The sequence below is a fragment of the Pandoraea nosoerga genome (assembly GCF_902459585.1).
GTDB classification, from domain to species: domain Bacteria; phylum Pseudomonadota; class Gammaproteobacteria; order Burkholderiales; family Burkholderiaceae; genus Pandoraea; species Pandoraea nosoerga.
In genome coordinates, this window is record NZ_CABPSC010000002.1 from 230,686 (window position 1) to 288,356 (window position 57,671).

The following is a 57,671-nucleotide window of genomic DNA, read 5'->3' on the forward strand; positions in this document are numbered from 1 at the left end:
CGCAACAGCGGCTCTTCGCTCTCATAGCCCTCGAGAATGCGATGCAGCGGGCGGTCGATGATGCCCGGCACGACCAGCGTGCCCGACTGGGCGATCAGCCGACCGTCCATCTCCTCGGGCTCGCCGAACCAGACCACTTCGTTGTCGTTGCCGAGAAAGTACTTGTCGAGATTGCCCTTCACGCGTGGGTCGATGGTGTCGCGCGTGAGCCACGGGGCATGGCGCGGGCGAGCGCGATCGGCGTACAGCGCCGGGGTGTTCAGCGCGAAGATGGCCGAATCGCTCGTGGCGCGCTCGAGCGCGAAGAAGGCGGCGACGAACGGCGACTTGGTGAAATCGAGCAGGCGCGTGGGCGCGCCGTGGTGCTGCATGAGGCCGAGACAGCGCAGGTCGTCGTGCAGCACTTCGGGCCATGCCACATGGTTGTGCGCCTTGCGCCGGAAGATGCGGATGGCGCGCGCCTCGCGGCTGCGCCACTGTTCCTTGTCCGACACGAACGCGTGCAGGTACCGCGAGAGCGAGCTTTGCAGATGCCAGCGTGCGTCCTGCTGTCCGCGAAAGGCCCAGCCTTCGAAGCGGGAGGACAGCTCCATGAAATCCTTCCAGCTCTCGACGACGATGGTGTCCATAGTGGGCAAAATCCTTGCGCCGGCCCGCGCGATGGCCGACGGTTCTGTTGAGGACGCCAAGGCATCGCAATCGATGCATGGCGTCGGCCACTATAGTACGGCGTCTGTGACAGCTCAAGCGCACGCCGCCCCGTGCCTGCGATATCGGCCGGACGCCCGCCCGGATCAGCCGGCGATGGCGCGCGGCGCGAAGTTCACGAGCCAGCCGCCCGCATACAGTCCGAGGCCGAACACGGCATGCGTGATCAGGCTGCGCACGCGCGCCTGGACGGGCTTCGGCGTCTTCGAGGCCGCGATGCCGGCGCCGAACGCCGGCTGCATGACGAAGAACGGCAACACCACGGTGGCGACGCCGAAGGCGAGCGCCGGTCCAGGAGCCGGGGCTTGCAGCCACGCCGTGCCCGCCACGAGGACCAGGCCGGCGGCAAACGCCACGCCGATCGCATAGTGGGCCGCCCAGCCCAGCGCCTTCTCGCCGCGCACCGGCCTCGAGCGCCCGATGCCGGCATGCGCGAACTGCCCGGCGCCCATATGCCCGATCCAGCGCCCGACGAGTGCGTAGTCGAGCGGCGTCACGCCGAACAGGCGGCGCAACAGCAGCGTCCACAGATCCATGATGACCGTGGCGAAAACGCCGATGGCCAGAGTTTGCGCAATGAGACTTAACGTCGTCGATGTCATTTCGGCTCCTCGAAATCATCTGAAAATCGTTTGAAGCAGCCGGTTTTCCGGGCGAAGTCGCGCACGCACCGGCTGCGATTGAGGCACTATACGAATTCAAGCCAACTTGAAGTCAATCGGGAGCGTCGACATGACACTGGACATTGGCGAGGTGGTGCGGCAGGCCGGCGTGCCGCCGTCCACGTTGCGGTATTACGAGGAAAAAGGGTTGATCGCGGCGGTCGGGCGGCGCGGACTGCGCCGCCAGTACGATCCGTCCGTGCTGCAGACGCTGTCGTTGATTGCGCTTGGCCGGACGGCGGGGTTCTCGCTCGATGACATCGCGGGCATGCTGCTGCCGCAGGGCAAGGCGAGCATCGACCGCGCGCGCCTGCAGGCGAGGGCCGACGAGATCGACAGGACCATCCGTCAGCTCAGTGCGCTGCGCGACGGCTTGCGTCACGCGGCGGTGTGTCCGGCGCCGGAGCATCTGGCGTGCCCGCAGTTCCAGCGGCTGATGCGGCTGGCGAGTGCGAAGCGGGGCGGGCACGTCATCGGCAGCGAAGGCTCGTCGGCGCCGAGGCGCCGCAAGGCGGGCTGACCCGCTGGCGCCGGTACGGACAGGTCACGCGAGCGATTTCCGGCACAGGATTCGACCGATGGCGCCAGCGTCAGGCAGCGTCAGGCGGCGCGTGCCGGTGACAGCGTGTCCTGCAAGGCGGCGAGCGCCGCATCCGGCGTGATGTCCGACGTGTCGAGCGTCACGTCGGCGAGTTGGTAGAGCGCTTCGCGCGCGTCGAGCATGCGGTGGATGTGTTCGAGCGCTTCGTTGCGTAGCGCCTCGGTGGCGATGCGCGCATCGTTCTGCTGCATCACGCGCTGAAAGTGGACGTCGGGGCGGGCGCGCAACCATACCGTGCGGAACGTGCGCAGCACGCGCTCGTAGGTCTGGGCTTCGGACACGATACCGCCGCCCGTGGCCAGCACCACGTTCTCGTGTTCCGCGATGATGCGCTCGATGCACTGTCGCTCGATGCGCCGCATGGCGGCCTGTCCATACAGCGTGATCACTTCTCCGATCGCGATCCCCGCTTCCCGTTCGACTTCCTTGTCGAGTTCCACGAAGGGCGCGCCGATCGCCTGCGCGAGCCGCGGCCCGAGCGTCGATTTGCCCGCGCCCCGCAGGCCGATGAGCGCGATGCGCCGACCCTTGCCGCGCGCTTCGGCGGCCGCGGGCGCCACGATTTGACGACGCAGGCGTGAAAGCACCTCGGCGGGCTGCTGACGAAGATATTCGACGAGGATCAACAAGTCGCCGTCGTAAGCCATGCGCTCGGCAACGAGCGTCTCCACACCGACGTTCAGCGCTTCGCCAAGCTTGTGCAGCACGGCGAGCGAGACGTTTCCGGTGCCGGCTTCCACGCGGGCGAGATAGGGCAGCGACACGCCGGACTGCGCGGCGAGCTGCTTGCGGGTCATGCCGCGTTGGGCTCGCAGCGTACGAACGCGCCGGGCCAGCAAGGCAAGTTGCGGCGCGATGGCGTCGCCGGCATTGGTCGGCGACAAGGAGGCGGACGGAGGGGGATCGGCAGGTCGTTTGGTCATCGAGGAGTGCGACGTCGACGGTCATGCCGATAAATATACTATGAGATATCGGCAATGAGACGATCAAAGGGGCGGGCGTTGGCTGTTGGCGTTCGATATATGCACTAAAATGCCTTTTTATTGGAAATATCCCTGTTAACCCTGAACTGCATTGCACAAGCCACGCAACTCTGAAAATATCTTATAAGATACTTTTCACGATTTGGAGCGAATGCGGACATGACCTATCCCCACTTGCGAGTGCGCGTCGAAGACGCCATCGCTTTCGTAACGCTGGACCGCGCGGACAAGCGCAATGCGCTGTGCGACGCCGCTGTCGATTCGCTCGAGGCAGCGTTCCGCGATTTCGACGGCAGCGTGCGCGCCGTCGTCCTGAGCGGCGCCGGCGAGCACTTCTGCGCCGGGCTCGACCTCGCCGAGAACAGCCAGCGCGATCCCATCGACGTGCTGCGCGTCTCGCAGCGCTGGCACAAGGTCTTCCACGAGATTCAGTTCGGTGGCCGCCCGGTCGTGGCGGTGCTGCATGGCGCGGTGATCGGTGGTGGCCTGGAACTGGCGCTCGCCGCGCATGTGCGCGTCATCGAACGCGGTGCATTCTTCCAGTTGCCCGAGGGCAAGCGCGGCATCTTCGTCGGCGGTGGCGCGTCGGTCCGCGTGGCGCGCATTCTCGGGCCGGACCGCATGACGGAGATGATGCTCACCGGGCGCCGTTACGATGCCGTCGACGGCGAGCGTCTCGGCCTCGGTCACTACCTGACGGACGCGGGCGCGGGCCTGGCGCTCGCCGCGCAACTCGCCCGCGACACCGCGGCGAACAGCCCGCTCTCGAATTGGGCGACGATTCACGCGCTCTCGCGCATTCACGACATGTCGATGTCCGACGGGCTGTTCACCGAGTCGGTCACGAGTGCGCTGATGCTGGCGACGCCCGAAGCGCGCGAGCGCATGGAACGCTTTCTGGGCCGCACGGCGCGCTAGTGCGGCGGCCATCCCCCACGGAGACGAATGTGAAATACGACAACATCGAACAGGTCGCCGTCGTCGGCACCGGTGTGATCGGCGCGAGCTGGGCTGCGTACTTCCTGGCGCGTGGACTGCGCGTGAGCGCATGGGATCCTGCGCCGGGTGCCCGCGAGCGTCTGCGCGAGGCGATCGATGCGCATTGGTCCACGCTGATCCGCATCGGTCTGTCGGAAGGCGCCACCCGTGATGCACTCGCTTTTCACGACACACTCGACGCCGCACTCGAGGGCGCCGGTTTCGTGCAGGAGAGCGGTCCGGAGCGCGAGGATCTCAAACAGGACCTGTTCCGGCGGATGGACGCGGCATTGCCGCCCTCGGTGGTCATTGCGTCGAGCTCGTCGGGACTGTTGATGAGCCGGGTGCAGTCGGTTTGCCGGCATCCCGAGCGAGTGGTGCTCGGCCATCCGTTCAACCCGCCGCATCTCATTCCGCTGGTGGAAGTCATTGGCGGCGCGCAATCGTCGCAAGCCGCCATCGATACGGCGATGCAGTTCTACCGGGCCATCGGCAAGCGCGCGATCCACGTGAAGAAAGAGGTCAAGGGCCATATCGCGAATCGCCTGCAGGCCGCGTTGTGGCGCGAGGCGATGCATCTCGTGGACACGGGCGTCGCGTCGGTGGCCGACATCGACGACGCCATCGCCTACGGGCCCGGGCTGCGCTGGGCCGCACTCGGGCCGTTCCTGAACCTGCATTTGTCGGGCGGCGCGGGCGGCATTGCGCATCTGCTCGAACACCTCGGTCCGCCCATCGAATCGTGGTGGGCCGATCTTGGCGCGCCGGTGCTCACGGAGGACCTCAAGGCGCGCATCACGGCAGGCGTCGAGGCTGAACTCGCCGGGCGCGGCAATGCGCGACTCGAAGCCCAGCGCGACGCCATCATCCTCGGCATTCTCGCGAACAAGCCGTAGGCGCGCGCCAGCCCGCCGCGCGCGGGCGTATTCCGGACTATCGAATTACCGGATCCCCCGATCCTTGATCCCGGGCTCACCGGTGCGATCCCGCATACCGAACATACCGAACATACCGAACGAATCGAAGGAGACAGCCATGAGCAAACCGAAAGTCATCGTCACCATCGCGCCCACGGGCGGCATGGCGCACAAGTCGCAGAACCCCCATCTGCCCACGCAGCCCGACGAGATCGCCCGCGACGTCTACGACTGTTACAACGCGGGCGCGAGCGTCGTGGCCGTGCATGCGCGCCGCCCCGGCGACGACGGCGCGACCTGCGACCCGGCGATCTATCGCGACATCAATCGCCGCATTCGCGACAAGTGCGACATCGTCATCAACAACTCCACCGGCGGCGGCGTGCACGGCGACATGATCGGGCAGGCCGACAACGGCTATTGGGAGATTCTGTGGGACGAGCGTCTGAAGGGCATGGACGCCGGCGCCGAGATGTGCACGCTCGACGCGACCACCATCATCGCGAGCTTCGGCGGCAAGGAGTTGCTGATGCACACGTCGCCCGAGCGCTCGAAGCATCTTGCCGTGGAGATGAAAAAGCGCGGCATCAAGCCCGAGTGGGAAGTCTTCAGCCCGACGCACATCGTGCAGGACCTCGCCACGCTCACCGCCGCGGGTTTCGACGAGGAGCCGTTCTTCGTGAATCTGGTGCTCGGCGTGCATCGCGGCTTCCAGAACGCCATGCCGTACACGCCGCGCGTGCTGCAGTCGATGGTCGATCTGCTGCCCAAGGGCAGCATCTTCTGCGTGAGCGGCATCGGTCCGGCACAGCTTCCGTCGGCGATGAACTCGCTGCTGCTCGGCGGTCACGTGCGCGTGGGCCTCGAAGACAACCTGTACTACGAGCACGGCGTGCCCGCCACGAACCAGCAACTGACCGAGCGCGTGGTGCGGCTCGTGCGCGAGATGGGCTACGAGCCCGCCACACCGGCCGAGGCCCGCGAAATCATGGGCCTGCCGCGCAATCGCGAAGTGCTGCCGGAGTTTGCCGTGCGTTGAGTCGTCGTGCGTTGCAAGCTGTCCGGCCCCTGCATTCGAAAACAACAAGCGAAAGACCAGGAGACAAGTCACATGGCGGCAAACCGGTTCACATGCAGTGTCGCGTTCTCGCGATCCCGACGTTTCACGCTCAGCGCGCTGTCGCTGTGTGTCGCCGTGTTGGGCGCGGCCACGCAGGCCCATGCACAGCCGACGGGCGTCACCATCGGCGTGACGCTGTCTTCCACGGGGCCGGGCGCATCGCTCGGCATTCCCGAGAAGCAGGCCATCGGCATGCTGCCGCCCACGCTGGGCGGTCTGCCTGCGCGCTACATCGTGCTCGACGACGCCACCGATCCGACCACGGCGACGAAGAACGCACGGCGTCTCGCCACCGAGGACAAGGTCGACGCGATCATCGGCTCGTCCACGACGCCGGCGTGTCTGGCGGTCGCGGCCGTCGCCGCCGACACGCGCACGCCGCAACTGGGGCTGTGCCCGTTCGTGCCGAGCGCGACGCAGATGCGCTACGTCTTCTCGTTGCCGCAGTCGGTGGCCGTCATGGCCGACGCCGTGCTCGACGACATGAAGGCCCATAAGGTGAAGACGCTCGGCTTCATCGGTTTCTCCGATTCCTATGGCGAGGCCTGGCTCAAGGACATTCAGGCGCGCGCGGCGGCGCGCCAGATCCAGGTGGCGCCGGTCGAGCGCTACGCCCGCAACGACCAGTCGGTGACGGCGCAGGTGCTCAAGGTGATGTCGGCCAACGTGGACGCCGTCATCATCGCGGCGAGCGGCACGCCCGGCGCGCTGCCGATGAGCACGCTGCGCGAGCGCGGCTACAAGGGCCGCATCTACCAGACGCACGGGGTGGCCAACAACGACTTCCTGCGCGTGGCCGGCAAGAGCGCCGAAGGCGCGATCCTCCCGGTCGGCAACATTCTGGTCGCAGAGCAATTGCCGGCGAGCCACCCGGGCAAGGCCGTCGCGGTCGACTTCGCCAAACGCTACGAGGCGCAGTACGGGGCGGGCTCGCGCAACCTCTTCGCGGGCTACGCCTACGACGCCTACCTGGTGCTCGACCGCGCCGTCGCCGTGGCGGCGAAGCAGACGCCGCCGGGCACCCAGGCGTTTCGCGACGCGCTCGTGAACGCCATCGGACAGACGCGTGGGCTGGCAGCCACGCACGGCATGATCAACGTGAGCGCGCAGGACCATTCGGCGTATGGCGAAGACGGTCGCGTGCTCGTTACGGTCAAGGGTGGCAAGTGGACGATCGACTGACCCCGACGATGGCGACGTCGTTCGGCGCGCGACGTCTCGCCGTGCCCGACATCGAGCGCGAGACGAGAGCGGACGGCAGCTTCGTGATTCGCTCTCGCACGCCGCTGGGCGAGTTCGCGCGCAGCCCCGCCGACTGGCTCGTGAAGTGGGCCAAGCAAACGCCCGACGCCGTTTTCGTCGCGCAACGCCTGCTGCCCGGCGAGGCGGCTTCCGACGGCGGTCTCTGGCGCAAGGCGACGTATCGCGAGGCCCTTGCCCTGGCGCGCGGCATTGGCCAGGCGCTGCTCGATCTGCGCGTGCCGCGCGAGCGGCCGGTCGTGATCCTGTCGGACAACAGCGTCAATCATGCGCTGCTCGTGCTCGGCGCGATGATGGCGGGGCGGCAGACGGCCATCGTCTCGTCGGCCTATTCACGCGTCGCGAAGGACATGAGCAAACTGCACGGCATTCTGGCGCGGCTCGACCCCGCGCTGGTCTATGTCGAGGACGGCGAAGCCTATGGACGCGCGCTAGTCGATGCGCCGATCCGCTGCCCGATCGTCGCGACGCACAACGCACGGCCCGGGTGGCTGCAGTTCGACACGCTGGCGGCGACGCCTGCCACACCGGCGCTGGACGCCGCGTTTGCCCAGGTGGGGCCGGAGGACACGGCCAAGCTGTTGCTGACATCGGGCTCGACCGGCAAACCGAAGATCGTCGTCAACACGCATCGAATGCTCGCGGCGAACCAGCAAATGGTCGCGCAGTGCTGGCATTTCATCGACGATGCCGCGCCGATCGTGGTGGACTGGTTGCCGTGGAGCCACACGTTCGGCGCGAATCACAACTTTCACATGGTGCTGCGCAACGGCGGGGCGTTCTACGTCGACGACGGTCGTCCCGTGCCGGAACTGATCGGCCGTTCCGTCGAGAATCTGCGCGACGTGTCGCCCACGCTGCACTTCAACGTGCCGAAGGGCTTCGAGGCGCTGGCGCCGTACCTGGAGGACGACGCCGCCTTTGCCGCACGTTTCTTCGGCCGCCTGCAGGTGCTGTTCTATGCGGCGGCGAGCCTGCCGCCGGCGCTGTGGCAGCGCTTCGAACGGCTGGCGTCGCGGCATTGCGACACGCTGCCGTTCTTCACTTCGGCGTGGGGAGCGACGGAGACCTCGCCGCTCATCACCAGCGTGCACTTCCCGATTCCGGGGGCGGGCAACATCGGGGTTCCGGCGCCGGGCAACGAGCTCAAGTTCGTGCCCAACGGCGACAAACTGGAGATGCGCGTGCGCGGCCCGTCGGTGTTTCGCCGCTATGCGGGCGACCCGGTGGCCACTGCCGAAGCGTTCGACGACGAAGGCTTCTATCGCACGGGCGATGCAGGCCGACTATGCGATCCGGGCGATCCGAGCGCGGGCGTCCTCTTCGACGGTCGGGTATCGGAGGACTTCAAGCTCACGAGCGGCACATGGGTTTCCGTCGGCGCATTGCGCTTGCGCGCGGTGACGGCATTGGCGCCGTATGCGTCGGACGTCGTCGTCGCGGGGCACGACCGGGAGGAGATCGGGCTGCTGATCTTCCCGAGTCCGGCCATGCGCGCGATGGCGGCGGACGTGGGCAACGCGCCGGACGCGGGCCGGCAACTGGCGCTGCACGATGGCATTCGCGCTCGAGTGGCGCAGGCGCTCGCACAACTGGCGCAGGACGCCGGCAGTTCGCAGCGGGCCGCGCGCGCCGCGATTCTGTCCTCGCCGCCGTCGCTGGAGCAGGGCGAGATCACGGACAAGGGGTACGTCAATCAGCGCGCGGTGCTGAACCTGCGTGCCGACGACGTTGCGCGGCTGTATTCGGATTGCCCGTCGGTCATCCGGCTGGCGTTGCCTTGAGAGGCGCACGCCGGGCGGTTGGGGGGAAGTGAGAGAGCGACAGCGCACTGACGGCAGCAGGGGCCGTCGGTGCGCAAAGTTGCCGGAGGGCGTAGGAGGGCTTAAGAGGGCCTAAGAGGGCGTAAGAGGGCGTAAGAGGGGGTGTAAGCGTCAAGGTCACGCGAGCGCTTCGCCATGCCGCTCGGGCAGGAAGAAGTACACGATGATCGCCGCGAGCAGGAAGAATCCGGCAGTCGCCCCGAGCGCCGCGCTCACGTTCTCGCCGCGCGAGAGCAGTCCAACAGCCGCGGGCGCGAGGGCACTGGCCGCACGTCCCGTGTTGTAGATGAAGCCTTGCGCCGTGGCGCGAACCTGCGTCGGAAACATCTCGGCGAAGGTCGGTGCGAAGCCGCTGTAAAAGCCCGTGCCGAAGAACGCCACCACCGGGCCGAAAACGAGTAGCAGCATCGGCTCGCGAATCGCGACGTAGAGCGGCACCGTCACGGCCGACACGATGAAGAAAAGCAGGAAGGACTTGCGGCAGCCGATGCGATCGGCGATGTAGCCGAAGCACACGAAGCCTGCCGCCGCGCCGATCTGCATGATCACGATCCATGTCGTCGAGCGCAGCAGGTCGAAGCCCGGGCCGCCCTGGTCGACCGGTGTGGCGAGATACGCCGGAATCCATGTGAAGAGCCCCCAGTAGCCGCACATGGCAGCCGCCGTGAACGCCAGGCCGACGATCGTACTGCGCGCGTAGGGGCCGAACAGCGTGGCGAGCGTCTGACCGAGCGTGAGGCGCACACGTTGCTCGCGCCAGATGGCCGGCTCCTCCACGTGGCGGCGTACCCAGAACGCGAGCACCGTCGGCAACAGGCCGAACGCGAACACCCAGCGCCAACCGAAGTACGGCAGGATCACCGCCGCGACGATGGCCGCCACCGCGTAACCCATGGCGAAGGCGCTCTGCACCCATGCCATGACCTTCGCGCGATGTTCGGCAGGCCACGTCTCGGTAATGAGCGCCGCGCCGGCCGACCACTCGCCGCCAATGCCAAGGCCCAGCAGAAAGCGGAACACGAGGAGCTGCGTCACCGAATCGGCGAAACCGCACAGTGCGGTGCCGATGGAATAGCACAGGATCGAGAGAATCATCGAGCGGGTGCGTCCGATACGATCGGCGAGAAACCCGAAGAACAGGCCGCCGAACGCGGTGGCCAACAGGGTGAGCGAGGCGATGACGCCGGCCACGCCCTTGTCGAAATGCAGATCGGCGCTGATGTAGCGAATCACCATCGCGAACAGCATCAGATCCATGATGTCCAGCATCCAGCCGATATAGGCCGAACCAAATGCCCGCCATTGCGCCAGCGACGCCCCGCGATACCACGGTCGACGTGCCGCGCCCGCCGCCTTCAGCGCGGTCGTGCCAGTGTCCATTCTTGTCTCCTTCATGGAACTCATCCTAATGTCACACCTTGTGTATCGATTATCGATACGATTGGGAATGATTTCGTTTGCATGGTAACAGGACGTTTCGCAATTAGGTGTCGTGGTAAACCATAAATGGTGCTTTGTGTATCGATAATCGATACTGTGTATCAAGGTTGTCTCGATGGTCGGGCAACCGTAGGTCACAGGAGATCGAGAAGTGAAGCCGTTCCAATTGCGTTTGTACGAGGATGTCATTGCGCCAAACCACGCGCCGGTCTATTTGCCCGCGGCGCGCCGCGCGATTTATGTGGTGCGCGGCGACGTCGCCATTGAGTTCGAAACGGGCGCGCAACATCACCCGGCGCAAAGCGCCTGGCTGGGGGAAGACGATCTGGCGTTGCTCGCGGGCAGCGAGGGGGCCACGCTGTGGCGCTGGGAGTTGATGGCCGGCGAGGCGCCCACGCCGGGCGAAATCACGTCGGCGCCCGGGGCGTCGTCGACGCTCAAGCTGGCCGCGCCGATCGAGCTGGACCCGCGCCAACGCTGGCTCATGCGATGCGACAAGGTACAATTCCCCCCCGGCGGCGTGGCGCATCTGCACGTGCATCAGGGCCCGGGCGTGCGTTGCACGCTCGAAGGCGAGATCACGATCGAGACGCTGGGCACCTCGCATACGCACGGCCCCGGGCAGGCGTGGCTCGAGCTCGGACACGCGCCGGTGCTCGCTCCCACGACCGAGGCGCGCGACACGACATTCATCCGCTGCTTCATCCTGCCGCGCGCGTGCCGCAATCGCAGCTCGATTCGCTACGTGCGCCCCGAGGATGGCGACAAGAACAAGCCGCAGCGCTATCACGTGTTCGGCGAGCGTTTCATCTCGCTCGACGCGCAGTAGTCGCATGGCGCGACAGTGACAAAGGACACTCAGTGAAACGAACGAAGGACATCCCGAACGACGTCGCCCGCGGCGCGGGCCCGGCGGCGGCACATCACGATTCGGCGGCGGACGCCGCGGGCGCCGAAGCGCTCAACACGTCGTCGACTTCGGTTATTTCACTGCGCATTCTGGAGTTGCTGGCCGAGCGCAATGCCGAGTGCGGCGTCACGCACCTGGCCGACGCGCTCGGAGTGCCCAAGGCGCGCGTGCACCGGCACCTCACGGCGCTGCGACAGGAGGGCTACGTCGTGCAGAATCCGCGCACGAGCCGATACCGCATCGGCTGGCGGCTTTTCCTGCTCGGGCAGAAGCTGGTCAAGCAGTTCGACGTCGTCGGACTCGCGCGCCCGGTGATGGAGGAGTTGCGCGACGCCGTGGGACAGACCATCGTCATCAGTTCGTTTACCGAGACCGACGTGGTCGTGCTGGACGTGATGCGCGGGCGCAGCCCGCTCGAGATCCTGTTGCACCCGGGCACGCAGTTCAAATTGCATAGCGTGGCGCAGGGCAAGATCGCGCTGGCGTTCGGCGCGCCCGAGCGCCGCGAGGCGGTGCTCGCCGCGCCGCTCGACGCTTGCACGCCGCATACCATTACCGATCCCATGCGCTTGTCGCACGAGCTTGCGCTGGTGCGCGAGCGCGGCTGGGCCGACGCCCCGGAGGAAGTATTTCTCGGCGTGAACGCACTTGCTGCGCCTATCGTGCAGGACGACGGTTCGCTTTTCGGCACGCTGGCCATCGTCGGCTCGATTCACTACCTGCCGGCGCATCCGAATCCGCAGACGGTGGCGGCGCTCACCGATGCGGCGCGTCGCATTTCGCGGCTGCTCGGCGGCGCGCGAGCGGGCTGATCGACGCTGCGCGCATCCGCGATGCAAGGCCGCGTTCGGCGCGCGTGGCCGGATTGAGCGCCTATATGGCCGAATCAGGCGGTGCGGCCGGAAACCGAGAGTGTCAGCGAAGAGACTCGTGATATACAATATATCAATAACATCAACGACTATGAGACACTCACCGCGCCATGTTCGATCCCGCCTTGTTCGGACGGATGCCCCCGGACGTTCTTGCCCCGGCGTCTGCGCCGCTTCGCGATTCCGTCCTCGCCAGCGTCGACCCGTCGCTCGATCCTCCCTCCGCGGTTGACGCGGCTCCCGGCTCGAGCCGCGCATTGCCCCCGGGCCGGCACGCGTTGGGCCTGAGCGAAGCGCGCGACGCCGTGCTCTACGTTCCGGCCGACATCCCGCAGGACCGGCCGGTCCCGTTGTTCGTGATGTTTCACGGCGCGGGCGGCTTCCCGGAGAAGGTGCTGCCGTTCATCGAGCCGCACGCCGATCGCCACAAGTTTCTCGTCCTCGCGCCGCATTCGACCTTTCCCACGTGGGATATCGTGATCGGCGGCAACGGGCCCGATCTCGAACGTCTCCGGCTGGCGCTCGGCAAGGTGGCCGGGCAATACCGGATCGACACCCGACGTGTCGCGTTCGCCGGCTTTTCCGATGGCGCGAGCTATGCGTTGTCCATCGGCGTGACCAACGGCGACATCGCGAGCCACGTGATCGCCTTCTCGGGCGGTTTCATGTCGATCTTCCTGCAGGAGGGCACGCCGCGCATTTTCATCGCGCATGGCCTGATCGACGAGCAGTTGCCCATTGCCACGAGCGGACGCCAGAACGCCGGCAAGCTCAAAGCGGCGGGATACGATGTCGAGTACGTCGAGTTCGATGGTTTGCATGTCATCGAGCCCGGCGTCGTCGCGCGCGCCATCGATTTTTTCCTCGCCTGACGCTGCTGCCGCAGCGGCAGCAAGACCTATGGCCACACGCTTTACGGGGAGTGCCGCATATGGATTTCGAAATTCCTGAGTCGCTGATTCATCCGCTGTTGCAACTGATCGGCAGCGATTCGCCGCTGGGCAAACAGCTAACGGCTTATGGCGTGTGCCGGGGCAACATGATGGTGTCGAGCGAGTGGTTCGACGCCAAGTCGCTCAACACACTGTACGTGCTGAGCAAGACACAGAACGAGCGCGCGCTGATGTTCCAGATGCTGGCGCTCGACAACGTCTACAACGCCCCGCAGGCGCGCGTGATTCCGGGGCTCGACAAGCTCGTGCCCGGGCTCGTGGCGTATCTCGCGCGCGACGTCATCGACGGCTGGCTGTACCAGCGCCATCGGGACGGCGCGTTGCTGCCGTGGCTGGTGCGTCGCCTGCGCTACGTGGAACCGGAGCAGGGCTCGCCGTATGTCGTGATGGACATGCTCGCGAACACGATGCAATCGGCCAATTCCAATCTGCCCGAGCATCGCCTGCGCCGCTCGGGCATGACCACCTCGCTCGTCTTCACGCGCGACGACATCGCCAATCGCACGATTCCCGAACTGCTCGCCGAGTTCGGTTTCTACAAGGAGTGCGCGGAGTTCAAGCACGAGTACGAGCAGCATGCGAAGCGGTTCCTGCGCGTGCAGCGGGCCTTCGGCGCCCAGTTCGTGATTCGTCGCGCGGCATTCTCCGTCGACCCGAAGGGCGCAACCGAGCTCGTTCGCGTGGAGGACGGCGTGGCGGCCAGGTGCGTGAACGACGAGGAGCGCCTGGAGCGCAACTTCGAGATGGCCTGCGACGCCGATTTCTGGCGAAAGGCCGATATCGGCAAGGCATTCGAGACGGTGCCGCTGCACTGCTATGTACACGTGTTCCATCTGGACTGGCATCGCAATCTCTGGGTCCACGTGCAGAACCTCACCGAGTACGAGTACCAGCCCCAATTGCGCGACAAGCTGGTGCTGCCCGCTCACCATCACGATCTGATCGACATCCTCACGTCGAATATGGAAGTGATGGTGCCGGACTTCGTGCCGGGCAAGTCGGGCGGGGCGACGATCCTGTGTCAGGGGGCGCCGGGGCTCGGCAAGACGCTCACTGCGGAAATCTATTCGGAAGTGGTGGGCAAGCCGCTGTATCGGGTGCATTCCGGGCAATTGGGCACGACGGCCGCGTCGGTCGGCGCCACGCTCATGACCATCCTGCGTCGGGCAATGCGCTGGAACGCGATTCTGCTGCTCGACGAGGCGGACGTCTACATCCGGCGGCGTGACAACGATCTGGAGCACAATGCCATCGTCGCGGAGTTCCTGCGCTCGCTGGAGTACTTCCATGGCTTGCTGTTCATGACGACGAACCGCATCGGCGACGTGGACGACGCCATTCTCTCGCGCTGCATTGCGACGATCCATTACGAGACGCCCTCGCCGGCGGATGCACGCCGGTTGTGGCGCATGCAGGGCGAGCAGGTCGGCGCGTATCTCGACGACGCACTCATCGAAACGCTCGCCAATCGTTATCCGAACGCCAGCGGGCGCGACATCAAGGAATTGATGAAGCTCGCGAGCCGCTATTGCAAGGTAAAGAACATTCCCTACACGGAAGAAGTGTTCCGCCTGTGCGGGCTGTTCCGCGGCTACGCGCCTTGAGCGAGCCGGGCGCGCCGGCCGGCGGCGCGCCGCAACATGCCGGTCAATCCCGCTCAAGCGACCGAGCGGCCCAAGCGACCCAAGCACCGACGGGTGAGGCGAGGGCGCAGCCATGCTGCCATAAGAAAAATTCATGAAACGGCGCGAAGAACTGATATACGGGAAAACTAGAGGCGCGCGCGAGTGCACGTCTGGCTATATTGATCGCGGACCGGCGTGGCATTTGTGGCGTGCGTAAGACCTGGCGGTAGCTCTGTTCGTGCGTCTTGCGGTGGCGCCATCGACCGCGCCGCGTCATTTCATTGATGAGACGGCCGCCGCACGGCGGCCGGCGAGGAAACGCGAGGAGACGCAGTGGAGACGCATGGCGAACTGCACCGGGCGATTCTGAACAACATTCCCGACCAGGCGTGGCTCAAGGACACCGAGTCCCGCTACATCCTCGTCAACGAAGCGTTCATGGCCGCCTGTGGCCGCACCGAGGCCGAGATCATCGGCAGCACGCCGGATCGTGTCTGGTCGTCGGAGTGGGGGCGCGTGTACGTTGCGACCGATCGCGCGGTCGTGGCAAGCGGTGTACGGCGCCGCTACGAGGAGAGCCGCACCGGCGCCGATGGTGCGCCGCGCTGGTTCGACACCGTCAAGATGCCGGTGCGCGACGAACACGGCCGCATTGTCGGCACGGTCGGCATTTCGCGTGATATCACCGACCGCAAGCGCTCCGAGATGGCATTGCTCGATTCGCGCGCTCAACTGCGGCAACTCTCCGCCTATCTGCAGACGGTGCGCGAAGCGGAGCGCACACGCCTGTCGCGTGAGTTGCACGACGAACTCGGTCAATGGCTCAGCGGTCTGCGCCTCGGCCTGAATTACCTGGAAACTCAGCCTGACGCGCCGGCGGCCGACCGGGCCGCGCACCTCCACATGCTCAAGGAACTCGTCGACGAGACCATCGACGCCGTGCACCGCATCGCAGCCGACCTGCGTCCGGCGGTGCTCGACGAACTTGGCCTGCACGCCGCGCTGGAGTGGCTCACGGAGTCGTTTGCGCAACGCCATGGCCTGCCGTGCGAGCTCGCGATGTCCGAGGACGTCACCGCGTGCCTCGACAGCGATTGCAGCACGGCGATCTTCCGTATCGTGCAGGAATCGCTGACCAACGCCAGCCGCCACGGCAGGCCGTCGCGCGTCGATGTCGCACTGGCGGTGCGCGACGGGCACTGCCATGTGAGCATCACCGACGACGGGCGCGGCATGGACGCCGCGCGCGCCGGCCATGGGCAGCGTCTGGGTCTCATGGGCATGCGCGAGCGCGCGCTGATGCTCGGCGGCGTGCTCGACATCGAAAGCGCGCCGGGGCGCGGCACTTGCGTCACGGTGCGCATTCCCACGCGCCATGGCGCGAGCCCGATCGCGAGCGAGGGCAGCGAGGTCGGAAGCGCAGGGCCGAACGAAGGGAGGACGTCATGCGCGTGATGATTGCGGACGACCATGCGATCATTCGCGACGGCCTGAAAAAGATCATTTCGACGGCGCCCGACATGTGCGTGGCGTCGGAGGCCGTGGACGGCGCCGACGTCCTCAACCGGTTGCGGCTGAGCACCGTGGACGTGCTCCTGCTCGACATGTCGATGCCGGGCAAGAGCGGCATCGCGCTCATCGCACAGATCAAGGCGAGCTATCCGTCGCTGCCGATTCTGGTGCTGAGCATGTATCGCGAGTCGCAATACGCAGTGCAGGCGATTCGCGCCGGCGCGGCGGGCTATCTCACCAAGAACGCCGAGTCGGAGCAACTGATGAGCGCTATCCGCCGCGTGGCGCGAGGCGGGACTGTCGTGTCGCCGCTGGTGGCGGAAAAGCTGGTGCGTCAGCTGCAGCAGCCGGCCGAGGCGCTCCCGCACACCCGCCTTACCGCACGCGAATTCCAGATCTTCCAGATGCTCGTCGAGGGCAGCGGCATCAACGACATCGCGCGTTGTCTGTCGCTCTCGGCAAAGACGGTCAGCACCCACAAGGCTAATATCCTTGCCAAGATGGACATTCCGTCTACCGCGGGTCTAGTGCACTACGCCATCGAACACGGCCTGATCGTGGCAGGCACCGAGGCCTGACGCCCGCGCTGCCGCGCCGGCCATCCCGCCCGCTACCTCGTCCGCTACCTCGTCCGTAACCGCCAGCTACCCCGCCGGCGACCCTGCCAGCTACCCCGCCAGCCAGCTCGCCAACCGCGCGGCTCGCTCGCCTGCCTTCCGCCCGCCCGTGCCGTCGCACCGTTGCGCGCGAAGCGGGTTCCGCGCCCCGCCATTGCTGCGCTGCGTCTAAGGAAATTCCTAGGCAAAAACCAGCAAATCCCGATGCCCCGCGCGCGGCCGGCCCCCTAATCTTCGTCTCAGGCCCCGGCCTGACGGGGCGCGAGTTCATTGCCACCCCGCCGGCATTCGCCAGCACCGAACAACAACCGTGTGACGTAAGGAGACCGCACCATGCATGTGGACCTGCTGATCAACAACGTGTGCGTGCGCGATGACGCGCCACTCGTCGATATTGCGATCAAGGGCGGGCGCATCGTCGCGATCGAACCCGGTATCGACGCGAGCGCCGACGCGCATATCGACGCGCAGGGCCGCGCCGCCATTCCGGGCCTTGTCGAGGCACATCTGCATCTCGACAAGGCGCTATTGCACCGCCGCTTGCCGGCGCGCTTCGGCACACTCGACGAGGCAATCCGCGTGACCGGCATTCTCAAGAGCAAGCAGGAGCGCGAAGACGTGCTCGACCGTTCTCGGCAGGTGCTCGACATGGCCGTGAAAAACGGCACCGTCGCCGTGCGTGCTCACCCGGACGTCGATCTGATCCAGGGCCTGATCGGTGTGCAGACGCTGCTCGCGCTCAAGGACGAATATGAGAGCCTGCTCGACCTGCAGATCGTGGCGTTCCCGCAGGAAGGCATTCTCAAGTCGAAAGGCACCTATGAGCTGATGATCGAGGCGCTGCGCATGGGGGCCGACGTGGTCGGCGGCTGCCCGTACAACGAGCTGAACTGGGAGGATACGAAGCGGCACATCGACATCGTGTTCGAACTGGCGCAGCGCTTCGACGCGCCGGTCGACATGCATGCGGACTTTGCCGACGACACGAGCGATCAGCGCTTCGCCGCCATTTCGTACATTGCGCAGAAGACCATCGACACCGGCTACCAGGGCCGGGTGTCGCTGGGACATGTGACGAGCCTGGGTGCGCTCGACAGCGATGCGCTCGGGCCCGTGATCGAGCAGATTCGCCTCGCGGGCATCAGCATCGTGACACTGCCCGCGACCGATCTCTATCTGGGCGGACGCAAGGACACGCAGAATCAGCGCCGCGGCCTCACGCCCGTCAAGGCGCTGCATACCGCCGGCGTGAACGTTGCGTACTCCTCGAACAACGTGCGCAACGCCTTCACCCCGTTCGGCAAGGCCGACATGCTGCAGATCGGCAACCTGCTCGCCCATGTGGCGCAGTTCGGCGTGCCCGAGCACCAGCAGGCGATTCTCGACATGGGCACGCACAACGCGGCGCGCGCCATCGGGCTGTCGCACGACTACGGCATTGCCGTGGGCAAGCAGGCCGATCTGGTGATCCTCGACACGTTCCGGGTGGCCGACGCGCTGCTCGACATCCCGCCCCGCCTGTGGGTGATCAAACGCGGCCGTATCACGGTCGTGACGCAGCACCACTGCCAGATTCACCGCCATTCATGTTGTTGTGCGCAATGAAATCCCCATAAAACTCAAGGAGACAATCATGAAGAAGCTGCCCGCGGAAGTCGTCGCCTCACTGCTTGCCGTGACCACCATTCCCATCGCGATGCTGCCACTGCACCTGCCGCCGTGGGCCATCTTCATCAGTTGGGCGGCCACGTTCGCCATGGGTGGACCCACACCGCAGAACCTCAAGCGCATCTGGGCGACGCTGCCGGTCGGGTCGTGCTTTGCCTTTCTCATCGTGCTCGGCTTCAGGCAGGCCGCCACGCAATTTTCCGGCAACGCGATGCTCGTGGCCGAAATGGTGATCCTGTTCGCGGGCAACGGCACGATGATGGCGCTCGCCCGCGTCCTTCCGGGGCTGAACTTCATTCCGGGCATGTTCTTTGGCTTCGCCACGTATTTCGCCACGCTCTTCGGCGGCTTCGGACCGGTCGCACAGGACCCGCTCGCCGCGCTCGGCGCGGCCGTCGCCATGAACGCGCTCGGACCGGCTTACGCATGGGTGAAGGAGCGCTATTCGGCGCCGGAAGTCACGCATCAGCGCAACTGGAAGGGCTGGAAGGCCCAGGTGTGAGACGCAACCCTGCGTATGGCCGCGCAACGATTTGACGAAGGACAGGCGAAGCGTCAGCCAGTGTCGGGCTCGCTTCGCCGCTTGATGACACCGAGGGAGACGGCATGACGTTCGAACAAAACACGGCCAATGGACTGACCGGGCCGATGACGACACAACCGATGCTGGGCGGCGAAGCCGCCAACACCGCGCGACGCAACTTCTTGATGAGCACCGCCGCGCTGGCGGGCAGCGCCGTGTTGCCGGTATCGGCGGCGCAAGCCGCGGCGGCATCGGCCGCATCGGCCGCCGTCGCCTCGAGCGCGCGAGCGAGCGTGAGCGTGCCGCCGGGACCTCGCCTGGCGCAATCGACGCGTGGCATGGTCACGAGTCCGCACGAACTGGCCAGTGAGGCTGGGCTGGAAGTTCTGCGCGCGGGCGGCAACGCCATCGAGGCTGCCATCGCGATCGGCGCCGTGCTCAGCGTGACGTATCCGCATTTCACGGGGCTAGGCGGCGACGCGTTCATGGTCATCAGCGACCGTGATGGCAACGTCAGCACGCTCTCCGGCATCGGCCAAGCGGCCGCCAACGTGCCCGCCTATTCGGGCTCGATCCCCGTGCGCGGGCCTGGGGCGGCGCTTACCACGGCGGCGACCGTCGCCATCTGGGACAAGGCGTTCGGCATCAGCCGTGACAAGTGGGGCGGCGAGCAGGCCTGGTCCTCGCTGTTCGCGCGCGCCACCGAATATGCGGCCAACGGCTTCCCGGTCACGCCGTCACAGCATTTCTGGCAGACGTTCCGTGCGAACGAGCTGGCAAGCTGGGACGGCTTCTCGGCCGTCTTCATGCCGGGCGGGCGTGTGCCGAACGCCGGCGAGTGCTTCTTCCAGCCGGCACTCGCCCGTAGTCTTGATCGCATTGCCACGCATGGCGGGCGAGAATTCTACGAAGGCGATCTGGCCGGGCGCATCGCCGCCGGTCTGCGCAAGGTCGGCTCGCCGCTGCGCGCCGACGATCTGGCACGGGCGCAGGCGCGAGAGGAAGTGCCGCTGCGGGTGGCTTATCGCGGGGGCGAACTGCTCGGACTGCGTCCGCCGACGCAAGGCGTGACCACGCTCGAAATCATGGGCATTCTCGATCGCTTCGACCTGAAGGCGATGCCCGAAGGCAGTGCGGACTATTACCACGTGCTGGTCGAAGCGGTGAAGCTCGCCTTCATCGATCGCAACCGCTACGTGGCCGATCCCGATTTCGTCGAGGTGCCTGTCGACAGGCTCTTGTCGAGTGCATCGCTCGACGCTCATGCGCGCAGCATTCGCATGGATCGCGCGATGCCTTGGCCGCACGTGTTCAAGCCGGGCGACACGGTGTATATCGGCGCCGCGGATGCACAAGGCAATTGTGTGAGCATGCTGCAGACGGTCTATTTCGACTGGGGCAGCGGCGTGGTGCTGGGCGACACCGGCGTGCTGTGGCACAACCGCGGCGCGTCGTTCAGTCTCGATCCCGCCAGCCCCAACGTATTGCGCGGCGGCAAGCGGCCGTTCCATACGCTCAACCCCGGCATGTACCTGAAGCAAGGGCGCCCGCAACTGCTTTACGGCACACAGGGCGCCGACGGTCAGCCGCAGACGCTCGCCGCCGTGCTCACGCGTCTGATCGACTACGACATGGACCCGCTGACGGCGCTGGAGCGGCCCCGCTTCCTGCTCGGCAAGACGTTCTCCGACAGCCGCGACACGCTCAAGCTGGAGCAGGACGCCGGCGAGGCGGTATTTGCGGCGCTTGCCGCGCGCGGGCACGAGATCAGCGCGCTGCCGCCGCAAAGCCAGCTCGCCGGGCATCCCGGCGCGATTCGCATCGGCGCGCACGGCCAGATGAGCGGGGCGCACGATCCGCGCAGCGACGGACGGGCACTCGGCGTGTGACTCGGCAAGCCGCACGGGACGGCAGGGCGTGGCCTCGCACCGCACCGGCGAGGCGGCGCCAGTTCGCTTCCACCAACACCTGCTTGCCGGGTGTTCGCCGCACGTGATACAAGTTCGGCCATCCATTGACAAAACAAATACCGTTCATGGCTGGCAGTGCAAAATCGAATCGTCCGTTGTTCGATCTGGACCTGTTGCGCTCGATCGTCACGGTGGCCGACTGCGGCAGCTTCACCACGGCGGCAGCGCGCCTTCATTCCACGCAATCGACCGTCAGCCAGAAGATCCGGCGACTCGAGGACATGGTGGGCCACAAGCTGCTCGAGCGCGGCAACCGGGAAGTTCACCCGACCGACGCCGGTGAGCTGCTGCTGGGGTATGCGCGGCAGATGCTCGCCCTCAACGATCAGATGTGCGAGGCGCTCTCGGGCGCGGTCGTGGCGGTGACGGTGCGCCTGGGGGTGCCCGAGGACTTCGCGACGGGTGCGACCACGCACGTGCTTGCGCGCTTCAACCGGCAATATCCCCAGGTCAAGCTCGAAGTGACGAGCGGGCTGAGCCGCGACCTGATGAGCCGTTACGATCACGGCGAGCTCGACCTGGTGCTCGTCAAGCAACGCCGTAACAGCCGCGAAGCGGTTGCCTGTCGCCCGGAGAAGCTTGCGTGGATCGACAGCGCGACGCATCCGTCGTTCGGGCTCGACCCCGTGCCGCTCGTGACGTTTCCGACGCGCGGCCTCTATCGCGAGGACATGATCAATGCGCTCGAGGCGATGGGGCGCAACTGGCGCATCAGCTTCACGAGTTCCAGCCTGAGCGGCATTCAGGGCGCGGTCGCGGACGGGATGGGGATCAGCCTGGTGCCGCCGCGCGCGGTGCTGCCGGGACACGTGGTGCTCGGTCGGGCGCAGGGGCTGCCGGTCATCGACACGTTCGAGCTGGCGATCTTTCATCGCCCGACGGCCGATCCGATGGTGAGCGCACTCGCCAGGGTGCTGGTGGGGATGCTGGCGAGAAGGCCGCGCGGCGCGGCGTGAAGCCCGCGCGCGGCAACGCCTGCGCCGTCTGACGATCGGGCAGGCGAGTGGGGCGTCTTGAGCGGAGCCCCCTCGAGTGGGGCCCCTTGCGTGGAACCCCTTGAGCGGGCCCCCTTGAGCGGGACCCCTTACTTCGGTTGCGCGCCCAGCGTCAGGTTCATATGGCGGTTGACGTCCTTGTACAGCAGGTAGCGGAACGGGCCCGGACCGCCGGCGTAGCACGCCTGCGGACAGAACGCGCGCAGCCACATGAAGTCGCCGGCTTCGACCTCCACCCAGTCCTGGTTCAGACGGTAGACGGCCTTTCCTTCGAGCACGTACAGGCCGTGTTCCATCACGTGGGTCTCGGCGAACGGGATCACGCCGCCCGGCTGGAACGTCACGATGTTGACGTGCATGTCGTGGCGCATGTCCTGAATGTCGACGAAGCGCGTCGTCACCCAGCGGCCTTCGGTGCCGGGCATCGGAATCGGCTCGACGTCCTGCTCGTTCTTCACGAACGGTTCCGGATACGGCAAGCCTTCCACGGCCTGGTAGTGCTTGCGGATCCAGTGGAAGCGGGCGATGCCCTGGCTATGGTTGCGCAGTTGCCAGTCCGTCCTGGGCGGGATAAACGCGTAGCCGCCAGGACTCAGCTGGTTGGCTTTGCCCTGGATCGTCACGGTAATCTCGCCTTCGACCACGAACAGCACGCCTTCGGCCTTCTCGTCCTGCTCGGGCTTGTCGCTGCCGCCACCGGCGCCGACTTCCATGATGTATTGCGAGAACGTCTCCGCAAAGCCCGACAGCGGGCGCGCGAGCACCCACAGGCGCGTGTTGTCCCAGAACGGCAGATGGCTGGTCACGATGTCGCGCATCACCCCCTTGGGGATGACGGCGTAAGCTTCGGTGAACATGGCGCGGTCGGTGAGCAGTTCGGTCTGGCCCGGATGCCCGCCGTGCGGCGCGTAATACGTTGTCTTCGACATTGCTGATTGCTCCTGAGTCGTTCTGATTATTCTCCCCATCGTCTGCCGCCGTGCGCCTTGGCCGCCATCCGCACCTGGGGGCGGGTGCGCACGGTTTGACCGCGGCGCGGCAAACGAGAACGACGCCGCCGTCTCTCGCAGACGCACGGCGTCGTGCATGACAGTCAGGTCGGGGTGGACCCTGCTGTGTCCTCGAGCAGGGCGGCGTCGAGCGCGAGTTGCGCCGGGCCGCCCCAATAGCGTCCGTGACGGATGACCGCCCGTGCGGCCGGGGCCGCGGCGACCGCGGCGGCGGCGTTCGGCGCGTCGAATACCACGAAGCTTGCCTCGTTGCCGGCGCGCAGGCCGTAGTCCGTCTTGCCGATGACCGCGGCGGCGGCATGGGTCGCCATGTCGAGCGCGACGCGCAGCTCGTCGTCCGTGTAGAAACCGGAGCGATAGCCGACGAGCATCGCGCGCTGCAGCATGTCGCCGTTGCCGTATGGCCACCAACTGTCCTGAATGTTGTCGTTGCCCGTGAACACGCGCACGCCGGCCTCGCGCAGTCGCAGGATCGGCGGGAATGCGCGGTCGCCGGGCGCGTTGGTCATGATCGAGACGCCGGCGTCGGCCAGCGCGCGCGCGATGGTGTCGAGTTCGGCCGGACCGATGTCGCCCAGCCCGTAGGCGTGACTCACGGCGACACGGCCTTGCAGACCGGCCGCCTGCGTGCGCGCGGCGATGCGATGCAGCTGCGCGAGGCCGATCTCGCCGGGCTCGTGCAGGTGGATGTCGAGCTTGACGCCGTGCTTCTCGGCAAGACCGAAAATCACGCCGAGCTGGCCATGCGGATCGCCGTCGAGCGTGGTGGGATCGATGCCGCCAATGACCTGCACGCCTTCGCGCACGGCCGCGTCAAGCACGTCGGCGGTGCCGGGACACGTCATCACGCCCGCTTGCGGGAACGCCACGAGCTCGATGTCGAGCAGCCCGCGCCATTTCTCACGCATGGCCATCACGGCGTGCAGGTGAGTGAGGCCGGTGGTGGCGTCGATGTCGACATGGCAGCGCATCGCCACCGTGCCGAACGACACCGTCTGGCGCATGAGCGCGTCCGCGCGCTGTGCCATCGGCGCCGCAGCGGCCAGTTCGCGCTTTTCCGCGGCCAGACGTTCGCGCAGCGTCGTCGCCGTCTGGTGCGGGCGCCAGCGGTCGCCCACGAAGCTTTTGTCCAGATGAATGTGCCCGTCGACGAATCCCGGCAAGACGAGCTTGCCTTGCAGGTCGACGACTTGCGCGCCGGCGGTCTCTGGCCGCTCGGGGCCGACGTAGGTGAAACGCCCGTCGCGGGTGGCCAGATGAAGGGGGCTGCCGTCGGCGCCGACGGCGCCCACGAAAACGCGGTGAGTCATGAAACGGCCTCTGTGCTGCCCGGGCCCGCCGGCACCGCGCTCCGTCTTGAGTGCGCCGCGCCGCAGGGGCTCGTAGGAGATGAAACGGTGGGGAAAGACTTACAAGATAGCGAACGGGCCAGGCATCGACAAATTAAATATCAAAATGCGTCGCATTCGATTTGTAAATGCGTGTGCCGACGGGGGAGGGGGCCGCACTGCGGCGCGAATGCGCGGGCTTGCGAACAGGGCGGGTGGGGCTGCACGCAGCGTTGCCGGCCGTCCACGCCGTGTGGCACCGCCGGCGCGCCGGTGCGGCGGCTAGCGCGGCCTCCGGCCGGCAACGCTGATCTGGGCGGCGTCACGGTGCTGTCACGGCGGCTCGCCCGTCTCCGAGCGCGCCGAAGACAGCGGCGCGGCGACCGATTCGAGCGAGCGTCGTTCCGCGGCGACGCCCCAGCGCGCCGCGACAACGGCGGCCACGAGCATCAGCGTCGCGCCGAGCAGGTAGCCGGCGAACACGTCGGTGCGCTCGCCCGTGTCGATCAGCCGCCCGAACAATGCCGGGCCGGCAACGCCGCCCAGCAACGTGCCGATGGCGTAGAACACCGCAATGGCCAGCGCGCGAATTTCGAGGGGAAACGTCTCGCTGACCGTCAGATACGCCGAGCTCGCAGCCGCCGATGCGAAGAAAAAGATCACCGACCATGCGAGCGTTTGCGTGACGGTGCTCAGCAAACCGTGCGCGAACGCCCATCCGCTCGCCGCGAGCAGAACGCCCGACAGCGCGTAGGTCGTGCCGATCATCACGCGGCGCCCGAGCACGTCGAACGCGCGGCCGAGCACGATGGGCCCGGCCACGTTACCCGCGGCAAAGGGCAGCAGATACCAGCCGACGCTGGCCGCTGGTACGCCATAGAAGTCCGTCAACACCAGTGCATAGGTAAAGAAGATGGCGTTGTAGCAGAACGCCTGCGCGATCATGAGCGTGAGCCCGACGAGCGAACGGCGCCGGTAGGTGTGCATGAGCGTATGCCACACCTCGCGCAGCGGCGTGGCGTCGCGCGTGCGCAGGCAAAGGCGCGCGGCAGGCGTATCGTCCACCGGACGGCCCTGCCTTCGCACCGACGCCTCGATGCCCGCGACGATCGCTTCGGCCTCGCGCGCGCGGCCATGGACGATGAGCCAGCGAGGGCTTTCCGGCACCCACAGTCGCATCAGCAGAATGCCCAACCCGAGCGCGGCACCGATGAAAAAGCACATGCGCCAGCCCCAGTCCGGCGGCAGCACCCCGGGCGCGAGCAATACCAGCGAGCCGGCCGCGCCGAGCGCGGCGCCGGCCCAGAAGGTGCCGTTGATGACGAGATCCGTCCAGCCGCGCACGCGCGCCGGCGTGAATTCCTGAATCGTGGAGTTGATCGCCGTGTACTCGCCGCCGATGCCGGCGCCCGTGAGAAAGCGAAAGGCGACGAAACTCGCAAAACTCCACGAGAGGCCGGTCGCCGCGGTGGCGGCGACGTACAGAAGCAGCGTGAGGAAGAACAATTTGCGACGCCCGAGCCGGTCGGTGAGCCAGCCAAAGCCGAGGGCGCCGAGCACGGCCCCGGCGATGTAGGCGCTGCCGGCCAGACCGACCTGCGCGTTCGTGAGGGCCAGTGCGGGGCTCGTGCGCAATGCGCCGGCGACCGCGCCTGCGAGCGTGACCTCCAGACCGTCGAGCAGCCACGTCACGCCAAGCGCCACGACGATCAGTGTGTGAAAACGCCCCCACGGCAGACGGTCGAGGCGGGCGGGCAGATCGGTGTCGACGACGGACGCCGCGGCACATGCCGCGACGCTCCGGTCGCCGGTTACGTCAGTTGTCTCCGACATTGGGCGATTGAGAACTCCAGAAAAATCCCCGGGTGGTTCATCAATGTTTGCCCGATATGTTACCGCGCATGCGCCTGCGCGGCGGCAACAGACCCGCCGGCAAGGCGCGGCGTCTCAGGCGCCTGCTGTTCTGCCCTCGCCGCTCAGGCGCGCCGGGTCGATTTCCAGCGCCGAGCGCCGACGGATTTCGCTGCGAGTCACGTCGTCGACGCCCTCATCGTTGCCGTCGTTGGCGCTGCCGGGCGGGGCATTGCGCGCGACGGCGCTCAGCAGTGCCATCAGGTTATCGGAGCGCGATGCGCTCGCAGGCGTCGTCACGTCGGAGACGAGTCTGGCCATCTCGTAGCGCATGACCTGCGTCGACTGGCTGGCCGAGCGTCGGGACACGGCATGCGCGAGCAGGCCGTCGCGATAGCCGACGTCGACATGGCGCTGCGCGGTGTCCTGCACCTTCAGGTATTCGTAGTTCTGCGACTTGGGATCGGTGGTGAGCTCGAGCGGCACGCCGGCCCACAACGAGCGATGGTAGCTCGCGCTGAGCGTGGCATGGGTGTCTTGCTGCACGGTGCGATTGAACGTGTCCTTGCCGTCGATCTTCGTCTGCTGCGAGATTCGGTACGAGAAGGTGTCGGCTTCGTTCGGACGCAGTGGATTGGGCGCCGTGGGCGTCTGCACGAGCGACGCGCTGAAGTCCGCCAGGCCGCTCAGCACCGAACGGTCGGCGGCGTTCAGCGCAATGCGCGGCAGCGGCGGCGCACTCGGGTAGTGGCTGTTGAGCGCCGTGAATGCCCCTTTGAACTTCGCCATGAGGCTCGCGTCGCCGTTGCCGCGCGCCTGCGCCGTGTCGAAACGCGTGAGCCAGGCGTCGCGCGCGGCGGCCTGGGCCGGGGCGCTGCCGATCGCCTGAAGATTCGTGAGGTCGACGGCCAGGTCGAACTTGCCCGCCGGCCCGTCGACGTGAATCGAACGCTGCGCTGCATCAGCGTGGAACGAGAGGGCTTGTGGCGCCTTGCCGTTGGCGCCGAGCGTTGCCGTCAGATCGACGGCGGCGAGAACGCGGCTGTCGAAGCTCGTCAGCGCACCCAAATCGATCGCGGGCGGCTGCTTGGCCAAGCCGTCTACGGCACGCTGGAATGCGTCGGCCAGCTTGCCGAGTTCGCTGCGCTCGGCGTCCGTGAGCGTGCCTTGGGTAACGTCGAACTGCGCAGACAGTCCATCGTCGCTGCTGCCGAGGCGAATGCGGACCTGAGCGCCGCTGGCTGTCGAAATCGTCAACGAAAACTGGTTGTCGGCCGCCGTGCGCAAGCGCGCCTGCTGCACTGCGAGCTCTGCGCCCGAAGGCGGAGCGCCCGAAGTCGAACGGAGCACACTCTGCGAATACGTAGCGGCGCCGCCTGCGATCGACTCGAGCAGTCGCGCGCCGAGCTGATCGAGCCGATTGCCCAGCGCCGAGGTGGAAACGTTGCCCGCCATCAGCAGCGAGAGCGGATCGGAGGGCGCCTGCTGCCACAACAGCGTGGCGCCGTTGACCACGGGCTGGCGGTACGTCGGCCAGTTCGCCACGGCAGGCGCTTGCGAGAGCGTCACCACCGTAGACGATCCGGCGACGACGCTCGCCGGTGGCGTCGCCCCTTGCGACGCCGGTGACGTGGCCCTTTGGGGCGCCGTTGCGAGCGATGACGTCTTCGCGGCGACGCTGCCGGCGGCAGGCGGGATCAGGTTCGTCAGCATGTCGATGGACGTCATCGGGCGGGCGCGTGTCGTATGAAGGTAATGCCCGGTAAGGAATACCGGGCGGCTGCGTGCATTAACGACAGTCAGACGGCAATGTTTAACGCGCCTGTCAGTTTCCATAGGGGGCACGCGTACCCGCGGCGCCTGTTGTGGCGGCGGCCTTGCACAGTCGGCGCCGATCGTGTCATCATGAAACATCAAAAGTTACATGTTGACGGAGGTATGCGTTATGGTTCGAGACACGACGGTGCAGGACACGATTGCGATGTTCGATCAGCACGCGGCCACGTATGACGAGACGTGGCGCGGCCTCGCTGCGCTGCGCGACGCATTGCAGCTCGTGCTGGATGCGGCGTTTGCCGCGCTGCCCGTCGATGCGAACGTGCTTTGCGTGGGCGCGGGCACCGGCGCGGAGATCGTGCCGCTCGCGCAGCGGCATCCCGGCTGGCGCTTCACGGCCGTGGAGCCGTCCGGCGCGATGCTCGACGTGTTCCGGAACAAGGCGCAGGCGCATGGCATCGCATCGCGCTGCACGTTTCACCGGGGTTTTCTCTCGTCCTTGCCGGCGTCGGCGCCGTTCGACGGCGCTACCTCCATTCTCGTGTCGCAGTTCGTGACGGATCCCCGGGCACGGCAAGGATTCTTCCGCGATATCGCGCAGCGGCTTCGCCCCGGCGGCCATCTGGTGAGCGCCGATCTTGCCTGCGATATGGCATCAGAAGCGGGAAGCCGTCTGCTGGCACTGTGGTTCGAGCTGATGTCCTTCTCGCCCCAGGCGCGCGAGCGCGCGAAGAGCGTCTATGGCGATCAGGTCGCCGTGGTGCCGCCGCAGGCGGTGGAGGCGCTCATCGAGGCGGGTGGTTTCGACGCGCCGGTGCGCTGTTTCCAGAGCGGCCTGATTCACGCGTGGTTCGCCCGCGCGGTCAACCAAGGCTGAGGCGGCAATGCGAAGCGACAGCCGTCTCTCGCGCATGCTGCACGTGCTGCTGCACATGGCCCGGCATGACGCACCGTTCACGTCGGAACAGCTCGCGCGGATGCTGCGCACCAATGCCGTGGTGGTGCGGCGCACGATGGCGGGCCTGCGCGACGCAGGCTATGTCCGCTCGGACAAAGGGCATGGCGGCGGCTGGTCGATCGCTTGCGATTTGCGCGCCGTGACGCTGCTCGACATCTACCGCGCGGTGGGCGGGCCGCATCTCTTCGCCATCGGCGTCGAGAGCGATAACCCTCAATGCGCCGTCGAGCGGGCGGTGAACGCCGCGCTGGATGACGCGCTACGGGAGGCTGAAGCCCTGCTGATCGCCCGCCTCGGCGCGATCTCGCTCGCCGAGCTCGCGCAGCGGTTCGACACGTTGTGCCGGCCGACGGCGGCCCCGGGGTGATGCGCCCGTGAGGGTGGGCGATGTGAGGGCGATGTGAGGGCAGCAATACCGTGAATCTGCGCGCGGCGCGGGATACACGGTTCATACAACCGCGTTCGCGACTTGGGCTATAAAGCAGACATCGATCGCGCCGCCGGCGCGAATAACGCTCGGGAGTCGCCGAATGCCGTCAGACGTCTTGCAAGGATCCTGCCACTGCGGGGCCGTGCGTTTCGAAGTGAGAACGCCGCTGGAACCCGCGACCCGCTGCAATTGCAGCCTGTGCCGCCGCAAGGGAGCGCTGATGTCGCCGGCTTTCCCGGAAGCGAACCTCCAGATCCTGGCCGGGGAGGGGGACCTGACCTGCTATCAATTCAATACCCGCGTGGCGCGACACTATTTCTGCAAGCACTGCGGGATCTATACGTTCCACGGCACGCGCATGTCGCCCGGTATGTGGCGGGTCAATATCGGCTGCCTCGAAGGCGTGGATCCTTATGCGCTCGAGGCCGCGGTCGCCGACGGCCGGACGCTGTCCGTCGTGGGGGACGCGTGAGACACCTGCCCGGCGCCGGCCGACGTCCGTGCCGGGCGAGCCGGATACCTTAGCAGACAAGCGCGCGGTGGGCGCTTCCGCGCTTTCCCATGTCGTGGTGAGCACCTGGTGGCGAGCGGGGAGCGGCGGCCGTCGGCCTCATCTCCCCATGTCGTTCGTCGACGGCAGCTTACCGCTCCAGCCCGGCGCGATGCTTCTGATACTGGATCGCGGAGACGATGGCCAGACGCCGGATCGGTTCGGGGGGAAGCCACGTCGGACGTTCGAAGCCGAGCGCATCCGCGAGTTCGGGCGACTGCTGCCCGCACGCCATCTCGCCGAGCAGCTTGCCGAACATGCTGCCCTTGAGCACGCCCGCGCCATTGCAGCCGAGCGAGGCGAACAGGCCGGGCCGGATTTCGCCGAAGTAAAGCGCGCCGTTGCGCGTGAGGGCCGTGACGCCCCCCCAGACGTGCTCGAATCTGTGCGAGGCCATGCGCGGGTAGCGGCGGCGGTACGCGTCCGACAACATCGCTTCGACATCGGCCATCGGGCGTTCCTTCTCGTAGGAATAGGCGCTGCGCACGACGAAGCGTCCGCCGAGCGTCTTGCGCAGCGTGGTGCCGAGCCGGTTCGCGGGAATCACGCCCCACTCGCGCGCGGGACCGAGCTTGGCCAATTCGTCGGCGCAGAGCACCGGCGTCATCGCCGCGTAGGTGTAGATCGTGAACACGCGGTCGCGCGCGAGGCCCAGCTTGCGCGCAAAACCGTTGTTGGCGACGATCACCTGCGTGGCGCTCAGCGTGGCGCTGGGCGTCGTGACGGTGAACGGGCCCGTGCCGTCGAGCGCGATCACCGGCTCGTTCTCCCACAACCGGACATTGGCGGGCAGACTGTCGGCCAGTCCGCGAACCAGCGCGGCGGGCTGCACGAACACGTTGTTCTGGGAGTGATAGCCGTAGCCGTAGTAGTCCGTGCCAATTTCCTCGCGCAGCGCGTCGCGCGACAGTTCGCGGTACGTCACTCCCCACTCTCGATACTGCGCCAGCGTGTCGCGCAGGCGTCGTTCGCCGTCGCGCGTGGCTGCCGCGTGATACTTGCCGACCGGGTTCCAGCCGCACTCGATGCCATGCGTTCGGACCAGATCGTGCAGCCACTTCAGGCCGATGTCATAGAGCCGGATCTGCTTGCGGGCGACTTCCGCCGGGCTGCCGTGGCCGCCCATGCCGGTGTTGTGCGGCAGGTTGATGAGAAACCCGGAGTTGCGTCCTGCCGAACCGTTGCCGGCGATCGTGGCGTCGATGACCAGCACGTTCGCTTCCGGGCGCAGCTCCGCCACCCGGCGAGCGGCTGCGAGGCCGGTGAAGCCGGCGCCGATGACGATGACGTCGAAGCTGCGCACCGAAGGCGCCTTCGTGTGCGGGACGCGGGCCGGCAGCAGGGCGTTCCAGCCGGCCCCCGCCTGATACGCGGGGAAAGTGTCCCGCACGGGGCGGGAAGAAGTGACTTGATTGGACATGACATTGAATTGCGGGGCGTAGGCAGGCTCGGCGACCCGGTTTCGGTCGCCGGCGTGGCGAGCGTCAGGCAGCCTGGCTCTCGAGACTGCGCATCACTTCGGTTTGCACGGTGTTCCAGATTTGTGACTTGAGTTCGTTGTAGCGGGGCGAGAGCTGGACCTGGGCGTCGCGCGGCATCGGCAGATCGTTGTGCAGGTCGCATGCCACGCGCCCCGGGCGCGCACTCATGATGACCATGCGCGTGGAGAGCATCAGCGCCTCGTCGATCGAGTGCGTGATGAAGACAATGGTCTTGCCGCTCTTCTGATAGATCTGCAGCAACTCCTCCTGCAATACCTGGCGCGTCATCGCGTCGAGCGCGGCGAATGGTTCGTCGAGCAGGATCACGTCGGGATCGTTGGCCAGTACGCGCGCGATCGACACGCGCTGGCGCATGCCGCCCGAGAGCGCTTTCGGATAGCGGTCCTCGAAGCCCTTCAGGCCCACCATCTCGATGTAGCGGCGTGCGCAGGCGTAGCGCGTGGGCTTGTCCACGCCCTTCATCTTCAGGCCGAAGGCCACGTTATCGAGTACGGTGAGCCACGGGAACAGTGCGTACTGCTGGAAGACCATGCCGCAGTGCGGGTCGATGCCCTTGACCTCGCGGCCATTCACGCGGATGCGGCCCGTGGTCGGTTCGTCGAAACCGGTGATGAGATTGAGCAGCGTCGACTTGCCGCAGCCCGAGGCGCCGAGCAGCACCACGAATTCGCCGCGCGCGATGTCCATGTCAACGCGCTCGAGTGCCTGGAACTCGCCGAAGCGCTTCGAAACGCCGTCAATGGCGATCATCGTTTGCGTCTCGCCTGCGCCAGCGCCTTGCGCGCCGGGTCGCACGTCCGTGTGCGAATCGATGCGATCGTTCATGCCTGCCACCCCAACACCTTGCGCTCGATGGCGCGAAACACAATATCCGTCACCAGTACGGTGACGCTGATCATCACCATGCCCAGCACCACAACCTCGGTCTGGAAGAACTCCTTGCCGTTCATGATGAGAAAGCCCAGACCTTCGCGCGCGGCGACCAGCTCTGCCGAAATCACGCACGTCCACGACAGGCCGAGAATGATCTTCAGGCCCGACAGGATCTGCGGCAGGCTCGCCGGCAGAATCACTTCACGCATGACCTGCGAGCGGCTCGCGCCGAGATTCCTGGCGGCCCGGATGAGCAATGGATCCACGCTGCGCGTCGCCTCGATCACGTAGACCAGCGCCGGCGCGAACGTGCCCATGAACACGATGCTGTACTTCTGCGTCTCCGAGATGCCGAACCACAATAGCGAGAGCGGAATCCAGCTCATCGAGGGGAGCGGGCGCAGGAACGACAGAATGGGATCGAACGCGGCGCGCGCGTAGCTCGACGTGCCGAGCACGATGCCGAGCGGGATCGCCACGACCGTGGCGGCGATGAAGCCCGTCATCACGCGCCGGGTGGAGGCGAGCACGTTGGCGAGCAGCGAGCCGTCGGCCAGCATGGCGACGATGCGCTCCCCCACCGCGGACGGGGGCGGCAGGAACAGCGGGTCGACGAGCCCCGAGCGGCAGGCCGCTTCCCACGCGAGCAGGAAGACGACGACGGAAGCGAACCCCACGCCGAGCAACGTGGCGCGAGACGGTTGGCGATGATTCACGATCAGACTCCTCAAACCTGCACCGGCACGCGGGCGCCGGCGCACGGGCGATAGCGCGGGGGCTTACAGATACGACGTGTTGATCCACTGGCGCACGGCTGGCGCCTTGTCGATCTGCTTGTATGTCACCAGCATTTCCGCGAGGCGCTGCAGGCCGTCGACATAGCTGCCCGGCGACTTGAGCAACTGCCCCTGCTGCGCGAGGCTGTACCACTCCGCGCCCTTGATCGTCTCGATCTGATCGAGTGCGGAAACGCCCGTGAGCGAGATGAGCGTGCGGGCGGCTTCATCCGGTTTGTCGCGCAGCGTCTGGCAGGCGTCGAAATACACCTTCAGGTACTTGCGCACCGCGTCGGCGTTCTTCTCGGCCCAGGCGTTGCGCACGATGAGCACGTCCGGACCCGGCGTCACGTTGTACTTCTTGTAGAGCGAGAACTGTGTGTCGTCCGCGAGCAATTTCATGCCCGACATGGCGCGGATGCGGTTGAACTGCGGCGTCCAGGCCGCGGCCGCGTCGATCTGCCCCGACTGAATGGCGCCCGGCAGTTCCGGGGCGGGCACGTTGAGCACCGTCACGTCGTTTGACAGACCGGCGCTGCCCAGCAGATCGAGCACGAGCAGGTGTGCGCTCGAGGCGAACGTCACGCCCAGCTTCTTGCCCTTGAGGTCCTGCAGCGAATTGACGCCTTCACGCACGAACAGCCCCTCCACGCGACCGAAGCTCTCCGGCACGGCCACGATCGAAAAGTGCTTGGAGCCTCGCGCCATCAATGCGAGCGCGGACACGATGCCCGTGCAGGCGATGTCGATGCCGCCCGAGAGCACCGCGCTCATGCGCGCCGAGGACGTGCCGAACGACTGCCACTGCTGATCGATGCCGGCGGCCGCGAAGGCCCCCGACTTCATGGCGAGATAGGCCGGATAGTGGCCCAGCCATGCCGAGCCGCCGTATTGAACGGTAGTCGTGTCGGCGGCGCGGGCAACGCCGGGCAGCGAGAGGCCGCCGACGGTGGCGGCAGCCGACATGGCGGCGCTGGCGTGGAGGAACTGGCGTCGTGAAAGGTTCATGCGTGTCTCCTGGTTGACTGTGTTATTCGCGTTGAACATGGGGCGCGCTTCAGATGGCGTTCATCCGGCCCCGCGCCCGGGGCGGGGGTTCGGCTACCGGGTGACGATGGCCGAACGGGTTCGGGAATGGCGATGGCGCGGACCTAGCACAGTGCGAGCCGCTCACCGAGCCACGGCATGAGGCGGCGCAGTTCGGGGAACGCTTCCTGTGCCAGCGCGAGCCGGCCGGCGAGAAAACACTGCGACGCCATCTCCGAGACTTCGCCTTCGCGCGAGACCTGATAGATCGTGCGCGAGAGGGCGGGGCCGGGCAGCGGCAGCGCGGCCACCTGAGGGAGCGAGGCACGCCCTTGCAGCAGGCAAAGCGGCGTGGCGATCGTGAACCCGAGGTCGGCGGCGACCATCGACATCACCACGTCCGAGGTGTCGATCTCGAGGTGCATGCGCGGTGAATGGCCTGTGCGGCGCAAATGACGCTCGATCACGGCGCCGAAGTGCGACCGTCCCGAGAAGCGGATGAGCGGCAGCGTGCGAATCAGCTCGCTCAGGTCGGCCTGTGCGAGATCCGCCTCGCGGGCTTTGGGCACCACGACGATGAACGGTTCCGTGAAGATTGGCCGGCGCACGAGGCGTTCCATGTCGTGCATGGGGTCGCTGGTCACGATCAGGTCGAGTTGGCGGGCGAGCAGGGCTTGCGCGTGTCCGTTGGCGAGTCCGGACCAGAGCAGGAGTTCGCTGGTGCTGCCCGACATCTGTCGCACGATCGACGGGCCGACAGTGGCCGCGAACGAGTCGATCATGCCGACGCGCACGGCGGCGCGGCTGGCGACGTCGGCGTCCTGCACCTGAGCGATGAGCCGGTCCATGTCGTCGACGATCTGCCGTGCGTGCCGTGAGAGGGCGAGGCCGGCGGGCGTGAGCTTGAGCGGACGCCGGGTGCGATCGAGCACGCGCGTGCCGACCGTCTGCTCGATCTGGGCGATGGCTTGAGAAATGGCTGACTGCGTGACGCCCAGCGTCTGAGCGGCGCCTGACAGGCTACCGGCGGACGCCACGGCCTCGAAGATCCGCAAGGATCTGACATCGAGGTCTGCGCGTTTTTTCATCGACCTGTCTCCGGTCCCGGCAACGCGCGGCGCAGGGAAAATCGCTCCTTGGCGGCGTTGCGTTGTATCGATATAAGAATTTCTGTGAATTGTAGGGAGACGGGTGCAAAAAACGGAACAGAATTAAGAAAAACTAATACTTTGTATTAGGGGTTGAGAACTGCAGCCGGGACAGCCGCGCGAAAAGACCGGCGCCGGCTCGGGCGCCGGGCGGAACGAAGGTGTCGCAGGGACAATGGACGATGAGACCGGCGGACGGGAACTGCTTTCCGAATCGAGTCCGGTCACTGTCCGAGAGGCGGGCAGGGGGGCACGCGCTGCCCGTCGGCATCGACGACCATTTCGCCGTCTTCCTTGGCGAACGCAGCGCGTTGAGCGCCCGGCAGGATGTCGAGCACGACTTCCGAGGGGCGGCATAGCCGCACACCGCGTGCGGTGACGACGAACGGGCGATTGATGAGGATGGGATGCGAGAGCATGGCGTCGAGCAATTGGTCGTCGCTCAGCGAAGGATCCTCGAGGCCGAGTTCGGTGTAGGGCGTGCCACCTCTGCGCAGGGCATGGCGCACCGAAAGCCCGGCCTGGCGAATCAATGTCTGCAGCGTCCGACGATCCGGCGGTGTGGCCAGGTACTCGATGATCACGGGCTCGATGCCCGCGTTGCGAATCATGGCGAGCGTGTTGCGTGACGTGCCGCACGCCGGGTTGTGATAGATCGTGACGGACATGAGGGTTTCCCGGAAGGTTGCGATTCCGCTATCGCGTTTCGTACCAGCGCTGCGACCGGTTGACGATGCCGACCACCAGCAGCATGACGGGGACCTCGATCAATACCCCGACGACCGTCGCCAGCGCCGCGCCGGACTGCAAGCCGAACAGGCTGATGGCGGTGGCGACCGCCAGTTCGAAAAAGTTGCTTGCCCCGATCAGCGCGGAAGGGCCGGCAACGCAGTGCGCGACACCAAGCTTGCAATTGAGCAGGTAAGCCAGCGCCGCGTTGAGCAACACCTGGATAAGAATCGGGACGGCGAGCAGCACAATGACCAGCGGCTCGCCGACGATGGCATTGCCCTGAAAACCGAAGAGCAGGACGAGCGTGGCGAGCAGCGCCCAGATCGAGCAGCGGCCCAGGCCGCCCACGACACGTTGATAGATCGCTTCCCCGCGCGCGAGCAGCATCTTTCGCAGCGCTTGCGCAATCATTACGGGCGCCACGATGTAGAGACCGACCGAGGCGATCAGCGTGTCCCACGGCACCGTGATGGACGACAAGCCGAGCAGCAGGCCGACGACTGGCGCGAATGCCACGACCATGATGGCATCGTTGAGCGCGACTTGCGATAGCGTGAAGTAAGGATCGCCTTTGCAGAGCTGCGACCAGACGAAAACCATCGCCGTACATGGCGCCGCCGCGAGCAGGATGAGTCCGGCGATATAGCTGTCGAGTTGGTCCCCGGGCAGCCACGCCGCGAACAGATGTCGCACGAAGATCCACCCGAGCAGCGCCATCGAAAATGGCTTGACGAGCCAGTTGACGAACAGTGTGACGCCGATGCCCCGCCAGTGGCCGGCCACCTGGCCCATTGCGCGGAAGTCGATCTTGACCAGCATGGGGATGATCATCACCCAGATCAGCAACCCGACGGGCAGATTGACGTGGGCGACTTCCATGCCGGCGATGGCGTGAAACGTGCCAGGCAACCGCTGCCCCAGCACCACGCCCGCGCCAATGCACAATGCCACCCAGAGACTCAGGTAGCGCTCGAAGGCTCCCATCGTGCCGGCTGGAACGAGGGGAGCGGCGGGAGCGGCGGACGTTTCGCGCGCGGCGCTCACGGACGGGACTCCGCGATCGCGCGGTGTCCGCCCTGCGATGCTCGTGACGATATCATTGCGTCGATTTCCATATTTCTAATTTAATGGAAATATGGAAAAGTTGCAAACCGCCCACACTCAGAGCAGCCGATAGGCGAGTCGGGCGGCCACGCGCGCGCCTGCGGCTTGAGCATCGAACTGCGGGTTATACTCCGCGAGATCCGCGACACGCAGCTTGCCCGAGCGGCGCACGTGCGTCACGATGGCCTCGATGACCGGCATCGGCACGCCGTATGCCGCCGGCGCGGAAACGCCTGGCATGACGGGGGCGGGCAGCACGTCGAGATCGATCGTCAGATAAACGTGGGAGACGCCGGCGATCATCGCGTCGACGTCGGCCAGACGTGCGGCGAGGTCGCGCTCCTGCATGTCCACGTCTTCCACATACGTCACGTTCAGTTCGCGGGCGCGCTCGAACAGCGATGCCGTGTTGCTCAGCCGGCTGACGCCCAGGCAGGCATAGTCGAACGGAAGCCCCGCCGCCGCACAGGCCTCGGCGATCTGATCGAACGGAGTGCCCGACGTGCCGGGCCGCGCCGTGCGCAGATCGAAGTGCGCATCGAGGTTGAGGATCAGCACGCGCGAGCGGTCGCCCGCGGCGTCGAGATGCGCACGCAACCCCTGCCAGGTGCCCCAGGCGACCTCGTGTCCGCCGCCGAGCACGATCGGCTGCGCACCGGCGTCGAGCTGCCGGTGCACCCGTGCTGCGAGTGCCGCCTGTGCGATTTCGAGCGCGTCGCCTTCGCACGAGACGTCGCCCGCGTCGAACACGCGAATCATGTCGTGCGCCGGCAGATTCGCCAACGCGCGACGGATGGCAAGCGGCCCTTCGGCGGCGCCCGCGCGCCCCTGGTTGCGCTTGACGCCGGCATCGCAGGCGAAGCCGATGATGACCGGCGCGCCGCCGGGCGCGGCCTCGATGCGCGGATCGATTTCGCGCACGATGTTGAAAAGACGACGGGTGTCGCCGCGCTCGCCCGCGTCCGTGCGTCCGCGCCAGACGGTGGCGTCGGCCGGGACGGGCTTGAGTTGCTTTGCCATGACGGCGTCTCCTTTGGGCGAAGCGGGTTACGCGCCGGCGAGCTCGCGCCACTGGCCATGGCGCACCGTTCGCGAGGGCAGATCGCCGCCCAGCCAGTAAGCCAGCTCGGCGGGACGCTCGATCTCCCACGCCACGAAGTCCGCCGTCTTGCCTGCTTCGAGCGTGCCGTGCGTGTCGAGCATGCCGAGCGCCTTGGCGGCGTTGCGTGTGACCCCCGCGAGCGCTTCTTCCGGCGTGAGGCCGAACAACGTGCAGGCCATGTTGAGCATGAGCCGCAGCGACAGTGCGGGCGAGGTGCCGGGATTCAGATCGGACGCCACGGCAATGTCCACGCCGTGACGGCGCAGCAGGTCGACCGGCGGCCGGCGTGTTTCCTGAAGCATGTGAAAGGCGCCCGGCAACAATACCGCCACCGTGCCGGCGCGCGCCATGGCGGCCGCGTCCTCCGGCGTCATGTACTCGAGATGATCCGCCGAGAGCGCGCCCAGCTCCGCGGCCAGACTCGAACCGCCGAGCGGCGACAATTGCTCGGCATGGAGCTTCACGGGAAGCTTGAGCTTCTGGGCGCGCAGCAGCACCCGCATGACCTGTGCCGGCGAGAACGCGATCGTTTCACAGAAAGCGTCGACGGCGTCGACGAGGCGCTCCTCGGCCAGCGTGGGCAGGATCTCGGCGCAGACGTAGTTCACGTATTCGTCCGCTTTGCCCGCAAACTCCGACGGCACCGTGTGCGCGGCGAGGCACGTCGTCTTGACGGTGACCGGCAGCGCTTCGCCGAGGCGACGCGCCACGCGCAGCATCTTGCGTTCGCTATTGAGGTCGAGGCCATAGCCCGACTTGATCTCCACGGTGGTGACGCCGTCGCGCATGAGCGCCAGCAGACGCTTGCGCGCCGACTCGAACAGGGCGTCTTCGGTGGCGTCGCGCGTGTGGCGCACCGTGTGCTTGATGCCGCCGCCGGCCGCTGAGATTTCGGCATAGCTCACGCCCTGCAGCCGCTGCTCGAACTCGAGGCTGCGGTTGCCGCCGAATACCAGGTGCGTGTGGCAGTCGATCAGGCCGGGGGTAACCCACGCGCCCTGCAGGTCGATGCATTCGTGCGCCCCGCTCGCGGGCCGCTCGTTGCGCGGGCCAACCCATTCGATTCGCTTGCCGTGCGTGACGATGACGGCGTCCTCGATGGCGTGATACCGGCCGTCGCGCATGGTCGCGACGTGGCAGTGCTTCCAGTAGATTCGTTTCATGGCGCGCTCATTTCAGACTCATCTGGCCGCGCAGTGCCTGCGCCTGCCTGGGCTTGACCCCGAAGTGATATGCCGCCGACATCAGCACGATCCAGCCGGCGCCGACATACAGCGCGATGCGCGTGTCCTCCCTATAGCCGAGCACGCCGATCACGAACAGCATGAATGCGATCGCCAGCGCCGGGCCGACCGGCCACAGCGGCACCTTGAACCTGAGCGCGGCAACCTCCGCGGCCGAGAGACGGCGGCGCATGGCGACCTGCGAGAGCAGGATCATGAGCCACACCCATACCGTCGCGAACGTGGCGATCGATGCAATGATGAGAAATACGCCTTCGGGAATCAGGTAGTTGAGCACCACGCCGACGAGCAGGGCAGCCGTCATCACGAGCACCGTCACCCAGGGCACGCCATGGCGCGACGTGGCGGTAAAGGCCGCCGGCGCCTGACCGTGTTCGGCCATGCCGAACATCATGCGTCCCGCCCCGAAGATGTTGCTGTTGATGGCGGAGATGGCGGCCGAAATCACGATCAGGTTCAGGATCGCGGCGGCCGACTTGATGCCCAGGCCCGAGAAGATCTGCACGAACGGGCTGCCCTGGCTGCCGATGCCGGTCCACGGAAAGATCGCCATGAGCACCACCATCGTGAGCACGTAGAAGAGCAGAATGCGGGCCGGCACGGCGTTGATGGCGCGCGGGATCACCGTCTCGGGGTTCCTGGCTTCGCCTCCCGTGATGCCGATGATCTCGATGCCGCCATAAGCGAACATCACCACCGCGAGCGAGGCCACCAGACCGCCCCAGCCGTTGGGCAGGAAGCCGCCATGCACCCACAGATTGCTCGCCGCCGGCGCGTGTTCGCCATGCAGCTGCGCGCCGGTGAAGAGGATCACCGCGCCGCCGGCGATCATGGCCACGATGGCCAGGATCTTCACCAGCGCCAGCCAGAATTCCATTTCGCCGTACACCTTCACGTTGCACAGGTTCAGCCCGCAGATGAGCATCACGATGCCGAGCACCCAGATCCACTGCGGCACGTCGGGAAACCAGAAGCCCATGTAGATGCCGAATGCCGTGACGTCGGCCAGACACACGATCACCATCTCGAGGATGTAGGTCCAGCCGGTGAGGAAGCCGGCAAGCGGGCCGAGATTGTCGCGGGCATAACGGCCGAACGAGCCGGACACGGGCTGCCGCACGACCATTTCGCCGAGCGCGCGCATGACCATGTACACCGCCGCGCCGCCCAGCACGTAGGCGAGGATGACGGCCGGGCCGGCGAGCTGGATGGCCGAGGCCGAACCGTAGAACAGGCCCGTGCCGATGGCCGAGCCGAGCGCCAGAAAGCGGATGTGCCGCGCGCTCAGATTGCGTTGCAGGTTTTTCAAGCTGTCTCCTGAAGGCGTGATGCACCGGCCCGCGAGAGCGGGCGGCGAAGGAAATCGGGTTGTGCGGCCAACCCGGCACGCGTATACGCCGGGGCACGAATCGCTGTTCGTTACGCCCCGGCGGGGCGTGACATCAATGGCGAATCAGACGCTCGGCAGCATGCCGGACGGCACCAGCTCGCTCAACCGGCGTTGCGCGATCAGGGCACTGGCGCCCTCGATGTCCGGGGCGAAATAGCGATCCTTATCGTAGAACGGAACGGACTGGCGCAGCAGCGTGCGGGCGCGCTCGAGCACTGGCGTCGTCTTGACGCCCTCACGGAAGTCCAGGCCCTGGCAGGCGCCGAGCCATTCGATCGCGAGGATGCCTTCGACGTTATCGGCCATCTCCCAAAGCCGTTTGCCGGCATTGGGCGCCATCGACACGTGGTCTTCCTGGTTGGCCGAGGTCGGGAGACTATCAACGCTCGCCGGATGTGCCAAGGCCTTGTTCTCGGAGGCCAGGGCAGCGGCCGTCACCTGCGCGATCATGAAACCGGAGTTCACGCCGCCGTTGGCCACGAGAAACGCCGGCAACTGGGACATGTGCTTGTCCATCATGAGCGAAATGCGGCGCTCGCTGAGCGCGCCGATTTCCGCGAGCGCCAGGGCGAGGTTGTCGGCCGCCATGGCAACCGGCTCCGCATGGAAGTTGCCGCCGGAGATCACGTCGCCCTGTTCCCAGAACACGAGCGGGTTGTCCGACACGGCATTCGCCTCGATCGCCAGCACCTCGGCGGCCTGACGGATCTGCGTGAGGCACGCACCCATCACCTGCGGCTGGCAGCGCAGCGAATACGGGTCTTGCACCTTCTCGCAGTTCGCATGCGACTGGCCGACCTCGCTCGTCTCGCCGAGCAGATGGCGGTACACGGCCGCCGCGTCGATCTGGCCGCGCTGGCCGCGCGCGGCGTGAATACGTGCATCGAACGGCGCGCGCGAGCCGAGCATCGCTTCGACCGTCAGTGCGCCGCACACGCTGGCCGCCGCGTACAGGTCTTCGGCTTCGAACAGGCCTCGCAACGCGTAGGCCGTAGACACCTGCGTGCCGTTTAGCAGCGCCAGACCTTCCTTGGCGGCGAGCGTGAGCGGCTCGAGGCCGGCGACGGCGAGCGCCTCGCGCGCGCTCATCCATTGGCCGCGATAGCGCGCCTGGCCCTCGCCGAGCAGCAGCAGCGACATATGGGCGAGCGGCGCGAGGTCGCCCGAGGCGCCGACCGAGCCCTTGAGCGGGATGCGCGGATAGACCTCGGCATTGACCAGCGCGACGAGCGCGTCGATCACCTTGCGGCGAATGCCCGACAGGCCACGCGCCAGACTGTTGATCTTGAGCACCATGATGAGGCGCACCATCGCGTCGTCGAGCGGTGCGCCGACGCCTGCCGCATGCGAGAGCACGAGCGAGCGCTGCAGATTCTCCAGATCCTCGTGGGCAATGCGCGTTTGCGCGAGCAGGCCGAAGCCGGTGTTGATGCCGTAAGCGGTGCGGCCCTCTGCCACGATAGCCTCGACGCACGCCACGCTCTTGTCGATGGCGGCGCAAGCGGCGGGATCGAGCGTGACGGTGATCGGGGTCTGATAGACCTCGCGCAACTGGGCGAGCGTCAGTGCGCCGGGCGTCACAAAGAGTTGGGACATGGATGGATTTCCTTGATTCGACATATTCGGTGTTTCGCAGGTAATGCGATGGCTTTGGCGATGACTTTGGCGATGACTTTGGCGATGACTTTGGCGATGACCTCGGCGATGACCTCGGCGATTACTTTGGCGACGACTTCGCGGTGCCCAGCATGGGCAGGTTCAGGCCGTGCTCGCGGGCGCACTCGATGGCAATGTCATAGCCGGCGTCGGCATGACGCATGACCCCGGTGGCCGGATCGTTGTTCAGCACGCGGGCGATGCGTGCGGCAGCAGCGTCGGTGCCGTCGCACACGATCACCACGCCCGAGTGCTGCGAGAAGCCCATGCCGACGCCCCCACCGTGGTGCAGCGAGACCCACGTCGCGCCGCTGGCCGTGTTCAGCAGGGCGTTGAGCAGCGGCCAGTCGGAGACGGCGTCCGAGCCGTCGCGCATGGCTTCCGTTTCGCGGTTGGGGCTCGCGACCGAACCGGAGTCGAGATGGTCGCGGCCGATCACGACCGGCGCCGAGAGCTCTCCCGAGCGTACCATTTCGTTGAACGCCAGTCCCAGCCTGGCGCGCAGGCCCAGCCCGACCCAGCAGATGCGCGCCGGCAGGCCCTGGAAGCTGATGCGCTCGCGCGCCATGTCGAGCCAGCGATGCAGGTGAGCGTCGTCCGGAATCAATTCCTTGACCTTTGCGTCGGTCTTGTATATGTCTTGCGGATCGCCGGAGAGTGCGGCCCACCGGAACGGGCCCACACCGCGGCAGAACAGCGGGCGGATGTAGGCGGGCACGAAACCGGGAAAGTCGAACGCATTCTCCACGCCTTCTTCCTTGGCCATCTGACGGATGTTGTTGCCGTAGTCGAAGGTCGGCACGCCCATGGCGCGCAAGTCCAGCATTGCCCTTACATGCACGGCCATCGACTGCTTGGCGGCCTTCACGACCTCAGCGGGCTTCGAGCGGGCGCGCTCGCGATACTCTTCCCACGTCCAGCCGATCGGCAGGTAGCCGTTGAGCGGATCGTGCGCGCTGGTCTGGTCGGTGACCATGTCCGGACGCACGCCGCGGCGCACCAGCTCCGGCAGGATTTCCGCCGCATTGCCGCACAGCGCGACCGAGACGGCCTGCCCGGCGGCCGTATACCGCGCAATGCGGGCGAGGGCGTCGTCGAGATCCTTGGCCTGCTCGTCGACGTAGCGCGTGCGCAGGCGAAAGTCGATGCTCGTCTGCTGGCATTCGATGTTCAGCGAGCAGGCGCCGGCGAGCGTGGCCGCCAGGGGCTGCGCGCCGCCCATGCCGCCGAGCCCGGCAGTCAGCACCCAGCGTCCCTTCAGATTGCCGCCGTAGTGCTGCCGGCCGGCTTCCACGAACGTTTCGTAAGTGCCCTGCACGATGCCCTGGCTGCCGATGTAGATCCACGAGCCGGCCGTCATCTGGCCGTACATGGCAAGCCCCTTGGCATCGAGTTCGTTGAAGTGTTCCCACGTTGCCCAGTGCGGCACGAGGTTGGAGTTGGCGATGAGCACGCGCGGCGCGTCGGCGTGGGTCTTGAACACGCCCACGGGCTTGCCCGACTGCACCAGCAGCGTTTCGTCGTCGCCCAGCGTCTTGAGCGTCTCCACGATCTTGTCGTAGCACTCCCAGTCGCGCGCCGCGCGTCCGATGCCGCCATAGACGACGAGCGCATTGGGGTTCTCCGCGACGTCCGGGTCGAGGTTGTTCATCAGCATGCGCAGCGGCGCTTCGGTCAGCCAGCTGCGGGCGTTGAGCTGCGTGCCGCGCGGGGCGCGGATCGTTGCATCGCGGTATCGGGTGGGTTGGCTCACAACGTTCCTCTGTTTCGTCGAGTTCATGGCAGATGCCTGCCGGAGTGACTTGTACAGTATTGTATATACAAGTCATCGTGAACTAGGGTTTTCACGCAGTCGGAACGACGGGCCAATGGGCGCGACTCGCGCGAGGCGCGGACGACCTTACGGGCTATCGCCGAAGCGGCCTTCGAGTCGATGGCGCGAGCCGGGGTGCAGCAGGCGCGCGACGGAGACGATGCGCTTGCCGGTCCATGTGCGGCGGCGAATCAGCAGGCACGGCTCGGTGCGCGCGATGTGCAGCATGTGCGCTTCCTCGGGCGTTGCGGTCACGGCTTCCACGACGTGCTCGCCCGACGTGAGCGGCGAAATGCGCTGCAGATAGGCGTTCGGCGTGAGCTTGGTGAAGTCCTGCGCGAGGTAGTGCGGCGCCAGTCCGGGATTGACGTAGCGGTCTTCGATCTGGACAGGCACGTTGTCCTGGTAGTGGACGATGACCGAGTGGAAGAGGGGCTCGCGTTCCTGGAGCCCCATCGCGAGGGCGCGCTCCGGACCGGCGAGTTCCTCGCGCAGCAGCTTCACTTCCGCGCGATGGCGATGACCGTGCTCGGAGATTTCGTCGGCGATGTTGTTGACGGCGAGCAGCGGCGAGTGCGATTTCGGCTCGGCCACGAACGTGCCGACACCCTGCATGCGCACGAGCCGGCCTTCGGCGGTGAGTTCGCGCAGCGCGCGATTGACCGTCATGCGGCTCACGCCGGAAAGCTCGACGAGTTCGTTCTCCGAAGGCACACGATGATGCGGCGGCCACGCCCCGCTGTCGATCTGATGACAGATGAACTGCTTGAGCTGCAGATAGCGGGGCGCGGGCCCCGGTTCGGTGAGCGTTTCGACAGTGGGCTGTGCAGTTTGACGTGGCACCTTGTTGGCCTCTCCGGACACTGTGTGCGGGTGGAAAGCCTGAAGGATAAGCCAATCGCCGGCCGGACAGGGGAAAAATGCGGCGCCCGCATGAAGAACGGCTCGGGGCCGGAGGCTGCTGCGCCGTCCGCGCAATCCCGGCGGCTTACCAGCCGTGCAGCCGCGGCCACACGGCCACGTCGCCCGTCGGAGAGACGGCGTGGTACTCGGGGAATTGAGCGCCGGTCGCACAGGCATGATTGGGCAGAATGCGCAGCAGCGTACCGATCGGAAAACGCGTGGCGATGTCGCGATCGGGCTCGCCCTCGCGCGACAGAATACCGTGCTCCTGATTGGCGCCGCTCAGGACATAGCCGGGCATGACGCTGCCGTCGATGCCGCAGACCTGACCGTAGCCGAAGTCGCGCCTTTGCTTGCCCGTGCCGCGATCCCGGCTCATGGCCATCCAGCCGGCGTCGACAATGGCCCAGCCCTTGTCCGTTTGATGGCCGATCACCGTCGTGAGCACACTCAGCGCAAGTTCGTCGATCGTGCATACACCGATGTTATGCATGACCAGATCGAAGAACACATAGACCCCTGCGCGGACTTCGGTCACGCCCTCGAGATGCCGGGCCGAAAGCGCCGTGGGCGTCGAGCCCACGCTCACCACCGGACACGGCAGGCCGGCGTCGCGCAGGCGCGCTGCCGCGCGCACGCAACCCGCGCGCTCTTGCTCGGCGATCGCGGCAAGCGCCTGTGGCGTATCGAACTCGTAGCTCGAGCCCGCATGCGTCATCACCCCGCCGAGCCTGGCGCCGCCTTCGTGCAGCGTGCGAGCCACCTCGAGCAACGCATCTTCCTCCGGACGGATACCGGAACGGTGGCCATCGGTGTCGATCTCGATCCACACGTCGAACGTTTCGCCGTATTCGGCCCCGAACGCGACGATCGCCTGGGCCGACGCCACGCTGTCCGTGACGATCTTCAGAGCGCAGCCGCGCCGCCGAAGCGCAAGCGCGGCCGGCAGCTTGCTCGCGACCATCCCGACCGCGTACAGGATATCGGTGACGCCGTCATCGAAGCAGCGGGCGGCTTCCTTGAGTGTCGAGACGGTGACGCCCGTCGCACCGGCGGCCGCCTGCGCGCGCGCCACCTCCATACACTTGCTGGTCTTGACGTGCGGGCGCAAGCGCACGCCCAGCGCGTCCATGCGCTCCTGCATGCGGCGGATGTTGTGCTGCATGCGCGACACATCGATCAGGGCAGCGGGCGTATCAAGGGTATCGAGCGTATCGAGCGTCTGCATCGAAGCGAGCGATGCGGCGGATATGGAAGTCATGGTGCGCTCCTCAACGTCAAGCGTGAAAATGTCGAAGCCACGCGAGCGCGGGTTCGAGGGTGGCGGCCTCGCGCTCGGCCGGCGGCGCCCCGTCGGGCCGCGGCAGGCCGACACGGTTGTGCCAGAACGTGCGCAGGCCCACGGCCGACGTGCCGAACAGGTCGTAACCGGAGCCGGCCACGAACGCCGCATCGCCGGCAGGCACGCCCAGCCGGTCGAGCGCCATGCGGTAAGGGCGCGGATCGGGCTTGTAGAACCCCGCTTCTTCGGACGTCACTACGGCGTCCCATTCGATGCCGAGCCGAGCCGCCGCCTGATGGCCCAGTGTCCTGGAGCAGTTCGTGACGACGGCGAGCTTGCAGTGCGGGCGCAACGCAGCGAGCAACTCGCGCGCGCCGTCCCAGGCGGGCAGCGAGCGCCACCCCGCCTCGAGCGCGAGCAGCGCTGCCGGCGGCAGGCCGACGTGGCCGGCCGCTTCGCGCACGAGCTGCTCGTAGCTCACGTAAGCGCCGCAGCCGTAGGTTCTGCGCAGATACTCGGCGCGCCACGCGCGCCCGGCGGTCTCGCTGCCCGCGGCGCGATTCCAGAGCGTCCACGAGTCGAGCAGTGCCGTGAGCAGATCGAACAGCACGGCGCGTGGCCAGCCGTCTGTGTGAGGTGTCGCAGCGTCGGACATAAGGGCCTCGGAGAAAAAATTCACTGAAGTTCGCGAACGGCACGGGCGCCGCCGGATAGCGACCAATGTAGATCGCAAACCGCTTGCCGTGGTTAAATCTCACAACATCCATCATTAACTTCAAGTGAATGATCCAGATCGAGGACTTGCGCCTGATCGAAGCGCTGGCGCAGAGCGCGTCGCTCAGTGCGGCGGCGCGCATGCTCAACGTGACGCCTCCGGCCTTGTCGGCGCGCCTGCGCAAGCTCGAGGCGGCGTTGGGCGTGGCATTGGCGACGCGCACGTCGCGCCAGCTGAGCCTGACGGCCGAAGGCGAGCGTCTCGCGCGCGAAGGCTCGGCGCTGCTCGCGCAGCTCGATGCGTTGCCCGACTCGTTTCGCCGCGACGGCAAGCGCCTGACGGGGACGCTGCGCGTTGCGGCTCCCTTCGGCTACGGGCGTCACTACGTCGCGCCGGCGCTGGCGCGTTTCGCGCAGATGCACCCGGATCTTCATCTGCAACTGGATCTGCGCGAGACGCCGTGGCCCGACAAGCACGACGCGGATGCGGTCGTTCATGTGGGCAACGTCAGGGATTCGTCATGGATTGCACGCCCGCTCGCGCCGAATGAACGGTGGTTGTGCGCGAGCCCGGCGTATCTTCAGCGCCATGGCGCGCCGGCCGAGCCGCGCGATTTGCTGCAGCATCGCTGCATCTGCATCCGGGAGAACGACGAGGACGCCTCGCTGTGGCGGTTCCGGCGGCGAACGTCAGCAGCCGCGCGAACGCCGCGCCGCACGTCCTCGCGCGAGAGCGTTCGCATTGTGCCGGCCTACACCAGCAACGATGGCAGCGTTGCGCGCGCCTGGGCGGAGCAGGGGCTGGGCATCGTGCTTCGCTCGCAATGGGATACGCGCGAAGCCGTCGCGGCAGGGCGCCTCGCGCGCGTGCTCGGCGACTGGGAGTTCGACAGCGCGCCCGTGACGTTGCTCGTGCCCACGCGACGCGGGCGCACGGCGCGCCTGCAGGCGCTGATGGCGTTTCTGGAGGAGGCGCTGGGCGCGTGAGCTACCGGCCGGCTTGCAGTGTCGCGTCGGCAACGCGAATCGGGCGCGGAATGAGCCTGAGCTGCGAGAAGGTGTCGGCAATGCGCTGCTGCGCCTGCAGTACCGGGTCCGACACCGGCTTGTAGACGTGGGCGTAGTGGCGCAAGCCCTTCTCGATGATCTTCGCGTCGAGCCCCTGAATCGGCGCGAGCCTGGCGGCGGCGCCAGCGTAGTCGTCGCGAATTTGCTGTCCGGTCTGGCTCAGCACTTCCAACGTGGTCTTGATGACGTCGGCGCGCTTTTGCGCATAGGTGCGCTGGCTCAGGAAGAACTGATGATGGTCCGCGGCGCCCTCGGCGTTCGCGAGCAGGCGCACGGGGCTCTGGTCGAGCACCGCGCTGAGAAACGGATCCCAGATGGCCCAGGCGTCGACCGAGCCGCGTTCGAGCGCGGCGCGCGCATCGGCAGGGGCGAGGTATACCGGCTCGATGTCGCCGAAATCCAGTCCATGCTTGCGCAGCAGGGCGACGAGGAACCAGTGGACGTCCGAGCCTTTGTTGAACGCGATCTTGCGGCGTTTGAGATCGGCCACCGTCCTCACCGGCGACGTGTTGGCGACGACGACGCCTTCGGCCAGCGGCGTCGGCACTTCGTAGGCGCTATAGACGAAATCCGCGCCCGCCGCCTGCGCAAATACGGGCGGGGCTTCGCCAACGTAGCCGAAATCGATCGCGCCGACATTCAGCCCCTCCAGCAGTTGCGGTCCGGCGGCGAACTCGGCCCAGGTGACTTCGACGCCCAGCGGGCGAAGCCGGGCCTCGAGGCTGCCGTTCGCCTTGGCGAGCACCAGCGTGCTGGCCGCCTTTTGATAGCCGATGCGGAACTTGCCTGGGTCGAACGCCGCTCGCACGGGCAGAGAGAATGCGCCGGTGCCGGCGGCCGCGCACGCGCCGAGCAGGGTCAGAAATTGGCGACGGCTCGGATGGCCTGAATGCATCATGAGTCTTGACCGTATCGAGAAAGCAATCGGTGGATGTCGATGAACGAGGGGCGCGCAATGTCACGCAATGTCGGGCCCTTCGCCCGAATTATCCGTATCGCCTCGTGCGATGGGCAACGAAGCGTTTGTGCTTTCGATATTCGCAAATCGAGGAACTGCAGGGCGCGGCGGGCAGACCGAATCGGCGGTGGCATCGGTCGCGGCCGCAGGTGCGTCGACGATCAGTGCTCGCGCCAGGGTACGGCGCCCCGATGCGTCGAGCGAAAACTCACTGTGCGCCGCTCACTTCAGATGTTAATCTTCCGGGCGCCCGTCATGGCGTCCTGTTGCTCGATTGCGCGGGGCGCGGCGTGCGGGCGCAACAGGACAACGATATTCATCAGGAGGGTATGTGTTCGAGAGGCTTCATCAACGTGTGGGACGCGCTCGGGGGAAATGGCAACGCCATCTCGTCGCAGGTGCGATGGTGGCGATGGGCGCAATGGGTGCGATGGGCGTGGGCAGCCAGTGGGCGCACGCCAGCGAAGTGCGGTCGAGCGAGGTGTACAGCAAGGATCTGTCGCGCCCGCTCACCTACAACGTGTATCTGCCGACGGGCTACGATGCCGCAGGCAAGACCACGTATCCGGTGCTGTATCTGCTCCACGGTAACGACGGGGTACGCAACGACTGGGTCGTCAAGGGCCGCATGCAATCGACGATGGACGAGCTCATTGCGCACGGCGACATCCCGCCGGCCATCGTCATCATGCCGGACGCCAACACCAACTGGTACGTCGACCTGAAGGAGCGCATGGAGAGCGCGTTCTTTGGCGAACTCATCCCGCATGTCGAAAAGACGTACCGGGCAATCAAGACGCGCGACGCTCGCGTGATCGGCGGCTTGTCCATGGGCGGCTACGGCGCGCTGCGCTATGTGATGAAGTATCCGGAGAAGTTCAAGGCCGCGGCGCTGCTCAGTCCCGCCATCTACAACCCGGAACCGCCGAAGGACTCGTCGGCCCGCTTCGTGAAGGTCTTCGCCGAGCCGAACACCGACGGCGCCTACAGCGCGCGCGTCTGGCAGGAGAACAACTATCCGGCATTCTTCGACGCGTTTCTGAAAAAAGGCATCAAGGTACCGATGTACATCAACTCCGGCGACGACGACGACTTCAACATCGAAGCCGAGGCCACGCGGTTGTACGAGCTGTTGCGCGCCAACAAGCAGCCCGCCGAATTGCGCATCGTCGACGGCAAGCATGAATGGCCGGTGTGGTCGAGCACGCTGCCTGACGCACTGAAATACATCTTCCGCGACGTGCAGCGTCCGCAACGCAACGACTGAATCCGTCCGGCGCTCGTCTGCCGGCCCGAGAGCGCGCACGCGCAGGGCATCATCCGGTGCGAGCCGGGCGTTCCGGATCGCATTCGGATCGTATTCGGATCGCGTTCGCGAGCAGCAATCTGGTGGGGCTCGGGCGCTGGCGCTCCCTGGCCGGGCCGTGAGGGTCATGACGCAGACAGCCGTGTCGGCGGATTGGCGCATCCTGACGGGGCGCCCACCAGTGCCATCGTAGCCATGGCTCCCCCCGCTGCCATGGCTGCCGGCCGTGGGAATTGCGGTAAAGTTCGATCGCACGCGTCCCGATGCGCTGAGCCCGGCGCTTGCCGGGCACATCCAGCGAACTTTGCCGGCGAACTCAGCGGCAAATCAGCGGCAAATCAGCGGCGAAGTTAGCGGCGATGTCGGGCCGGCGCGACAGCGGGTCGCCGGCGGCCAAATTCGTCGCCAGTCGGGCGCGATTTGTCGCACAATGTCGGGCTGCCTCGGCGGCGCGGCACGGGGAAATGCCGCACCGCCGGCAAAAGTCGATTTCCGGGAGGGGGGTTCCGTCACCGGAAACGTTTGATCAAGTGATTTTTGTACCGAAGAGGTCGATATGTTGGCGCGTTTCGTTGCGTTGTTGGTGTTGGTCGGTTCGCTCTTTTCCCTTGCAGCCTGCAATACGGTCGACGGGGTTGGGCAGGACATTTCGGGCGCGGCGCGCACCGTCAAGCGGGCGCTGTAAGCGCCTGGCGTCAGCGTGGGCCGCACCCGGACGGCCTGTCGCTCACCACTTGCCTCGACGCCCATGCCCGGCGCCTGCCGGGCGTGCGGCGCCGACTATCTTCAACGCGCCGGCCGACTATCGCGCCCGGGCAACGGCGGCATTCACCTGCAACGGCTTGTCGCCGGGCAGCGAGTGTTCGTCCGGGACGAGCGATTCGATCACGCCCTCTTCGAAGACCAGGCAATAGGTCGATCCCCCGTACTGAAAATGCCCCACCTCGTCGCCCTTGCTGACGTGCCGCCCCCGGTCCGTGCCCAGCATGCATGACGACACGTCGCCCATGCCGACGAACAGACAGCCGACAGTGCCAAGCGCGGGCTCGTCTGCCTTGATCACGATGATCGCCCGGGTCGCCGTCGCCGCCAGATACCCCTGAGAGTCGTTGAGCCCGGCCTGGTCTTCGCCCTCGGACGGTGCTTCCGAATAGTAAGTACCGGGCAACCGGTAAGCGGCGATCACCGTGCCGTCGATCGGCGCATGCCAGCGGTGGTAGTCGTAGGCGCTCAGATAGGCCTGATATACCGTGCCGCCGGCAAACGGCGCCGCGAGCGCCTTGTGCGACGCGCCGAACATGTCGAGCAGCGAGTAGGGCTGCGATTTGATCCAGAACGTGTCGCGCATGTGCGCATGGTGCTGCACGTTGTACGGCGTGCTTTCGCAGGCGTTGACGATGACGCGCGGATCGTCGGGCGCCGCGACGGGCCGCATGCCCGGCCGGAAATGGCGGGTGAAGAAGGCGTTCCAGGAGTCGAAACCGCCGTAAGGCAAGTCGCGCTGCACCTCGAACTGATCGAGGTGCAGCTTGGCGTCGGCCTCGTCGCTGAGCCACCCGTCCGGTGCGCGCCTGTTGAGAAACGTGCGCGAATCGGGGCCGCTCAGGAAGTGACACCATTGCGTGAGCACGTCGCGCAGGCAGCGGTTGAGCTCGGGGTCCCGGAAGAGCGCATAACCGGACGGCACGCACATGAGCCAGTCGAGCAGGGCGTTGAACGGGCAGACGATCAGGCTCGCCTTGTCGAAGGCCGGGGCGATCGTCGTCACGTAGTCGATGGTCGTCATCAACGTGTCGATGTCGTCGAACCCGAGGTGGTGCCCGTCGGCCCGCGCTTGCGAGATCGCGAGGCTCAGGTCCATGCGGCGCACGGGATCGTCGATGACGCAGGCCCGCAATCGGGAGACGGCGGGGCTCAACGGCTGGGTGGCGCTGCGCTGCCGTGCCTTGCGCACGAGCGAGGCACGGAATTCGGCAATCGCGTCTTCATTTTCCGTGATCCACGCGCCGAGACGGCGGCGCGACGAAGGCGGCGTGGCACGCTTGGCGGTCGACGTCATGTTGCGAACGCTCCTTGTCCTGGTGTCGGTAACCCGAAGCAGAAGCAAGTTCCGTGCGCGGCGCCCGGGTACGCCCGGCGGAAGCGGTGCGCTCCTGCGCCGCGACATCCTACAAAGCGATGTAATGCGGCGCATCGTCATCGAGTGCCTTCAATCTCTTCAATCCCTCCAATCGTGAAGAAAAAAGGAGATTCGGGAGCGGCGGCTCAAGTTTTTCGCGGCGTGGCCGTTGCTCGCGAGTAATGGCGTCATGCATGGACGGGCACGTTCCGCGCGCGAGGCCGGATGGCCGCCGGCGTCGGCGGCCATGGTGCGAAAGGAAAGGCGGCAGCGCAATGTTGAAAAATTGGACGATTCGTTGGCAGTTGCGAGTGGCGGTGGCCGGCCTGGCGGCGTTGGTGGTCGTGGTCGGCGCGCTGGCACTGCTCGGGTTGCGGGGCACTGTGGGCAGCTTGCGCGAGGTCTACGACAAGGAACTGGCGAGCACACGCCTGCTGGGAGAGGCGGAAATTCACATCGGCCGTGCGCGGGCCGTGGTCCTGCGCGCGCCCCAGGCGCCAAGCGCCGAAGTCAAGGCCGACGATGTCAGGAAGGGCACCGAATACTGGAACGAATCGGAGAAGGCCTGGCAGCACTATCTCGCGCTGCCGGCCGACGCGCAAGAGCAGCTTCTCGCGACGCAGGTCACGAGTGCGCGTCAGGCCCTCAAGGAGGCGTTCTCGCTCGTCCAGAACAGTATTGCGGCCGGACAAGCGGACGTGTACTACGAGCAGGCCGCGGTTCTCGGCAAGCGTTACACCGCGTATGTGAAAGCCAACGACGCCCTCAAGGCGCTCTACGACAGCCGCGCGAAGGCGAGTTTCGATTCGGCCGTCGCCGCTTACGATCGCCTGTTTGTCCTGACGCTGGGGGCGATCGCGTTCGCAATCCTCGCCGCTTTCCTTACGGCGCGCTCGCTCAATCGCGCGATCACCCAACCGCTCGACGACGTGCTGGGCCATTTTCAGGAAATCGCCGAGGGCAACCTTCAACGCGCGGTGCGCGTGACGTCGAACAACGAAATGGGCCGCCTGCTGCAGTCGCTTGCCGACATGAAGGCGCAGTTGAGTGCCACGGTCGCGAAGGTGCGCAAGAGCGGCGAAGCGATTGCCGCGAGCGCACGGGAAATCGCTGCGGGCAATCTGGATCTGTCATCGCGCACCGAACAGCAGGCGGCCTCGCTGGAGGAAACGGCGGCGAGCATGGAGGAGCTCACGAGCACCGTGCGACAGAACATGGAGCACGCGCTGCAAGCGAATGAACTGGCGCGTCAGGCCAGCGAGCAGACCGGCGCGGGCGACGCTGCCATGACGGAGGTCACGCGGACCATGCGCGCCATCGACGCGGGTTCCGCCAAGATTCGCGACATCATTGCGCTCATCGACGGCATCGCGTTCCAGACCAACATCCTGGCGCTGAACGCCGCGGTGGAAGCGGCCCGGGCCGGCGAGCAGGGGCGCGGTTTCGCCGTGGTGGCCGGCGAGGTCCGCACGCTGGCACAGCGCTCGGCCAGTGCCGCGCGCGACATCAAGACGTTGATCGAGACGTCCGCCGAGCGCTCGGCCGCCGGTAGCCGTATCGCGGGCGAAGCGGGCGTTGCGATGCAGAGCATTGCCACCAGCGTGCGTCGGGTGACGGACATCATGGCCGAAATTTCGGCCGCCTCGCAAGAGCAGACGACCGGCATCGATCAGGTGGCGCGAGCCGTCACGCAGATGGATGAGGTCACACAGCAAAACGCGGCGCTCGTGGAACAGGCCTCGGCCGCGGCCCAGTCGCTCGCGGAGCAAGCCGAAGCGCTCGAGGACGCGGTCGCGGTGTTCCGGCTGGCGCAGCAAGCTGACGACGGCATGGCCGCCGGCAGCGTCGCGACGACGCCGCACGCGCGGCTGCGCGCGGTGACGTGAGCGACGGGAAATGGAAGTCAGGCGTCGCAGCGGGCACGGGCTGCAAGCGCGCCCACGCAAGCGAGCAGCGGCGTTGCGGCAAAGCGGGTAACCTGACGCTTCCCTTCCCACGCGCGCCCGTGCGGCGCAGTCCATTCATGAGCCAGCAAAAACCGATCGAATACGCCAGCGCCACGCCCGAAGTCCAGGCCATCTTCGACGATATCAAGGCCACGCGTGGCGTGCCCGACGTCAACAACTTCTGGAAGTTCATTGCGCAGCATCCGCCAACCCTCGCGCGCACGTGGGACAGCATCAAGGACGTAATGGCCCCCGGCGCGCTCGACCCGTTGGTCAAGGAGCTGATCTACGTCGCCGTGAGCGTGACGAACAACTGCGGTTACTGCGTGGCGAGCCACACGGCGGCCGCACGCCGAGCCGGCATGACCGACGAGATGTTCGGCGAACTGCTGGCTGTCGTCGGAATGGCCAACGAGACCAATCGCCTTGCCGTCGGCTATCGCGTGCCGATCGACGCCGCGTTCGAGTAACGCGTGACGGCTCCGGGCGCCGACCGCGCCTGAGGCGGACCCGTCGCGCCTTGCCTCAAAGGCTCGATAGAATTTCCCGCGCCTTGGCGATGACCGGTGCGTCGATCATCTTGCCGTCCAACGCCACGGCCGCGCCGCCGCTGGCTTGCGCCGCAGCCAGTACGCGCCGGGCCCACGCGAGGTCCTCGTCGCGCCACGCGAACGCGGCACGCACCGGCGCGATCTGACGCGGATGTATGCACAGCTTGCCGCCAAAGCCGAGCGCACGCGCGCGGCGGGTGTCGGTCTCGATGCGAGCCGCGTCGTCGAGCGTCGTCGTCACGCCGTCGACGGGCGCCGCGATGCCTGCCACGCGTGACGCGAGCGTGAGCGCCGACCGGAAGTAGAGCAGTTCGTCGCCATCGCCTTCGATGCCGATGTCGAGCTGGAAGTCGATGGTGCCGAACATCAGGCGCTCGACCCGAGGTGCCGAGGCAATGTCGTCGATCGCGGCAAATGCCCTGGCCGTCTCGATGAGCGGTGCGAGGCGCAGCGAGTCCGGCGCACCGGCCGCGGCGCGGCGCAGCGTTGCGGCGTCTTCTGTTTTCGGCACCACGAAGCCGCGCACCGATGGCAGCGCAGCAAGCGTTGCGACGTCCTCGTCGAACCATTCGGTCGTCGCCGCATTGATGCGCACATAGACCGGTACGAGCGCTGCCGGCGCGCGCTCGCGCAGCCAGTTCGCGGCATGCTCGCGCGCGGCGAGCTTTTCGGCGGGCGGTACGGCGTCCTCGAGGTCGAGAATAACGGCGTCGGCACCGGCGGCGCACGCCTTGTCAAAACGCGCCGGACGATTGCCGGGGACGAACAGCCAACTGCGAAGCGGGCGAGGTGCTTGCATGGCTCACACCGCCTTCGCTGCGTGCAGCGCGTCGATCTGTTCGGGCGAGCGTCCGAGCTCGGCGAGAATCGCATCCGTGTGTTGCCCGAGCGCCGGGATCGGATCCATGCGCGGGGTGAAATCCGCCCCGGCCGTGGCCATGCCCGGCGGAATCGGCGCGCGAACCGTGCCGTTTGGCGTGGCCACTTCGGCCCAGCGCTGCCGCGCGGCGAGCTGCGCATGCTGCCACACGTCGTGCATTGTGTTGAGGTTGGCGTTGGCGATGCCCACGGCGTCCAGCCGGCTCACCAGTTGCCGCGCGTCGAGCTGCATGAACACCTCATGGATGATGGCGCGCAGCGCGTCGCGATGTTCGAGTCGCAGCGGATTGGACGCGAAGCGCGCATCCTCGGCGAGCGAGGGCTGCTCCAGCACCTTGTCGCAGAAGATCTTCCATTCGCGCTCGTTCTGCAGGCCGAGCATGACCGTCTTGCCGTCGCCCGTCTCGAAGGGGCCATACGGGAAGATCGTCGCGTGGGCCGCACCGGCGCGCGGCGGCGGCGCCTGATCGTCGATCGAGTAATAGAGTGGAAAGCCCATCCACTCGACCATGCATTCGAGCATGGAGATGTCGATGCGGCTGCCGCGACCCGTCTTGCCGCGTTGAATCAGCGCCGACAGGATATTGGTGTAGGCGTACATGCCGGCGGCAATGTCGGCAATGGAGCAACCGGCCTTGGCCGACGCTTCGGGCGAGCCCGTCACGGACAGGAAGCCCGACTCGCTCTGAATGAGTAGATCGTAGGCCTTCTTGTCGCGGTACGGGCCGTCCGGGCCGTAGCCCGAAATGCCGCAGACGATGATGCGAGGATAGCGCGCGGACAACGCGTCGTAGCTCAGCCCGAGCCGGTCGGCTGCGCCGGGCGCGAGATTCTGCACGAGGACGTCGGCGTCCGCCAGCAGATCGTGCAGGACGGCCTGGGCAGCCGCCTGCTTGAGATCGAGCGTGAGGCTCTCCTTCGAACGATTGGTCCACACGAAGTGCGACGACATGCCGTTCACGCGGCCGTCGTAAGCGCGCGCAAAGTCGCCCGCGCCCGGGCGCTCGATCTTGATGACGCGTGCGCCGAGATCGGCCAGTTGACGGGTGCAGAACGGCGCCGCAATGGCGTGTTCGAGCGCGACGACCTTGATGCCGTCCAGGGGCCTCATGACAATGTCTCCAAAAAGAGGGTGGGGGCTGGGGGCGGGCCGAATCAGACGATCTTCGCGAGCACGATCAGGCTCAGCGTGATGGTGATGGCGCCGCCGATGCGAGTGGCGATCTGGGCGAAGGGCATGAGCCGCATGCGGTTGGCCGCCGTGAGAATGGCCACGTCGCCGGTGCCGCCCATGCCGCTGTGCGTGCCCACGACGATGGCGGCATCGATCGGGTGCATGTTCATGCGGCGCGCGACGAAGAATGCCGAGGCCATGAGCGTGATGACGGTGGCGACGATGGTCACCAGCGTTGGCACGTTGAACGACGCGACGACCTTCTGCCAGGGCGTGATTACGACGCCGATGGCGAACAGCAGCGGGTACGTGACGGCGGTGGCAAAGAACTTGTAGACCACGCCGGCGCCGGCTTCGAGCCGCGG

At 66.6% G+C, this 57,671-nt stretch carries 50 protein-coding genes and 1 pseudogene (2 of these 51 only partly in view); 23 read left to right on the forward strand and 28 right to left on the reverse strand.

All coding sequences use genetic code 11. The annotated features are described in order from the left end of the window. Both PNO31109_RS03985 and PNO31109_RS03990 read right to left on the reverse strand, forming a co-directional pair. On the reverse strand, positions 1-629 hold the 5' portion of the coding sequence (locus tag PNO31109_RS03985; RefSeq protein ID WP_150554349.1) for an FRG domain-containing protein. Its footprint begins 157 nt before the window's first position; the window shows 629 of its 786 coding nt (coding positions 1-629); the start codon lies at positions 627-629; its stop codon lies off the left edge, out of view. Between the two features lie 165 nt (positions 630-794). Then, entirely contained in the window at positions 795-1,310 is a 516-nt protein-coding gene (locus tag PNO31109_RS03990; protein WP_150554350.1) for a DUF2938 domain-containing protein, read from the reverse strand. Between the two features lie 130 nt (positions 1,311-1,440). Here PNO31109_RS03990 and PNO31109_RS03995 point away from each other — a divergent pair, with 130 nt between their 5' ends. Then, entirely contained in the window at positions 1,441-1,890 is a 450-nt protein-coding gene (locus PNO31109_RS03995; protein WP_150554351.1) for a helix-turn-helix domain-containing protein, read from the forward strand. A gap of 80 nt (positions 1,891-1,970) precedes the next feature. Here PNO31109_RS03995 and PNO31109_RS04000 read toward each other — a convergent pair whose 3' ends face one another. After that, complete coding sequence (locus tag PNO31109_RS04000; RefSeq protein ID WP_150554352.1) at positions 1,971-2,894, reverse strand: helix-turn-helix transcriptional regulator; 924 nt, start codon at positions 2,892-2,894, stop codon at positions 1,971-1,973. A gap of 219 nt (positions 2,895-3,113) precedes the next feature. Between PNO31109_RS04000 and PNO31109_RS04005 the strand changes: the two genes are divergently transcribed. The 5 genes from PNO31109_RS04005 to PNO31109_RS04025 all read left to right on the forward strand — a co-directional run bounded on the left by PNO31109_RS04005 (position 3,114) and on the right by PNO31109_RS04025 (position 9,013). Continuing rightward, entirely contained in the window at positions 3,114-3,872 is a 759-nt protein-coding gene (locus PNO31109_RS04005; RefSeq protein WP_150554353.1) for a crotonase/enoyl-CoA hydratase family protein, read from the forward strand. A gap of 29 nt (positions 3,873-3,901) precedes the next feature. Further along, positions 3,902-4,828: a 3-hydroxyacyl-CoA dehydrogenase NAD-binding domain-containing protein gene (locus tag PNO31109_RS04010; RefSeq protein ID WP_150554354.1), complete on the forward strand. Its 927-nt coding sequence runs from the start codon at positions 3,902-3,904 to the stop codon at positions 4,826-4,828. A gap of 139 nt (positions 4,829-4,967) precedes the next feature. Further along, positions 4,968-5,888, forward strand: a complete 921-nt coding sequence (locus PNO31109_RS04015; RefSeq protein ID WP_150554355.1) for a beta-keto acid cleavage family enzyme — start codon at positions 4,968-4,970, stop codon at positions 5,886-5,888. Positions 5,889-5,960: 72 nt separating this feature from the next. Then, complete coding sequence (locus PNO31109_RS04020; protein WP_150554356.1) at positions 5,961-7,151, forward strand: ABC transporter substrate-binding protein; 1,191 nt, start codon at positions 5,961-5,963, stop codon at positions 7,149-7,151. Continuing rightward, the gene (locus PNO31109_RS04025; protein WP_206111069.1) at positions 7,136-9,013 is read left to right on the forward strand and encodes a feruloyl-CoA synthase; all 1,878 of its coding nucleotides are present in this window, start codon (positions 7,136-7,138) and stop codon (positions 9,011-9,013) included. The genes PNO31109_RS04020 and PNO31109_RS04025 overlap by 16 nt, the downstream gene beginning before the upstream one ends. Positions 9,014-9,169: 156 nt before the next feature. Here PNO31109_RS04025 and PNO31109_RS04030 read toward each other — a convergent pair whose 3' ends face one another. Next, on the reverse strand, positions 9,170-10,432 hold the full coding sequence (locus PNO31109_RS04030; protein WP_150554357.1) for an MFS transporter: 1,263 nt from the start codon (positions 10,430-10,432) through the stop codon (positions 9,170-9,172). A gap of 211 nt (positions 10,433-10,643) precedes the next feature. Between PNO31109_RS04030 and PNO31109_RS21835 the strand changes: the two genes are divergently transcribed. From PNO31109_RS21835 to PNO31109_RS04075, 10 genes are all read left to right on the forward strand, one after another. Continuing rightward, positions 10,644-11,321: a cupin domain-containing protein gene (locus tag PNO31109_RS21835; protein ID WP_174966265.1), complete on the forward strand. Its 678-nt coding sequence runs from the start codon at positions 10,644-10,646 to the stop codon at positions 11,319-11,321. Between the two features lie 32 nt (positions 11,322-11,353). Then, complete coding sequence (locus tag PNO31109_RS04035) at positions 11,354-12,214, forward strand: IclR family transcriptional regulator (protein ID WP_174966266.1); 861 nt, start codon at positions 11,354-11,356, stop codon at positions 12,212-12,214. Between the two features lie 170 nt (positions 12,215-12,384). Then, entirely contained in the window at positions 12,385-13,146 is a 762-nt protein-coding gene (locus PNO31109_RS04040) for an alpha/beta hydrolase (protein ID WP_241013846.1), read from the forward strand. Positions 13,147-13,205: 59 nt separating this feature from the next. Continuing rightward, positions 13,206-14,831, forward strand: a complete 1,626-nt coding sequence (locus PNO31109_RS04045; RefSeq protein WP_150554359.1) for an AAA family ATPase — start codon at positions 13,206-13,208, stop codon at positions 14,829-14,831. Between the two features lie 354 nt (positions 14,832-15,185). Continuing rightward, complete coding sequence (locus PNO31109_RS04050) at positions 15,186-16,307, forward strand: PAS domain-containing sensor histidine kinase (protein ID WP_150554360.1); 1,122 nt, start codon at positions 15,186-15,188, stop codon at positions 16,305-16,307. Continuing rightward, positions 16,298-16,942, forward strand: a complete 645-nt coding sequence (locus PNO31109_RS04055; protein WP_150554361.1) for a response regulator — start codon at positions 16,298-16,300, stop codon at positions 16,940-16,942. The genes PNO31109_RS04050 and PNO31109_RS04055 overlap by 10 nt, the downstream gene beginning before the upstream one ends. 372 nt (positions 16,943-17,314) lie before the next feature. Next, positions 17,315-18,586: an amidohydrolase family protein gene (locus PNO31109_RS04060; RefSeq protein WP_150554362.1), complete on the forward strand. Its 1,272-nt coding sequence runs from the start codon at positions 17,315-17,317 to the stop codon at positions 18,584-18,586. Between the two features lie 28 nt (positions 18,587-18,614). Then, positions 18,615-19,151: a DUF1097 domain-containing protein gene (locus PNO31109_RS04065; RefSeq protein WP_150554363.1), complete on the forward strand. Its 537-nt coding sequence runs from the start codon at positions 18,615-18,617 to the stop codon at positions 19,149-19,151. A 359-nt stretch (positions 19,152-19,510) separates the two neighbouring features. Beyond that, positions 19,511-21,061 (forward strand): gamma-glutamyltransferase family protein, encoded by a 1,551-nt coding sequence (locus PNO31109_RS04070; RefSeq protein WP_370749791.1) that lies wholly within the window; start codon positions 19,511-19,513, stop codon positions 21,059-21,061. A 146-nt stretch (positions 21,062-21,207) separates the two neighbouring features. Next, positions 21,208-22,098, forward strand: a complete 891-nt coding sequence (locus tag PNO31109_RS04075; RefSeq protein ID WP_150554364.1) for a LysR substrate-binding domain-containing protein — start codon at positions 21,208-21,210, stop codon at positions 22,096-22,098. Between the two features lie 128 nt (positions 22,099-22,226). On the opposite strand, the gene PNO31109_RS04080 is transcribed toward PNO31109_RS04075, so the two are convergent. The 4 genes from PNO31109_RS04080 to PNO31109_RS04095 form a co-directional block, all read right to left on the reverse strand. Then, the gene (locus tag PNO31109_RS04080) at positions 22,227-23,066 is read right to left on the reverse strand and encodes a bifunctional allantoicase/(S)-ureidoglycine aminohydrolase (RefSeq protein WP_150554365.1); all 840 of its coding nucleotides are present in this window, start codon (positions 23,064-23,066) and stop codon (positions 22,227-22,229) included. A 164-nt stretch (positions 23,067-23,230) separates the two neighbouring features. Then, a complete protein-coding gene (locus PNO31109_RS04085) occupies positions 23,231-24,457 on the reverse strand; it encodes an amidohydrolase family protein (protein ID WP_150554366.1) in 1,227 nt (408 codons plus the stop codon). Positions 24,458-24,808: 351 nt separating this feature from the next. After that, entirely contained in the window at positions 24,809-26,308 is a 1,500-nt protein-coding gene (locus PNO31109_RS04090) for an MFS transporter (protein ID WP_150554367.1), read from the reverse strand. Positions 26,309-26,422: 114 nt separating this feature from the next. Then, entirely contained in the window at positions 26,423-28,054 is a 1,632-nt protein-coding gene (locus PNO31109_RS04095; RefSeq protein ID WP_150554368.1) for a hypothetical protein, read from the reverse strand. A gap of 217 nt (positions 28,055-28,271) precedes the next feature. On the opposite strand from PNO31109_RS04095, the gene PNO31109_RS04100 reads away from it, so the two are divergent. The 3 genes from PNO31109_RS04100 (at position 28,272) to PNO31109_RS04110 (ending at position 29,962) form a co-directional block, all read left to right on the forward strand. Next, the gene (locus PNO31109_RS04100; protein ID WP_150554369.1) at positions 28,272-28,979 is read left to right on the forward strand and encodes a class I SAM-dependent methyltransferase; all 708 of its coding nucleotides are present in this window, start codon (positions 28,272-28,274) and stop codon (positions 28,977-28,979) included. Positions 28,980-28,986: 7 nt separating this feature from the next. Then, positions 28,987-29,427 (forward strand): Rrf2 family transcriptional regulator, encoded by a 441-nt coding sequence (locus PNO31109_RS04105; RefSeq protein WP_150554370.1) that lies wholly within the window; start codon positions 28,987-28,989, stop codon positions 29,425-29,427. Between the two features lie 163 nt (positions 29,428-29,590). Further along, positions 29,591-29,962, forward strand: coding sequence for a GFA family protein (locus PNO31109_RS04110; RefSeq protein ID WP_150554371.1), 372 nt, complete (start codon positions 29,591-29,593; stop codon positions 29,960-29,962). A 169-nt stretch (positions 29,963-30,131) separates the two neighbouring features. Here PNO31109_RS04110 and PNO31109_RS04115 read toward each other — a convergent pair whose 3' ends face one another. The 15 genes from PNO31109_RS04115 to PNO31109_RS04190 all read right to left on the reverse strand — a co-directional run bounded on the left by PNO31109_RS04115 (position 30,132) and on the right by PNO31109_RS04190 (position 47,246). Then, positions 30,132-31,460 (reverse strand): NAD(P)/FAD-dependent oxidoreductase, encoded by a 1,329-nt coding sequence (locus PNO31109_RS04115; protein WP_150554372.1) that lies wholly within the window; start codon positions 31,458-31,460, stop codon positions 30,132-30,134. A 64-nt stretch (positions 31,461-31,524) separates the two neighbouring features. Beyond that, positions 31,525-32,292 carry an ABC transporter ATP-binding protein gene (locus tag PNO31109_RS04120; RefSeq protein WP_150554527.1) on the reverse strand — a complete coding sequence of 256 codons (768 nt, stop codon included), beginning with the start codon at positions 32,290-32,292 and terminating at the stop codon, positions 31,525-31,527. 71 nt (positions 32,293-32,363) lie between these two features. Continuing rightward, the gene (locus PNO31109_RS04125) at positions 32,364-33,131 is read right to left on the reverse strand and encodes an ABC transporter permease (protein WP_174966267.1); all 768 of its coding nucleotides are present in this window, start codon (positions 33,129-33,131) and stop codon (positions 32,364-32,366) included. Between the two features lie 63 nt (positions 33,132-33,194). Next, on the reverse strand, positions 33,195-34,199 hold the full coding sequence (locus tag PNO31109_RS04130) for an ABC transporter substrate-binding protein (RefSeq protein WP_150554373.1): 1,005 nt from the start codon (positions 34,197-34,199) through the stop codon (positions 33,195-33,197). A gap of 143 nt (positions 34,200-34,342) precedes the next feature. After that, positions 34,343-35,305, reverse strand: coding sequence for a LysR family transcriptional regulator (locus tag PNO31109_RS04135; RefSeq protein ID WP_150554374.1), 963 nt, complete (start codon positions 35,303-35,305; stop codon positions 34,343-34,345). A gap of 284 nt (positions 35,306-35,589) precedes the next feature. Further along, positions 35,590-36,033 (reverse strand): arsenate reductase (glutaredoxin), encoded by a 444-nt coding sequence (gene arsC, locus PNO31109_RS04140; protein ID WP_150554375.1) that lies wholly within the window; start codon positions 36,031-36,033, stop codon positions 35,590-35,592. 28 nt (positions 36,034-36,061) lie between these two features. Continuing rightward, positions 36,062-37,081 carry an ACR3 family arsenite efflux transporter gene (gene arsB / locus PNO31109_RS04145; RefSeq protein WP_150554529.1) on the reverse strand — a complete coding sequence of 340 codons (1,020 nt, stop codon included), beginning with the start codon at positions 37,079-37,081 and terminating at the stop codon, positions 36,062-36,064. A 177-nt stretch (positions 37,082-37,258) separates the two neighbouring features. Then, entirely contained in the window at positions 37,259-38,221 is a 963-nt protein-coding gene (gene hutG, locus PNO31109_RS04150) for a formimidoylglutamase (protein WP_150554376.1), read from the reverse strand. A 27-nt stretch (positions 38,222-38,248) separates the two neighbouring features. Continuing rightward, positions 38,249-39,466: an imidazolonepropionase gene (hutI, locus tag PNO31109_RS04155; protein ID WP_150554377.1), complete on the reverse strand. Its 1,218-nt coding sequence runs from the start codon at positions 39,464-39,466 to the stop codon at positions 38,249-38,251. Between the two features lie 7 nt (positions 39,467-39,473). Beyond that, on the reverse strand, positions 39,474-40,856 hold the full coding sequence (locus tag PNO31109_RS04160) for an L-histidine transporter HutT (protein WP_150554378.1): 1,383 nt from the start codon (positions 40,854-40,856) through the stop codon (positions 39,474-39,476). A gap of 144 nt (positions 40,857-41,000) precedes the next feature. Beyond that, positions 41,001-42,557, reverse strand: a complete 1,557-nt coding sequence (gene hutH, locus PNO31109_RS04165; RefSeq protein WP_206111065.1) for a histidine ammonia-lyase — start codon at positions 42,555-42,557, stop codon at positions 41,001-41,003. Between the two features lie 97 nt (positions 42,558-42,654). Next, the gene (gene hutU / locus PNO31109_RS04175; RefSeq protein ID WP_150554380.1) at positions 42,655-44,346 is read right to left on the reverse strand and encodes a urocanate hydratase; all 1,692 of its coding nucleotides are present in this window, start codon (positions 44,344-44,346) and stop codon (positions 42,655-42,657) included. A 147-nt stretch (positions 44,347-44,493) separates the two neighbouring features. Next, complete coding sequence (gene hutC, locus PNO31109_RS04180) at positions 44,494-45,249, reverse strand: histidine utilization transcriptional repressor HutC (RefSeq protein WP_150554381.1); 756 nt, start codon at positions 45,247-45,249, stop codon at positions 44,494-44,496. Between the two features lie 145 nt (positions 45,250-45,394). Then, positions 45,395-46,570 carry a DSD1 family PLP-dependent enzyme gene (locus PNO31109_RS04185; protein WP_370749757.1) on the reverse strand — a complete coding sequence of 392 codons (1,176 nt, stop codon included), beginning with the start codon at positions 46,568-46,570 and terminating at the stop codon, positions 45,395-45,397. Between the two features lie 16 nt (positions 46,571-46,586). Then, positions 46,587-47,246, reverse strand: a complete 660-nt coding sequence (locus PNO31109_RS04190) for an HAD family hydrolase (protein ID WP_150554382.1) — start codon at positions 47,244-47,246, stop codon at positions 46,587-46,589. A gap of 128 nt (positions 47,247-47,374) precedes the next feature. Between PNO31109_RS04190 and PNO31109_RS04195 the strand changes: the two genes are divergently transcribed. Next, a complete protein-coding gene (locus tag PNO31109_RS04195) occupies positions 47,375-48,292 on the forward strand; it encodes a LysR substrate-binding domain-containing protein (RefSeq protein ID WP_150554383.1) in 918 nt (305 codons plus the stop codon). Between the two features lies 1 nt (position 48,293). Here PNO31109_RS04195 and PNO31109_RS04200 read toward each other — a convergent pair whose 3' ends face one another. Continuing rightward, positions 48,294-49,271, reverse strand: coding sequence for an aliphatic sulfonate ABC transporter substrate-binding protein (locus PNO31109_RS04200; RefSeq protein WP_150554384.1), 978 nt, complete (start codon positions 49,269-49,271; stop codon positions 48,294-48,296). Positions 49,272-49,734: 463 nt separating this feature from the next. Between PNO31109_RS04200 and PNO31109_RS04205 the strand changes: the two genes are divergently transcribed. After that, positions 49,735-50,598, forward strand: coding sequence for an alpha/beta hydrolase (locus tag PNO31109_RS04205; protein WP_150554531.1), 864 nt, complete (start codon positions 49,735-49,737; stop codon positions 50,596-50,598). A gap of 841 nt (positions 50,599-51,439) precedes the next feature. Here PNO31109_RS04205 and PNO31109_RS04210 read toward each other — a convergent pair. Beyond that, positions 51,440-52,696 (reverse strand): phosphatidylserine decarboxylase family protein, encoded by a 1,257-nt coding sequence (locus PNO31109_RS04210; RefSeq protein WP_150554385.1) that lies wholly within the window; start codon positions 52,694-52,696, stop codon positions 51,440-51,442. Positions 52,697-53,043: 347 nt separating this feature from the next. On the opposite strand from PNO31109_RS04210, the pseudogene PNO31109_RS22280 reads away from it, so the two are divergent. Further along, positions 53,044-54,642, forward strand: a pseudogene (locus PNO31109_RS22280) (methyl-accepting chemotaxis protein); the annotation flags it as partial. A gap of 137 nt (positions 54,643-54,779) precedes the next feature. Continuing rightward, on the forward strand, positions 54,780-55,172 hold the full coding sequence (locus PNO31109_RS04220; protein WP_150554387.1) for a carboxymuconolactone decarboxylase family protein: 393 nt from the start codon (positions 54,780-54,782) through the stop codon (positions 55,170-55,172). A gap of 55 nt (positions 55,173-55,227) precedes the next feature. On the opposite strand, the gene PNO31109_RS04225 is transcribed toward PNO31109_RS04220, so the two are convergent. The 3 genes in view from PNO31109_RS04225 to PNO31109_RS04235 are tightly spaced (at most 44 nt apart) and all read right to left on the reverse strand, a layout consistent with a single transcriptional unit that may run on beyond the window. Then, positions 55,228-56,052, reverse strand: coding sequence for an HpcH/HpaI aldolase/citrate lyase family protein (locus PNO31109_RS04225; RefSeq protein ID WP_150554388.1), 825 nt, complete (start codon positions 56,050-56,052; stop codon positions 55,228-55,230). A 3-nt stretch (positions 56,053-56,055) separates the two neighbouring features. Beyond that, positions 56,056-57,243 carry a CaiB/BaiF CoA transferase family protein gene (locus tag PNO31109_RS04230; RefSeq protein WP_150554389.1) on the reverse strand — a complete coding sequence of 396 codons (1,188 nt, stop codon included), beginning with the start codon at positions 57,241-57,243 and terminating at the stop codon, positions 56,056-56,058. A gap of 44 nt (positions 57,244-57,287) precedes the next feature. Then, on the reverse strand, positions 57,288-57,671 hold the end of the coding sequence (locus PNO31109_RS04235; protein WP_241013845.1) for a 2-hydroxycarboxylate transporter family protein. 993 nt of this gene lie beyond the right edge of the window; only the last 384 of its 1,377 coding nucleotides appear in the window; its start codon lies off the right edge, out of view — the gene reads right to left on this strand; it ends in the stop codon at positions 57,288-57,290.

Bases quoted from the DNA above. Each gene is read 5' to 3' on its own strand.
- PNO31109_RS04080 (WP_150554365.1), bottom strand. From the start codon at position 23,066: ATGTCGAAGACAACGTATTACGCGCCGCACGGCGGGCATCCGGGCCAG.
- PNO31109_RS04120 (WP_150554527.1), bottom strand. From the start codon at position 32,292: ATGATCGCCATTGACGGCGTTTCGAAGCGCTTCGGCGAGTTCCAGGCA.
- PNO31109_RS04195 (WP_150554383.1), top strand. From the start codon at position 47,375: ATGATCCAGATCGAGGACTTGCGCCTGATCGAAGCGCTGGCGCAGAGC.
- PNO31109_RS04105 (WP_150554370.1), top strand. From the start codon at position 28,987: ATGCGAAGCGACAGCCGTCTCTCGCGCATGCTGCACGTGCTGCTGCAC.
- PNO31109_RS04185 (WP_370749757.1), bottom strand. From the start codon at position 46,570: ATGACTTCCATATCCGCCGCATCGCTCGCTTCGATGCAGACGCTCGAT.
- PNO31109_RS04210 (WP_150554385.1), bottom strand. From the start codon at position 52,696: ATGACGTCGACCGCCAAGCGTGCCACGCCGCCTTCGTCGCGCCGCCGT.
- PNO31109_RS04190 (WP_150554382.1), bottom strand. From the start codon at position 47,246: ATGTCCGACGCTGCGACACCTCACACAGACGGCTGGCCACGCGCCGTG.
- PNO31109_RS03990 (WP_150554350.1), bottom strand. From the start codon at position 1,310: ATGACATCGACGACGTTAAGTCTCATTGCGCAAACTCTGGCCATCGGC.
- PNO31109_RS04040 (WP_241013846.1), top strand. From the start codon at position 12,385: ATGTTCGATCCCGCCTTGTTCGGACGGATGCCCCCGGACGTTCTTGCC.
- PNO31109_RS04030 (WP_150554357.1), bottom strand. From the start codon at position 10,432: ATGGACACTGGCACGACCGCGCTGAAGGCGGCGGGCGCGGCACGTCGA.
- PNO31109_RS04110 (WP_150554371.1), top strand. From the start codon at position 29,591: ATGCCGTCAGACGTCTTGCAAGGATCCTGCCACTGCGGGGCCGTGCGT.
- PNO31109_RS04065 (WP_150554363.1), top strand. From the start codon at position 18,615: ATGAAGAAGCTGCCCGCGGAAGTCGTCGCCTCACTGCTTGCCGTGACC.
- PNO31109_RS04090 (WP_150554367.1), bottom strand. From the start codon at position 26,308: ATGTCGGAGACAACTGACGTAACCGGCGACCGGAGCGTCGCGGCATGT.
- hutH (WP_206111065.1), bottom strand. From the start codon at position 42,557: ATGTCGAATCAAGGAAATCCATCCATGTCCCAACTCTTTGTGACGCCC.
- PNO31109_RS04000 (WP_150554352.1), bottom strand. From the start codon at position 2,894: ATGACCAAACGACCTGCCGATCCCCCTCCGTCCGCCTCCTTGTCGCCG.
- hutI (WP_150554377.1), bottom strand. From the start codon at position 39,466: ATGAAACGAATCTACTGGAAGCACTGCCACGTCGCGACCATGCGCGAC.
- PNO31109_RS04020 (WP_150554356.1), top strand. From the start codon at position 5,961: ATGGCGGCAAACCGGTTCACATGCAGTGTCGCGTTCTCGCGATCCCGA.
- PNO31109_RS04135 (WP_150554374.1), bottom strand. From the start codon at position 35,305: ATGAAAAAACGCGCAGACCTCGATGTCAGATCCTTGCGGATCTTCGAG.
- PNO31109_RS04115 (WP_150554372.1), bottom strand. From the start codon at position 31,460: ATGTCCAATCAAGTCACTTCTTCCCGCCCCGTGCGGGACACTTTCCCC.
- PNO31109_RS04225 (WP_150554388.1), bottom strand. From the start codon at position 56,052: ATGCAAGCACCTCGCCCGCTTCGCAGTTGGCTGTTCGTCCCCGGCAAT.
- PNO31109_RS04070 (WP_370749791.1), top strand. From the start codon at position 19,511: ATGGTCACGAGTCCGCACGAACTGGCCAGTGAGGCTGGGCTGGAAGTT.
- PNO31109_RS04085 (WP_150554366.1), bottom strand. From the start codon at position 24,457: ATGACTCACCGCGTTTTCGTGGGCGCCGTCGGCGCCGACGGCAGCCCC.
- hutG (WP_150554376.1), bottom strand. From the start codon at position 38,221: ATGGCAAAGCAACTCAAGCCCGTCCCGGCCGACGCCACCGTCTGGCGC.
- PNO31109_RS04100 (WP_150554369.1), top strand. From the start codon at position 28,272: ATGGTTCGAGACACGACGGTGCAGGACACGATTGCGATGTTCGATCAG.
- PNO31109_RS04220 (WP_150554387.1), top strand. From the start codon at position 54,780: ATGAGCCAGCAAAAACCGATCGAATACGCCAGCGCCACGCCCGAAGTC.
- PNO31109_RS03995 (WP_150554351.1), top strand. From the start codon at position 1,441: ATGACACTGGACATTGGCGAGGTGGTGCGGCAGGCCGGCGTGCCGCCG.
- PNO31109_RS04200 (WP_150554384.1), bottom strand. From the start codon at position 49,271: ATGATGCATTCAGGCCATCCGAGCCGTCGCCAATTTCTGACCCTGCTC.
- PNO31109_RS04060 (WP_150554362.1), top strand. From the start codon at position 17,315: ATGCATGTGGACCTGCTGATCAACAACGTGTGCGTGCGCGATGACGCG.
- PNO31109_RS04005 (WP_150554353.1), top strand. From the start codon at position 3,114: ATGACCTATCCCCACTTGCGAGTGCGCGTCGAAGACGCCATCGCTTTC.
- PNO31109_RS04075 (WP_150554364.1), top strand. From the start codon at position 21,208: ATGGCTGGCAGTGCAAAATCGAATCGTCCGTTGTTCGATCTGGACCTG.
- PNO31109_RS04230 (WP_150554389.1), bottom strand. From the start codon at position 57,243: ATGAGGCCCCTGGACGGCATCAAGGTCGTCGCGCTCGAACACGCCATT.
- PNO31109_RS04130 (WP_150554373.1), bottom strand. From the start codon at position 34,199: ATGAACCTTTCACGACGCCAGTTCCTCCACGCCAGCGCCGCCATGTCG.
- PNO31109_RS04095 (WP_150554368.1), bottom strand. From the start codon at position 28,054: ATGACGTCCATCGACATGCTGACGAACCTGATCCCGCCTGCCGCCGGC.
- PNO31109_RS04055 (WP_150554361.1), top strand. From the start codon at position 16,298: ATGCGCGTGATGATTGCGGACGACCATGCGATCATTCGCGACGGCCTG.
- PNO31109_RS04045 (WP_150554359.1), top strand. From the start codon at position 13,206: ATGGATTTCGAAATTCCTGAGTCGCTGATTCATCCGCTGTTGCAACTG.
- arsB (WP_150554529.1), bottom strand. From the start codon at position 37,081: ATGGGAGCCTTCGAGCGCTACCTGAGTCTCTGGGTGGCATTGTGCATT.
- PNO31109_RS04015 (WP_150554355.1), top strand. From the start codon at position 4,968: ATGAGCAAACCGAAAGTCATCGTCACCATCGCGCCCACGGGCGGCATG.
- PNO31109_RS04205 (WP_150554531.1), top strand. From the start codon at position 49,735: ATGGTGGCGATGGGCGCAATGGGTGCGATGGGCGTGGGCAGCCAGTGG.
- arsC (WP_150554375.1), bottom strand. From the start codon at position 36,033: ATGTCCGTCACGATCTATCACAACCCGGCGTGCGGCACGTCACGCAAC.